This window comes from Allocatenococcus thiocycli (assembly GCF_921292965.1).
Lineage (GTDB): Bacteria > Pseudomonadota > Gammaproteobacteria > Enterobacterales > Vibrionaceae > Vibrio > Vibrio natriegens.
In genome coordinates this window covers 57,672-115,342 of the sequence record NZ_CAKLCK010000015.1, presented here as the reverse complement: position 1 = coordinate 115,342, position 57,671 = coordinate 57,672, and the positions used below count along the sequence as shown (strand labels likewise).

The 57,671-nt window shown below is 42.6% G+C and carries 51 protein-coding genes (2 of these 51 cut by a window edge); 28 read left to right on the top strand and 23 right to left on the bottom strand.

Annotated features, from left to right (window positions below; translation table 11 throughout):
• The 3 genes in view from L9Q40_RS06410 to L9Q40_RS06400 are tightly spaced (each overlapping or abutting the next) and all read right to left on the bottom strand, a layout consistent with a single transcriptional unit that may run on beyond the window.
• Positions 1-216, bottom strand: the 5' end (the start) of a protein-coding gene (locus L9Q40_RS06410; protein WP_498792759.1) for an efflux RND transporter permease subunit. The gene continues 2,844 nt to the left of window position 1, outside the view; the window shows 216 of its 3,060 coding nt (coding positions 1-216); the start codon lies at positions 214-216; the stop codon falls past the left edge of the window.
• On the bottom strand, positions 216-1,277 hold the full coding sequence (locus tag L9Q40_RS06405) for an efflux RND transporter periplasmic adaptor subunit (protein WP_498792757.1): 1,062 nt from the start codon (positions 1,275-1,277) through the stop codon (positions 216-218). The genes L9Q40_RS06410 and L9Q40_RS06405 overlap by 1 nt, the downstream gene beginning before the upstream one ends.
• Positions 1,277-2,350 carry an efflux RND transporter periplasmic adaptor subunit gene (locus L9Q40_RS06400; RefSeq protein ID WP_498792755.1) on the bottom strand — a complete coding sequence of 358 codons (1,074 nt, stop codon included), beginning with the start codon at positions 2,348-2,350 and terminating at the stop codon, positions 1,277-1,279. The genes L9Q40_RS06405 and L9Q40_RS06400 overlap by 1 nt, the downstream gene beginning before the upstream one ends.
• A gap of 159 nt (positions 2,351-2,509) precedes the next feature.
• Between L9Q40_RS06400 and L9Q40_RS06395 the strand changes: the two genes are divergently transcribed.
• Positions 2,510-3,235: a TetR/AcrR family transcriptional regulator gene (locus tag L9Q40_RS06395; RefSeq protein WP_020334942.1), complete on the top strand. Its 726-nt coding sequence runs from the start codon at positions 2,510-2,512 to the stop codon at positions 3,233-3,235.
• A gap of 117 nt (positions 3,236-3,352) precedes the next feature.
• Here L9Q40_RS06395 and gcvT read toward each other — a convergent pair whose 3' ends face one another.
• Both gcvT and L9Q40_RS06385 read right to left on the bottom strand, forming a co-directional pair.
• A complete protein-coding gene (gene gcvT, locus L9Q40_RS06390) occupies positions 3,353-4,471 on the bottom strand; it encodes a glycine cleavage system aminomethyltransferase GcvT (protein WP_409389568.1) in 1,119 nt (372 codons plus the stop codon).
• A 263-nt stretch (positions 4,472-4,734) separates the two neighbouring features.
• Positions 4,735-5,358, bottom strand: a complete 624-nt coding sequence (locus tag L9Q40_RS06385; protein WP_014234301.1) for a helix-turn-helix domain-containing protein — start codon at positions 5,356-5,358, stop codon at positions 4,735-4,737.
• Positions 5,359-5,749: 391 nt separating this feature from the next.
• On the opposite strand from L9Q40_RS06385, the gene L9Q40_RS06380 reads away from it, so the two are divergent.
• From L9Q40_RS06380 to L9Q40_RS06365, 4 genes are all read left to right on the top strand, one after another.
• Positions 5,750-7,045: a serine hydroxymethyltransferase gene (locus tag L9Q40_RS06380; RefSeq protein WP_498792752.1), complete on the top strand. Its 1,296-nt coding sequence runs from the start codon at positions 5,750-5,752 to the stop codon at positions 7,043-7,045.
• A 36-nt stretch (positions 7,046-7,081) separates the two neighbouring features.
• Complete coding sequence (gene gcvH / locus L9Q40_RS06375) at positions 7,082-7,462, top strand: glycine cleavage system protein GcvH (RefSeq protein WP_014234303.1); 381 nt, start codon at positions 7,082-7,084, stop codon at positions 7,460-7,462.
• 112 nt (positions 7,463-7,574) lie between these two features.
• Positions 7,575-10,439 carry an aminomethyl-transferring glycine dehydrogenase gene (gcvP, locus tag L9Q40_RS06370; RefSeq protein WP_498792750.1) on the top strand — a complete coding sequence of 955 codons (2,865 nt, stop codon included), beginning with the start codon at positions 7,575-7,577 and terminating at the stop codon, positions 10,437-10,439.
• Positions 10,440-10,614: 175 nt separating this feature from the next.
• The gene (locus tag L9Q40_RS06365) at positions 10,615-10,788 is read left to right on the top strand and encodes a hypothetical protein (RefSeq protein ID WP_165886748.1); all 174 of its coding nucleotides are present in this window, start codon (positions 10,615-10,617) and stop codon (positions 10,786-10,788) included.
• A gap of 38 nt (positions 10,789-10,826) precedes the next feature.
• Here L9Q40_RS06365 and L9Q40_RS06360 read toward each other — a convergent pair whose 3' ends face one another.
• From L9Q40_RS06360 to L9Q40_RS06350, 3 genes are all read right to left on the bottom strand, one after another.
• Positions 10,827-12,662 carry a DUF7380 domain-containing protein gene (locus L9Q40_RS06360; RefSeq protein WP_498792748.1) on the bottom strand — a complete coding sequence of 612 codons (1,836 nt, stop codon included), beginning with the start codon at positions 12,660-12,662 and terminating at the stop codon, positions 10,827-10,829.
• 245 nt (positions 12,663-12,907) lie between these two features.
• Positions 12,908-14,854, bottom strand: a complete 1,947-nt coding sequence (locus tag L9Q40_RS06355) for an ATP-binding protein (RefSeq protein ID WP_498792746.1) — start codon at positions 14,852-14,854, stop codon at positions 12,908-12,910.
• Positions 14,855-15,057: 203 nt separating this feature from the next.
• On the bottom strand, positions 15,058-15,459 hold the full coding sequence (locus L9Q40_RS06350; RefSeq protein WP_055465072.1) for a hypothetical protein: 402 nt from the start codon (positions 15,457-15,459) through the stop codon (positions 15,058-15,060).
• Between the two features lie 450 nt (positions 15,460-15,909).
• Between L9Q40_RS06350 and L9Q40_RS06345 the strand changes: the two genes are divergently transcribed.
• From L9Q40_RS06345 to L9Q40_RS06295, 11 genes are all read left to right on the top strand, one after another.
• The gene (locus L9Q40_RS06345) at positions 15,910-16,773 is read left to right on the top strand and encodes a TnsA endonuclease N-terminal domain-containing protein (RefSeq protein ID WP_498792744.1); all 864 of its coding nucleotides are present in this window, start codon (positions 15,910-15,912) and stop codon (positions 16,771-16,773) included.
• Entirely contained in the window at positions 16,763-18,940 is a 2,178-nt protein-coding gene (locus L9Q40_RS06340; RefSeq protein ID WP_498792742.1) for a TnsB C-terminal domain-containing protein, read from the top strand. Before L9Q40_RS06345 ends, L9Q40_RS06340 begins: the two co-directional genes overlap by 11 nt.
• A complete protein-coding gene (locus L9Q40_RS06335; protein ID WP_055465197.1) occupies positions 18,930-20,324 on the top strand; it encodes an ATP-binding protein in 1,395 nt (464 codons plus the stop codon). Before L9Q40_RS06340 ends, L9Q40_RS06335 begins: the two co-directional genes overlap by 11 nt.
• Complete coding sequence (locus L9Q40_RS06330; RefSeq protein ID WP_498792740.1) at positions 20,317-21,231, top strand: TniQ family protein; 915 nt, start codon at positions 20,317-20,319, stop codon at positions 21,229-21,231. Before L9Q40_RS06335 ends, L9Q40_RS06330 begins: the two co-directional genes overlap by 8 nt.
• 4 nt (positions 21,232-21,235) lie before the next feature.
• The gene (locus L9Q40_RS06325) at positions 21,236-21,730 is read left to right on the top strand and encodes a TniQ family protein (protein ID WP_498792738.1); all 495 of its coding nucleotides are present in this window, start codon (positions 21,236-21,238) and stop codon (positions 21,728-21,730) included.
• The gene (locus L9Q40_RS06320; protein WP_498792736.1) at positions 21,666-22,820 is read left to right on the top strand and encodes a TnsD family Tn7-like transposition protein; all 1,155 of its coding nucleotides are present in this window, start codon (positions 21,666-21,668) and stop codon (positions 22,818-22,820) included. The genes L9Q40_RS06325 and L9Q40_RS06320 overlap by 65 nt, the downstream gene beginning before the upstream one ends.
• A gap of 11 nt (positions 22,821-22,831) precedes the next feature.
• Entirely contained in the window at positions 22,832-23,431 is a 600-nt protein-coding gene (locus L9Q40_RS06315; protein ID WP_343360328.1) for a hypothetical protein, read from the top strand.
• Positions 23,431-23,910: a hypothetical protein gene (locus L9Q40_RS06310; RefSeq protein WP_498792734.1), complete on the top strand. Its 480-nt coding sequence runs from the start codon at positions 23,431-23,433 to the stop codon at positions 23,908-23,910. Before L9Q40_RS06315 ends, L9Q40_RS06310 begins: the two co-directional genes overlap by 1 nt.
• 130 nt (positions 23,911-24,040) lie before the next feature.
• The gene (locus L9Q40_RS06305; protein ID WP_498792732.1) at positions 24,041-25,615 is read left to right on the top strand and encodes a competence protein CoiA family protein; all 1,575 of its coding nucleotides are present in this window, start codon (positions 24,041-24,043) and stop codon (positions 25,613-25,615) included.
• A 339-nt stretch (positions 25,616-25,954) separates the two neighbouring features.
• Positions 25,955-27,658, top strand: a complete 1,704-nt coding sequence (locus L9Q40_RS06300) for a hypothetical protein (RefSeq protein ID WP_138940198.1) — start codon at positions 25,955-25,957, stop codon at positions 27,656-27,658.
• On the top strand, positions 27,651-27,806 hold the full coding sequence (locus tag L9Q40_RS06295; RefSeq protein WP_162814011.1) for a hypothetical protein: 156 nt from the start codon (positions 27,651-27,653) through the stop codon (positions 27,804-27,806). Before L9Q40_RS06300 ends, L9Q40_RS06295 begins: the two co-directional genes overlap by 8 nt.
• A gap of 99 nt (positions 27,807-27,905) precedes the next feature.
• Here the strand turns inward: L9Q40_RS06295 and L9Q40_RS06290 are convergent, their stop codons facing one another.
• The 4 genes from L9Q40_RS06290 to L9Q40_RS06275 form a co-directional block, all read right to left on the bottom strand.
• A complete protein-coding gene (locus L9Q40_RS06290; protein WP_498792730.1) occupies positions 27,906-29,213 on the bottom strand; it encodes a hypothetical protein in 1,308 nt (435 codons plus the stop codon).
• A gap of 90 nt (positions 29,214-29,303) precedes the next feature.
• Complete coding sequence (gene istB / locus L9Q40_RS06285) at positions 29,304-30,098, bottom strand: IS21-like element helper ATPase IstB (protein ID WP_050935648.1); 795 nt, start codon at positions 30,096-30,098, stop codon at positions 29,304-29,306.
• Positions 30,095-31,114: an IS21 family transposase gene (gene istA / locus L9Q40_RS06280; RefSeq protein WP_050935650.1), complete on the bottom strand. Its 1,020-nt coding sequence runs from the start codon at positions 31,112-31,114 to the stop codon at positions 30,095-30,097. The genes istB and istA overlap by 4 nt, the downstream gene beginning before the upstream one ends.
• Positions 31,115-31,169: 55 nt before the next feature.
• Positions 31,170-34,565, bottom strand: coding sequence for an NACHT domain-containing protein (locus L9Q40_RS06275; protein WP_498792728.1), 3,396 nt, complete (start codon positions 34,563-34,565; stop codon positions 31,170-31,172).
• Positions 34,566-35,254: 689 nt separating this feature from the next.
• Between L9Q40_RS06275 and L9Q40_RS06270 the strand changes: the two genes are divergently transcribed.
• Both L9Q40_RS06270 and L9Q40_RS06265 read left to right on the top strand, forming a co-directional pair.
• Positions 35,255-35,758, top strand: coding sequence for a hypothetical protein (locus L9Q40_RS06270; RefSeq protein ID WP_498792726.1), 504 nt, complete (start codon positions 35,255-35,257; stop codon positions 35,756-35,758).
• Positions 35,759-35,788: 30 nt separating this feature from the next.
• Positions 35,789-36,136, top strand: coding sequence for an Hpt domain-containing protein (locus L9Q40_RS06265; protein WP_014234306.1), 348 nt, complete (start codon positions 35,789-35,791; stop codon positions 36,134-36,136).
• A 221-nt stretch (positions 36,137-36,357) separates the two neighbouring features.
• Here L9Q40_RS06265 and L9Q40_RS06260 read toward each other — a convergent pair whose 3' ends face one another.
• The 3 genes from L9Q40_RS06260 to L9Q40_RS06250 all read right to left on the bottom strand — a co-directional run bounded on the left by L9Q40_RS06260 (position 36,358) and on the right by L9Q40_RS06250 (position 38,854).
• Positions 36,358-37,398 (bottom strand): IS481-like element ISVvu4 family transposase, encoded by a 1,041-nt coding sequence (locus L9Q40_RS06260; RefSeq protein ID WP_498792724.1) that lies wholly within the window; start codon positions 37,396-37,398, stop codon positions 36,358-36,360.
• A 336-nt stretch (positions 37,399-37,734) separates the two neighbouring features.
• A complete protein-coding gene (locus L9Q40_RS06255; RefSeq protein ID WP_014234308.1) occupies positions 37,735-37,998 on the bottom strand; it encodes a hypothetical protein in 264 nt (87 codons plus the stop codon).
• Positions 37,999-38,239: 241 nt separating this feature from the next.
• Positions 38,240-38,854 (bottom strand): glutathione S-transferase, encoded by a 615-nt coding sequence (locus L9Q40_RS06250; RefSeq protein ID WP_014234309.1) that lies wholly within the window; start codon positions 38,852-38,854, stop codon positions 38,240-38,242.
• 142 nt (positions 38,855-38,996) lie between these two features.
• Here L9Q40_RS06250 and L9Q40_RS06245 point away from each other — a divergent pair, with 142 nt between their 5' ends.
• A complete protein-coding gene (locus tag L9Q40_RS06245) occupies positions 38,997-39,572 on the top strand; it encodes a TetR/AcrR family transcriptional regulator (RefSeq protein WP_065298534.1) in 576 nt (191 codons plus the stop codon).
• Between the two features lies 1 nt (position 39,573).
• Complete coding sequence (locus L9Q40_RS06240) at positions 39,574-39,984, top strand: PPC domain-containing DNA-binding protein (protein ID WP_065301214.1); 411 nt, start codon at positions 39,574-39,576, stop codon at positions 39,982-39,984.
• Positions 39,985-40,079: 95 nt separating this feature from the next.
• Here L9Q40_RS06240 and L9Q40_RS06235 read toward each other — a convergent pair whose 3' ends face one another.
• Together L9Q40_RS06235 and L9Q40_RS06230 are read right to left on the bottom strand one after the other, a co-directional pair.
• The gene (locus L9Q40_RS06235) at positions 40,080-40,823 is read right to left on the bottom strand and encodes a peptidoglycan-binding protein (RefSeq protein WP_498792721.1); all 744 of its coding nucleotides are present in this window, start codon (positions 40,821-40,823) and stop codon (positions 40,080-40,082) included.
• 316 nt (positions 40,824-41,139) lie between these two features.
• A complete protein-coding gene (locus L9Q40_RS06230; RefSeq protein ID WP_498792719.1) occupies positions 41,140-42,711 on the bottom strand; it encodes a T6SS phospholipase effector Tle1-like catalytic domain-containing protein in 1,572 nt (523 codons plus the stop codon).
• Positions 42,712-43,166: 455 nt separating this feature from the next.
• Between L9Q40_RS06230 and L9Q40_RS06225 the strand changes: the two genes are divergently transcribed.
• Both L9Q40_RS06225 and L9Q40_RS06220 read left to right on the top strand, forming a co-directional pair.
• On the top strand, positions 43,167-44,165 hold the full coding sequence (locus L9Q40_RS06225; RefSeq protein WP_014234314.1) for a branched-chain amino acid aminotransferase: 999 nt from the start codon (positions 43,167-43,169) through the stop codon (positions 44,163-44,165).
• 436 nt (positions 44,166-44,601) lie between these two features.
• Positions 44,602-45,381 (top strand): transporter substrate-binding domain-containing protein, encoded by a 780-nt coding sequence (locus L9Q40_RS06220; protein ID WP_020334955.1) that lies wholly within the window; start codon positions 44,602-44,604, stop codon positions 45,379-45,381.
• A 106-nt stretch (positions 45,382-45,487) separates the two neighbouring features.
• Here the strand turns inward: L9Q40_RS06220 and L9Q40_RS06215 are convergent, their stop codons facing one another.
• A complete protein-coding gene (locus L9Q40_RS06215; protein WP_020334956.1) occupies positions 45,488-46,441 on the bottom strand; it encodes a glycosyl transferase family protein in 954 nt (317 codons plus the stop codon).
• A gap of 818 nt (positions 46,442-47,259) precedes the next feature.
• Between L9Q40_RS06215 and L9Q40_RS06210 the strand changes: the two genes are divergently transcribed.
• Positions 47,260-48,513, top strand: a complete 1,254-nt coding sequence (locus tag L9Q40_RS06210) for an aromatic amino acid transport family protein (protein ID WP_498792716.1) — start codon at positions 47,260-47,262, stop codon at positions 48,511-48,513.
• A gap of 459 nt (positions 48,514-48,972) precedes the next feature.
• Here L9Q40_RS06210 and L9Q40_RS06205 read toward each other — a convergent pair whose 3' ends face one another.
• Entirely contained in the window at positions 48,973-49,902 is a 930-nt protein-coding gene (locus L9Q40_RS06205; protein WP_498792714.1) for an SRPBCC family protein, read from the bottom strand.
• Between the two features lie 158 nt (positions 49,903-50,060).
• Here L9Q40_RS06205 and L9Q40_RS06200 point away from each other — a divergent pair, with 158 nt between their 5' ends.
• On the top strand, positions 50,061-50,345 hold the full coding sequence (locus L9Q40_RS06200; protein ID WP_014234319.1) for a hypothetical protein: 285 nt from the start codon (positions 50,061-50,063) through the stop codon (positions 50,343-50,345).
• A 66-nt stretch (positions 50,346-50,411) separates the two neighbouring features.
• Here L9Q40_RS06200 and L9Q40_RS06195 read toward each other — a convergent pair whose 3' ends face one another.
• The gene (locus L9Q40_RS06195; protein ID WP_498792712.1) at positions 50,412-51,464 is read right to left on the bottom strand and encodes a Preprotein translocase subunit SecY; all 1,053 of its coding nucleotides are present in this window, start codon (positions 51,462-51,464) and stop codon (positions 50,412-50,414) included.
• Between the two features lie 382 nt (positions 51,465-51,846).
• Here L9Q40_RS06195 and L9Q40_RS06190 point away from each other — a divergent pair, with 382 nt between their 5' ends.
• Together L9Q40_RS06190 and L9Q40_RS06185 are read left to right on the top strand one after the other, a co-directional pair.
• Positions 51,847-52,308 carry a hypothetical protein gene (locus L9Q40_RS06190; RefSeq protein ID WP_498792710.1) on the top strand — a complete coding sequence of 154 codons (462 nt, stop codon included), beginning with the start codon at positions 51,847-51,849 and terminating at the stop codon, positions 52,306-52,308.
• A gap of 89 nt (positions 52,309-52,397) precedes the next feature.
• Entirely contained in the window at positions 52,398-52,871 is a 474-nt protein-coding gene (locus L9Q40_RS06185; RefSeq protein WP_329353441.1) for a copper chaperone PCu(A)C, read from the top strand.
• A gap of 64 nt (positions 52,872-52,935) precedes the next feature.
• Here the strand turns inward: L9Q40_RS06185 and yegD are convergent, their stop codons facing one another.
• The 3 genes from yegD to L9Q40_RS06170 all read right to left on the bottom strand — a co-directional run bounded on the left by yegD (position 52,936) and on the right by L9Q40_RS06170 (position 55,414).
• Positions 52,936-54,288, bottom strand: a complete 1,353-nt coding sequence (gene yegD, locus L9Q40_RS06180; RefSeq protein WP_498792708.1) for a molecular chaperone — start codon at positions 54,286-54,288, stop codon at positions 52,936-52,938.
• A gap of 72 nt (positions 54,289-54,360) precedes the next feature.
• The gene (locus tag L9Q40_RS06175) at positions 54,361-54,987 is read right to left on the bottom strand and encodes a hypothetical protein (RefSeq protein WP_020334964.1); all 627 of its coding nucleotides are present in this window, start codon (positions 54,985-54,987) and stop codon (positions 54,361-54,363) included.
• Between the two features lie 106 nt (positions 54,988-55,093).
• Positions 55,094-55,414, bottom strand: coding sequence for a DOPA 4,5-dioxygenase family protein (locus tag L9Q40_RS06170; RefSeq protein ID WP_014234325.1), 321 nt, complete (start codon positions 55,412-55,414; stop codon positions 55,094-55,096).
• Positions 55,415-56,083: 669 nt separating this feature from the next.
• Between L9Q40_RS06170 and pdhA the strand changes: the two genes are divergently transcribed.
• Together pdhA and L9Q40_RS06160 are read left to right on the top strand one after the other, a co-directional pair.
• Positions 56,084-57,178, top strand: a complete 1,095-nt coding sequence (gene pdhA / locus L9Q40_RS06165; RefSeq protein WP_498792772.1) for a pyruvate dehydrogenase (acetyl-transferring) E1 component subunit alpha — start codon at positions 56,084-56,086, stop codon at positions 57,176-57,178.
• Positions 57,171-57,671, top strand: partial view of an alpha-ketoacid dehydrogenase subunit beta gene (locus L9Q40_RS06160; protein WP_014234327.1) — the 5' portion only. The gene runs 483 nt beyond the window's last position; only the first 501 of its 984 coding nucleotides appear in the window; its start codon is at positions 57,171-57,173; its stop codon lies off the right edge, out of view. The genes pdhA and L9Q40_RS06160 overlap by 8 nt, the downstream gene beginning before the upstream one ends.

Here is a 57,671-nt window from a genome sequence, read left to right as displayed (position 1 = left end):
ACGAATCTCTTTTTCCAGCGGATAAGTGAGTTCTTCTTCCACTTCCTTCGATGTTGCCCCTGGATAAGTGGAGATGATCATCGCTTCTTTGATGGTGAACGCCGGATCTTCCAGCCGGCCAAGCTCAAGGAATGAGGTGATACCACCAATGGCGAGAATAACAATGAACAGCCAACTGATGACTTTATTTTTTATGGAATACTCAGCAATGTTCATTATCGTCCCTTCTCCACCACTTCCACATGTTTGCCTTCACGTAATTTACGTAAGTTTGAGTTAACCAATACATCACCGCTGCTGACGCCGGATGAGACAATGGCTCCTTGACCGTTTACTTGTGAAACAGCAACAGGCACCTTAGTGACGTTGCCATCCTTCATTTTCCACACAAAAAACTCATTGCTGTGACTGCCTGCTTGCAGCGCCGTAACGGGAATACTGTAACCATCAATCGACGTGATGCCCGCTTCGACCATATCAACCATTACGCTAACGCTTGTACCTGGTAAGATTTCTTTTTCAGGTTGAGGCATCGTGAGATACATTTCATAAGTCTGAGTATTGGCGTTCGGCTCACTCGTATACTCCAGGTAATCCAACAAGTAAGATTTCGTATCGCCAGAGAATATCGCACTAGGTTTGTAGTTCACATTCTCAGTGTTCGGATTCACGAGCGCTAAAACGTTGTCTGAGAGTTCTATGCGCACATACACCATGTTGTTTTGATAAAGATTAAGTACCGTTTCTCCCGCACCAACTTGCTCGAAACGTTCTTTATAAACGTCAGATACCTTGCCCGAAAACGGCGCAAAAAGACGCGTGTAGTTCAACTGGTTGGTCGCACTATAGAAATTGGCTTCTGCTAATTCTTTATTCGCGGTCAGTTCGTCCAGTTCCGCTTTTGAAATCATTTGGCGATCATATAAATCTGTACCACGCTTCAATTGGCGAATGGCCAACGTGTATTGAGCTTCCGCATCGTTGATTGCTTGCTTTTCTTGACTGTCATCGAGCTTGGCGAGCATTTGGCCTTGTTTAACCACATCACCCGCTTTTACGAGAACATGCTGAATTTCACCCGCGAGCCGGAACGCGATTGGAGTCTGTTCAGCCGGAACCACAATCCCTTTAAAAGCTCTGAACTGGCTTTTCACTGGCGCACCAACTGATACGGATGAAACATACAGTGAATGTTCAGAAGCCTTTTGGGTATCGCCTTGGCAACCAGTCAGGACCGCAAGCGCGATAGCAGAAACCGTAAACAACTTACCTTTCATTAAATACCTCCCTCTCGAACCCAAGCTTTAACTACCTGACCTTCGACTAAGTGTTCAACACCAGCAATAACAACGTAATCATCACTTTTTAGTCCGGATTCAACGCTACCACTGTCGCCAAGTGACAATGTCACCTTACTTACTTGTTGTGTTTCACCGTCCATTACCCAAACCTCACCTTGGTCAATGCCCTTACTCACCCATGCTGACTGAGGTAATATCACTGAGTTAGAGACATTCTGTTTCGCGATATGCACTTGGCCTGTCATACCTGTAAGCAAGTTGCGCTCAGAAGGACGAGCGATGGTCACAATCGCTTCATAGCTATTGGTATCGGAATTAGGTTGCGTTGAAATTTCTTTGAATTTACCCGGAATGCGTTTGTTCGGTTCGCTATCCATCGTCACCCACATGTGTGCTTCCTTTAAAGAAGCAAGCGATACAGACTCTGCGTAAGTTACCGGTAATGTAAAAGAAACATCCAAGGTACTGTTGTCAATCAGATTCAGAATTTCCTGTTTCTCACCTACAACCTGAAAAGGTTTCACATACGTATAAGAGACAACACCATCGAAAGGTGCATGGATCTTTGTGTAGCTTAAATCGGTTTTTGCCTGTTCGAAGTTCGCTAAAGCCGCTTTATATTGCGTTTCTTTTTGGTCGTACTCGTCAGTACTGATCAGCTTTTTCTTGTATAGACTCTTAGCGCGTTGCCACTGCGTTTGTGCAAGTGAGAATTGCGCTTGGGCGGAATTCAGCGCCAATTGAAGGTCTTTCGGATCCAACGTTGCTAACACGTCGCCCTTTTTGACATCGTGACCCATTCTGACTAGCAACTGTTCAACTTCACCACCGACCTGAAACGACAACTGTGCACGATGTGTTGCATCTATTTGAGCGAGAAAAGCATCGGAATCAGCCACAGTCAAATCCTTAACCGCGAGCAACTTCACGGGTTTAATCAAAGGTTCTGACGGCTCTGATATGGCTTTATTGCATCCAGTCAGCAGTCCAGAAAGACTTATAGTCATTACTGCGCCAACCAAAATGCGTTTTAGATATTGTTTACGCACCCGTTATCTCCAAATTCAATTTTACTACACAGTTGTGCAGTATATTCTCATTTAGATATAGATCAACATATTTTCCATTTGTGCAGTAAATAAATTAGTCAAATAGGCAAGTTTCTGGTAAAAGTAACGCGTTGATTATTATTCGGGAAATGTCGAACTATGAATGAGAGAAAGCAAGGCAGACGAAGTGCTGAAGCAGCGGAACACACGAAATGTGTCATTCTGAAGGTTGCTGCAGATATGTTTTGCGAACTTGGTTACTCGCGAGTTTCGCTAAGAAACATCAGTGAAAAAGCGGGGGTCTCACATAGCTTGATCCGACATCATTTCGGCAGTAAAGAAAAAATCTGGCAAGCAGTTAGTGATGCGATGGATGAGTACTTGCAAGACTACATGGCCGAACTGCTCAACCAAATGCCCGAAGATACGCCTTCTAACAAAAAGATTTACCTATTTACGGTGCGTATGTTGGCGTTTACGTTAATCAACCCACATCCTATACAAATGATCGCGGATGCTATCCGTCAAGATGACAATGCGCTGTTTGATTATTTCTTGCGATCAAAAGAAGAGTTTGGCGCGATTTTCTCTGGCATTTTTGAAGAGTACAACCGCGAATACCCTGACGCGCAGGTCGATCACTGGGAATCTAAATGGCAAATGCTCTTGTTTGCTCATGGTGCAACTTCACTAGCACCAATGATGCAGCAAACATGGCCAGAAATTGCTGATGACAGAGAAAAAATGGTGTTAAAGCACTGGGAACTATTCAACACGATCATCGCAAGCCAGTTCAGCATTAAGAAAGAAGACATGCTTCACCCGACTAGATTGGAAGATATCGTTATCGACATGTGTTGTAACATTGATGAAGCCGCGAGCTAAACAATTTGCTGACGGATAAGAATGAATTCAGCCCTGGCTGGCGATTAAACTCAAACCTTCGTTAATAGTAAAAAAAATGCCGGACTAAACAGCCCGGCATTTTTTTATCTAATCTAATTAGCCACGGTAGTAACGCTGAGGAACAAACGGCATTTTTTCTACCGTCATCGGTAGCATTTTGCCACGAACTTCAGCGAACAACTCTGTACCAATAGCAGCTAAGTCTGCACGCACATAACCCATTGAAACTGGTTTACCCGCGTTAGGGCCTGCTGTACCGCTGGTCACAACGCCAATTTGATTACCGTCAGCGTCAAAAAGTTCAGCGCCTTCACGAACTGGTGCTTTAGTTTGACCAACCAGGCCAACACGTTTGCGCGCGACATCTTTGGTCTCAATTTGCTTAAGAATGATGTCTGCGCCAGGGAAACCACCTTCACGCTCACCACCAATGCGACGAACTTTTTGAATACCCCAAAGTAGGCTTGCTTCTACAGGAGTTGTCGTCGTATCTAGGTCGTGACCGTACAGGCATAGACCACATTCCAAACGCAGTGAATCGCGTGCGCCAAGACCAATCCACTCAACTTCAGCTTCCGCTGTAAGTTTACGAGCTAGCTCTTCAGCGTGAGAGTTTGGTACTGAGATTTCATAACCATCTTCGCCCGTGTAACCGCTACGGCTTACGATACATTCAACGCCAAGAATTTCGAGTTTCTTCACGTCCATAAACAGCATATCTGCTACTTCAGCATTAAAGCGTTTAAGTACTTCAGCCGCTTTTGGACCTTGAAGTGCTAGTAGAGCGCGATCTTCGATGATTTCAAGTTCAACATCAGCAGGAAGGTGAGCTTTAAGGTGAGCAATATCTTGCTCTTTACAAGCAGCGTTAACCACAACGAACAGATGATCACCCTGGTTTGCTACCATTAGGTCATCCATGATTCCGCCTTGCTCATTGGTAAAGAAAGCATAGCGTTGGTTACCTTGCGGCAAGTCAATGATATCTACAGGAACCAATGTCTCTAGGAATGCTGCTGCACCCTCACCAATCAAACGAAGTTGTCCCATGTGAGAAACATCAAACAGGCCCGCGGCATCACGCGTATGTAAGTGTTCCTTCTTAACGCCTAGTGGGTACTGGACAGGCATATCGTAACCCGCGAACGGGACCATTTTTGCGCCAACTTCAATATGAAGTGCATGCAGTGGTGTTTTCAGAAGTTCTTGAGTCATTTTCGTCTCCATTTAGATAGACCCGAGAATGCTGTCAGCATTCGCTTTCTATGTTTCCAATAATAAACACGCTTGATCCAATTTTGCACGAACAAGACGACTGTTGGCTTTCAAAAGTGTGACTTTTAACATTTCAATCACAACAAAAGGCTAAAAAAGGCGCTCAATTGAGTGATAGATCATCAACTGAGCGCCATTTTAACGAATTTACAACCGATAGCAATCGTTTGCTTTCACTATAGGAAATTTACAATTTTTTATCACTACTTAGCGGTGACCCACAATATTTGTGCATCTTCTTCACTAACACTGGTCAACATGTGTCCCATGTTCGCATCATAGTAAACACTGTCGCCTTCACACAGAACCACAGGTTCATAGAACTCAGAGTAGAACTTTACTTCGCCAGATAAGATAAGCAGGAACTCTTCACCGTCATGACGAACCCAGTCTTTGTACTCATCAAAGTGTCGGGCACGGATCTGGCTTTTGAAGGGCATCATTTTCTTATTGGAAAGTTGAGTAGCAAGTAGTTCGTGCTCGTAGGTTTGAGTCGGGTGAGGTTTACCTTCATTCTTACGAGTAACATCCCTACGCCCTGTTGCGACTTTTTTTCTTGGTGGTTCAAACAGTTGAGGCATATCTATTTGCAAACCAAGCGCCAATTTTTGCATCGCCTGAAAGGTAGGAGAAATCTGCTCGTTTTCTATTTTACTAAGTGTAGAACGTGCCAGACCGGTTCTTTGGCTCGCCTCTTCAAGTGTAATACCCAGCTTTGAGCGAATATCTTTAATACGCTGCCCAAGCTTTAAAGGCTCGATACTCTCATCATGATTGTCTTTCGCAAGCGTCATCGATGGATACTCATCATAAATACTTCCTGCCATAATTCCCTCTGTAATTGTTCTTATCTCTCTCCCTATATGCATTGTGCATGAACCGTATAATGGATAAAAGTCCACCAGGTTAATTAAAGTGTGCTCTCGTTAACAAAAATCGCAAACGTGTTTCCTATAGGAAATTTTTTGTTGATTGTTCCCGTCCCAAGCGTTATGTTACAGCCTTGTTAGATGTAGAGATGCACTTTTCCGTAAACGATTAGGCGTGAGAGATTGGATTAGTAACGCACGATTCGACGGAGTTTTTGCCCACTTTTAGGGCTGGATGTTCGCTCTGTTCTGCTATGCAGTTCAGCTGTTTTGAGGACAAATGAACCTAACCGCAAACCAATAATTCAATCTATGCGGGTTCATTTTCAGATTTGGAAGGTCAACTACCATGAACAAGAGTTACCCTAACCACAGCTTGGAAAACTTTTTCTCTACCAACCTCTCTGCGACAGATGATGCTGTCTTTGCTGGAATTCAGGCGGAATTCGCTCGCCAAAACGAACAAATCGAACTTATCGCTTCTGAGAACATTGTGTCTAAAGCGGTAATGCAAGCTCAAGGCACTTGCCTAACAAATAAATACGCTGAAGGTTACCCTGGCCGTCGTTACTACGGTGGTTGTGAACACGTTGATACGGTTGAGGCAATCGCTATCGAACGTGCGAAAAAACTTTTTAGTTGCGAATACGCAAACGTTCAACCTCACTCAGGTGCTCAGGCGAACGGCGCAGTAAAACTGGCTCTTCTTCAGCCAGGTGACACCATTTTAGGTATGTCATTAGACGCGGGTGGCCACCTTACTCACGGCGCACGCCCTGCTCTATCAGGTAAATGGTTCAATGCCGTTCAGTACGGTGTTGACCGCGAAACACTAGAAATTAATTACGAAGATGTTCGTGCTCTTGCGCTTGAGCACAAACCAAAAATGATCATTGCTGGTGGTAGTGCGATTCCACGTACTATCGACTTCGCTAAGTTCCGCGAAATTGCAGACGAAGTTGAAGCCATTCTAATGGTTGATATGGCACACATCGCAGGTCTTATCGCGACTGGTGCTCACCCAAGCCCACTACCACACGCACACGTTGTAACGACAACAACGCACAAAACATTGCGTGGTCCACGTGGCGGCATGATCTTAACCAACCACGAAGACATCATTAAGAAAATCAACTCAGCGGTATTCCCTGGCCTTCAAGGTGGCCCGCTAATGCACGTTATTGCTGCAAAAGCCGTCGCATTTGGTGAAGCGCTTGGCCCTGAGTTCAAAACTTATATCAATTCAGTGATCAATAACGCAAAAGTATTAGCTGAAGTATTGCAGACTCGCGGTTGCGACATTGTGACTGGCGGAACCGATACTCACCTAATGCTGGTTGACCTTCGCCCTAAGGGTTTGAAAGGTAACAAAGCAGAAGAAGCTCTCGAGCGTGCGGGAATCACATGTAATAAAAATGGCATCCCATTTGACTCAGAGAAGCCTATGATTACATCGGGTATCCGTTTGGGTACACCAGCTGGCACAAGCCGCGGCTTTGGCGAAGAAGAATTCAAGCTCATCGGTAATTGGATTGGCGATGTATTGGATGGGTTAGTAGAAAACCCTGAAGGTAACGCAGAAGTAGAACAGCGCGTTCGCAAAGAAGTGAAAGCACTGTGCGGCCGATTCCCTCTTTACCAATAAACAATTTAAACGCAGTTATTTTTTGGAGATTAAGCAATGGACAACACATTGAAGTTTGCAGATAGCCACGAGTGGGTACGTGATAATGGCGATGGCACAGTAACTATCGGTATTTCTGAGCACGCACAAGAAATGCTTGGTGACGTAGTATTCGTTGACCTACCAGACGTGGAAGACGAAATTGAAGCTGGCGATAGCTTCTCTCTTGTTGAGTCTGTAAAAGCAGCTTCAGATATCTACGCACCTATCAGCGGTGAAGTTGTAGAAATCAACGAAGAGCTTGAAGATAGCCCAGAGCTAATCAACGAAGAACCATATGAAGGCGGCTGGATTGTTAAAGTTAAGATGTCTGACCCATCAGAACTAGACAACCTAAAAGACGCAGAAGAATACCTAAACTCAATTGAAGAAGAGTAATTAGGAAGATTTGCAAAGCTGCCCCCGCCTGGAAGGCAGCTTTTTTTCAATGTTCGGACCATATCAGTAACGACCCGATACGTTACCCGAACGATGGAGTAGGTAAAGGACAATGACTGAATTACTTCAAAGCCTCAGCACACAAAATGAGTTCGTTGCTCGCCACAACGGCCCAAACAAATCTGACCAACAAAAAATGTTGGATGCGATCAATGTTGCTAACCTTGACGCACTTATCGAAGAAACGGTTCCAGCACAAATTCGCCTAGAAAGGCCACTAGCACTAGCAGAAGCGAAAAGCGAAGCGGACATGCTGGTTGCGATGCGCAAATTCGCTGACCAAAACCAAATTAAACGTACGTTCATCGGCCAAGGTTACTACAACACCTTCACGCCAAATGTCATTCTACGTAACGTACTAGAAAACCCAGGCTGGTACACAGCTTACACTCCTTACCAACCAGAGATCTCTCAAGGTCGTCTGGAAGCGCTTCTGAACTACCAACAAATGGTCATGGACCTAACTGGTATGGAAATCGCGAACGCTTCTCTTCTTGATGAAGCAACGGCAGCAGCTGAAGCGATGACGCTATGTAAGCGTGCAGGTAAGAGCAAGAGTAACGTATTCTTCGTGGCTGACGATGTTCACCCACAAACTCTAGAAGTTGTAAAAACTCGTGCGAAATACATTGGCTTTGAAGTACTCGTTGGTTCACTTGAATCACTACCAGAACAAGACGTATTTGGTGCGCTAGTTCAGTACCCAGGTACAACAGGTGAAGTACGTGATTTAACGGACATCATCGCGAAAGCACAAGCTAACAAAACATTAGTAACGGTTGCTACTGACCTACTTGCCTCTACTCTGCTGAAACCAGCAGGTGAAATGGGTGCAGACGTGGTTATTGGTTCAGCTCAGCGTTTCGGCGTACCTATGGGTTACGGCGGTCCACACGCAGCATTCATGGCAACTCGTGACAAGCATAAGCGTACAATGCCTGGTCGTGTAATCGGTGTTTCTATCGATGTAAACGGCAACCAAGCACTGCGTATGGCGATGCAAACGCGTGAACAGCACATCCGCCGTGAAAAAGCGACATCAAACATCTGTACTGCGCAAGCACTACTAGCGAACATGGCATCTTTCTACGCGGTATTCCACGGCGCAGAAGGTCTACGCACGATTGCTCGTCGCACTCACCACATGACTGCGATTCTGGCTGCTGGTCTGACTAAGTCTGGCTACGAGCTTGCTCACAATAGCTTCTTCGATACCATCACTATCAATACTGATGGCAAAACTGAAGAGCTTTACGCGAAAGCACAAGCGGCAGACATCAACCTACGTAAGCTTGACGGCAAACTAGGTATCAGCTTCGACGAAACAACAACTACTGACGACATCAACGCTCTATTTGACGTGTTTGGTGTTCAACAAGATGTTAACGCTCTGTCTTCTGAAATCGCAACCAACGAGTTTGCTGCTATTCCTGAAGCGCTACGTCGTACGTCTAAGTTCCTGACTCACCCAGTATTCAACACGCACCACAGCGAAACGCAAATGATGCGTTACCTGAAACAGCTAGAGAACAAAGACTTCTCACTGACTCACGGTATGATCCCGCTGGGCAGCTGTACGATGAAACTGAACGCAGCAGCAGAGATGATCCCTGTTACTTGGCCTGAGTTTGGTTCTATCCACCCATTCGCTCCTCTAGAGCAAGCGGCAGGTTACTCTGCGCTAGCTAAAGATCTTAAAGAGAAGCTATGTGAAATCACTGGTTACGATGATTTCTCTCTACAGCCAAACTCTGGTGCGTCTGGTGAATACGCGGGCCTTATCGCGATTCAACGCTACCACGACAGCCGTGGCGAAGGTCACCGTAACGTATGCTTGATCCCAAGCTCTGCGCACGGTACTAACCCAGCGACAGCGTCAATGGTATCAATGAAAGTCGTTGTGGTTAAATGTGATGAAGATGGCAACATCGACATGACTGACCTAGCAGCGAAAATTGAGAAACACAAAGACAACCTATCAAGCATCATGATCACTTACCCTTCTACGCACGGCGTATACGAAGAGCACGTGAAAGAAGTATGTGAAATGGTTCATGCAGCAGGTGGTCAGGTTTACCTGGACGGCGCTAACATGAACGCACAGGTTGCCCTAACCTCTCCAGGTTTCATCGGCTCTGACGTTTCTCACTTGAACCTACACAAAACCTTCTGTATCCCTCACGGTGGTGGTGGTCCAGGTATGGGTCCTATCGGTGTTAAATCTCACCTGGCACCTTTCCTACCAGGTCACATCGAGAACGGTGTTGAAGGTAAAGAGCTAGCGGTTTCTGCAGCAGATATGGGTAGCGCATCTATCCTGCCTATCTCATGGGCTTACATCGCGATGATGGGTGAAGCTGGCCTACAAGAAGCGACTAAAGTTGCGATTCTTAACGCCAACTACGTGATGGAGCGTTTGCGTCCACACTACCCAATTCTTTACCGTGGTAAAAATGGCCGCGTAGCGCACGAATGTATCGTTGATATTCGTCCGCTTAAAGAAGAAACAGGTATCAGCGAAGAAGACATCGCGAAGCGTCTAATGGACTACGGTTTCCACGCGCCTACAATGTCATTCCCAGTTGCTGGTACACTGATGGTTGAACCAACTGAATCAGAAGATTTGGAAGAGCTAGACCGCTTCTGTGAGGCAATGATCGCAATCCGCGAAGAGATGACAAAAGTGAAAAACGGTGAGTGGCCACTAGAGAACAACCCTCTAGTTAACGCTCCACACACTCAAGTTGATCTTTCAGCAGCAGAATGGGATCGCCCTTACTCTCGTGAGCTAGGCTGTTTCCCATCGAAAGCGACTAAGTCTTGGAAATACTGGCCAACAGTGAACCGCGTAGATAACGTTTACGGTGACCGTAACCTAATCTGCTCGTGCCCAAGCATTGAGAACTATGAAGACTAATTTCGTTGTTGATCACAGATAACCAAGTTGGAAACTGTGATAACCGAGTTGGAAACCGATAACTAAGTTGGAAACTAACTTGAATAACAAAAGGCGAACCATTTGGTTCGCCTTTTCTCTTTGCACAGTTTTTAGTCTAATATGGTGTCATATTTTTGATGCTAGGAACTCAGCAATGACTAACGTTAAATCAAGGAAAACTCGGAAAGCTTACACTCCAGAGGAAGCTGCTCTTTTCGCCAAAGCAGCTAACGCAGCAGCAAAACAAGTTGAATGTAACCAACACAAAAAACCTAACCATGTGGTAAATGAAGATGTGTTAAAAGCCCACAGTAAAATACGTAGATAATGTGATAACAAGCAATCTGAGTGACATTAAACTAATACTCATGAGAACTCTCCTGCACTACTTAGTTGATAAAATGAATGCAAGACTAATCTCAGTACCAACCACCATGCATAAATAGATGAAATTGATGAAGCTGAATCGTCACTTAATAAACCGTGCGCGACCTCATTTCTTAAATTCGCCCCCAGAGAGTCCGTAAAAATGCTACCTACCTCAAAGCATAAATCCTCTCCAAAAACTTCAACCGCTTCTGGTAACTCCATCAATGTGCTCAGGCCATTTTCATTTTCTATGCCATTACGATCAATATTACTAGTATGAGCACCAACTTCTTTAAGCTTAGTACGTACGATGTGCTCAACTTGCGGACAAAGTAAATGGATAGCTACTCCAAAATCATACTCAAAGCCAAACCATAGTGCGTTACCAAGAAGCTGTTCTCGTCCCTCAGGAACAATTGGTGATTGATAACAGAGACTGACCATTAGTTCTTTCGTCACTCTATATTCCATAAGTATCTGTTGCAAAGCAGGGATAATTTTACCTTCAACAACAAATTGTATCTCTATATCAAAGTGTTGTTGAACTTGTCGATTCACAACTGCTTGGTTTGCAGGGTCATCCTCACCTGATTGTAGATTTAGAGGAGGCGTTATTCCGACAACTCTCCCATCAGTGCTCATGTGTGTCGAACCAAAAAGGCTACTAATACCGCTCGTTCGCATCGCCTCTTGGGCATTAGATTCCAAAATACGTTTATTGGGGCCAGAGTATAGTCCAACAAAATACAACAGTGCTCTCTCTAAAGTCTGTTTCCCTGAAACATGAGCTTTAGATGTAGCTACGTCATCCGAAATATCTACAGAAGGGGAGCGAATCACTCCCATTTCATCTAATGATGCTCTCCCAGATTCAGATATTTTAGTTCTAATTCTTTTTATTGTATTACTAATGTCATATTCGTCACGAAACTTAGTAGGAACAAGCCTATAGGCTTGAACGGCATTTTCAAATAACGAATTCGCAACCATACTACTTTCTTCCAAGCGCATATCGGCTTCATGCTCATAACTCGCAGCTAGAGCAACCAAAGAGTCCAGCCAAGCTCTTTCATCACCAGATTGCTTGTACTTTTGAGATGCCAGATCGAAGTAAGATCTAGCAGCAGGAAAATCGGAAGATCTAGATAAAGTTTTACCGCATTCAAATAGCTTAGTAGCAATGTCATCCAAAAATTCAGAATCAATTTTCAAGCAATCCATCAACTTTGAAAGCCATAACGTCATGAATTTGTTCGCTGGATATTCCAGGTGAAACGCATTTATGAGTTGATTTTTAATTCCATCTAAACGGTCAAAATCTCTGATCTGCATACATAATCTAGCAGCACGTTCCCAACATTCCTTTACCCCTCGATTCCAGCTTTCTGCGTCAATTCCATGAGAGATATATACATCAACTGCAAGTCTTGCATGTTCTGGATTCCTCGGTTTTTTACAAAGCCATAGAAGATCTAATAACCTAGACTTTAACCACGGTTCCGCAACGTCACTCAAAATTTCTTCCAGAAAAGTTAATTCTTCCTCAGTAAAGTCTTCTGGCATAGCTGAACGCCTGCCTCTTTCAAAGTCTTGAAAATATGGCTTAAAAGGCTCATTTACACTATGGGGAACTAGCATCATAGATGCAGAGCGACTTAACAAGTTAAGTACTCGGGCTTGGTCTGAATAACCTAGCTTAGCTTTTTCTCTCTCTAGTGCTGTTAAGCTTTGCATTATAGATGAGTACCCGTAGTGCTCATCAATGGCTAGTTCGTAAGTCCATGCACAGTCAATAAATGCAGTGCAACTATATGGTTGACTTGAGTTGTTCACTACGTGACTTCCTATCGATTCATTAGGTCTTTCGCAACGAATATGACGGGTGTTCTCACACCTTTGCTTTCTATTCATAGCTTCAAGTTTACGTGTACGTTTTCTTTTTACATCCCGTCTTCGCTTAATGTTACTAACGGGTCTCTTAATAAGTTTACCCATAACTCAACTATGGCCTCTTACGCACAGCGGAATGCAGAGAAAAACCAGCCCACGACTTGCGGAGCAAAACTTTCTTGACTCTGCTAAGCAGTTTCTTTCTCTTGATCAAAATTAAAAGTGCTTTGTTGATCTGGTAAATTTAGCAATTCACACAACAAATCATCTTTTTCCAATCCTTCATAGCGGTTTTCAACTGTTTCTCTGAGAGCAAACAACCTTGCCTCTGCGGTTCTAATCAATTCACCGTAAGTCATTGCACGTATTTCACCATCTAAAGATTCTGGATTGTCACCAACACTTTGATAGCTACTCGTTCGTGAATTAATCGTATCGCCAACAACATAGGCTTTTATGAATGGTTTATTTGATCCTACTCCTGCATGTAGAATATCTTCTACATAGCACTTAGCCTGATGCATTTCATCTCGACCTATTTCAAATCCACCTTTCTTCAACTCGATAATAAGCACTTTTTGGGTTTTCTTAATTTCCCCTTCAAAGCCCTCTAGACCTAATGCGCTAATTGTCGAGCGTTCTCCGACTACGATATCTGGTCTCTTTCGGGGATTCTCAAACTGCTTTGCTTCGAAATCTCTTTTAAAAACCGTTTGCATCGTTTTTACTAACCCTTTGTTGCTTGCATATTCGGGAGTATCAAACTCTGGGCCAAAAACCCATCTAGCCTTTTCGATCAACGGATGGAGTGTATGAAGCTCATCTACAGTCTTATCGCTGGATAATCGACTTATTGCTTCAATAACTTTTAGTCTTGAATCTATCTCAGAAAGAATTTCCATTGCGTCGCTCACACTCCACTCTTCCAAAAACTGATTAAGCGCGACAGTATCAGTCATTGAAATATGGGTTAGCTTGTAGAGCAACGATACTCCTGAGCGAGACTTTTCAAGGTTTAAAGCAGCTCTGAAGGCTAACTCTAGTAACTCAATCTTGATATCAGGACTTTCTTCCAATATTTGATCGATGAATGCATATAACTCTTGTCGCGCTAACGTGGGTAAATCCTTTATTTCTCGCTTATGGTGATTTATTACTTCTCTTTTTCTGCTTTCAATTTGTTGACGAGAAACTTCAAGATATGTTGCCTTTACGAAGTTAGAAATCTGATCTGCTATAAGCTCGACAGTAGAAAAGTCTGGTTTGAAACCTGACCAGTCAGGATGAACATAATCAAACAGGTCTTCTGATTCAGCAATTAATGTATACCTTTTAGCAAAAGATTTTCTCCCATCCATTACTTGGTGTCCGCTTATTGACCATGAAGGATCTCCCAATAACCTGCCTCCAAGCCAAAATGAAACACCGTGTTGACCAGCAGTGCGAGAAGTAGCAGATGAATCAACTAATGTCAGCTTAATACTGATGTTCGGCATTGGCGTTATTGTTGTCTCTTTAACATAGCCTGGGTGTTCAGCTAACTGTACTTGTTTACCATTTATTTCTACTACAAATTCAGGATTGAACAAAAATCGAGCCGATATGATATTTCTAATGTCTTCTACATCAGGCAAATTCTTTTCTACTAGCACCTTGATCTTTGTGCCATGCCCTTCTTTGTCTGAATATGACTCGTTAACAACTTGTATTGGTTGGGAACCAGAAGCTATTCTTAACTCATAGATATTAGATGTACCGTCTCTCCAGGTTTCGACTTCGTAACCATCATTGAAACAAAGCCCAGCATGACGACCGACTCCATTTCTACCAAACGCATGGCGTCGCTTAGCTAACTTTGCTCCACTTGGTACATCTACAAACCGCCCTTGGTGACGATGACGATCGTATCTTAACCTCATCCAGCGGGCTTCAAACTGTTCGTTAGTCATCCCGACCCCATTGTCTTCCACCACTAAATTTTGATTAATCTCAGTTGGAATTATTATCTTAACTCTCGTAGCACCAGCGTCATGAGCATTCGCTATCAATTCAGTAATTGCGACATCTGCTTTAGTCGCAATGGAGCCAATTTCTCTAGCCAAGAAATCTTCTTCATAAGTTACGGACTTAACCATCAGTTTTCCAGCCAACAACATTTATCTGAGCATACTCTTTCCTGACTAAGTCTGGCAGGTACGCAAAATTCTATAGTTAAACAACAAACGCACAGTCGTAACCTGCAAGTCCTTGTTCGTATTACAATACACAGTTTACCTATACTGTATGATTTTCATATTCACATATGCGATTATTTTGATAAAGAACACTGAAAGTGATGTCAATTTAATAACAAAGCAGATTCATAAAATGGCGCTAAGTAATTTTTATACAAAGCTAACGTGCTGGAAAGATCTGATGACAAAATCGTCACTAACTGACTATCCTGAGCAACAGTTAAACATGCCCTCAGCCAAAACGTCTCATTACACTCCAAAGGTGCCAGCGCATCAGCCCCTTCAAAGATGACAAGTGTCTTGCGTCTACAACCTTCCAAAGTAGCAACCAATTCTCGGTTCTCTTCTGCTGCGAAAGCAGCTAGGGGGGATTCATAATCATTAAAGTTCAGGTTAAAGACATCTATGCCTCTACTCTTAGCTTGGTCTCTACACACATCCAAGTAGCCCTCTGGTGTATGCTCAGTTATCAATGAGCAGATGGTGAGCTCTAGTTCCCATGCCATACTGATAAATCTTTCTGCGCTAACCATAACCAAGCCTAACTAATCATCACATGTTTGTAATATTAGCCTCTTTAAAAAAGATATCTAACTCTGTCGAAAATAAGCAACCAGACCAATAAATTTGCATGTTTTATCAGTTTTTTTTGAGTCAGAAACCCAAGTGTACGATCCGTGAACAATCCTTTTTTAAAGCAATGAAATATAAAGACATTATATTCTATATCGATTTATATAAGGAATAATAAATAAGCCTAATGAAAAACTGCAAATTCCATGTACCCCTTCAAATATCACATTGAATTACAAGCTATTCTAATTCAGATCCCAAAGCTCTAAATTAATTATATAAGTTATAATAAATCCTTTACTTACAGCAACTTAGCAACACCACTAGTTAGACAAACCCTAGAAAGACTGCTAACAATATATTAGTAAGTGAGGATTAGGCATATGAAAATAGTTAAGCAACCATACATATCAAACTATGAGCTCAGAAAATTAGAAAAACACCTAAAGAAGATTAAGAATGGTGAGTACGAGCCATATATTACAGTTCGACGTTCAAATAGTGTCGGTCTATCTCATATTGTTTTCAGTCACAAGACGAAACGCTGCCATCACTTATTCAGCTTAGGTGAGCTTGCTCTATTCCTTCATCTTGAGCACGATCCTGAAGTCTTGGATATACAGGAACAATACCCCTTACCGATAAATGAAACTCTCAAGTGGGCTAAATATCTGAATTATCGACACCCTGCTAAATACAAAGAAAGGGATGGTAAAGATATTCCTGCTGCAACCATGACCACGGATTTCGTTGTCACCTTATATGATGCGACGAGAGACCAGCTTGGCATTCAGCCGTATAACTATAAACCGAGCTCAGCACTAAGCACTGAATTTGAGCCTCCCCAAAAAGTCACACGAACCCAACAAAAGTTCAAAATTGAAGAGATGTACTGGGGGCGTTACAACCATCATCTAACGCAGATAACAGATGAAGACTTGAACCCCAACAAAACATACAACCTTCAATGGCTTAGAGAGACTTACCATCATATACGCGAGAGTCAAATCGAAGGCCCACTGTGCGAAGGGATGTTAAAAACTCTAAACAAGAGCCTTATGAACGACCCAGAGAAAACTCTAAAGCAGCATTTGAATCACGCATCATTAGTACATGATGTAACCGAACTTGCTGCGTTAGAGATATTTCAACATCTTGCGTATTCTGGTCAACTAGACGTTGACCTGAATGAGCGCATCGAAGTTTTTCGCCCTGTAATGATGATTTCGCAACACGATGAGAATTAATCAAAAATTGGTCGATGGCAAAAAAGGGCTTGAATACCTTATTGTAGATATTTGCCAAGACCTCGACCTGATTGCTGTCACTCAGCTCAATGTTGAACGCCCTAAAAGGCCTCAAACGATTATGCTAAGTGATACGTTGAGCCAAATAGAGCTGGGCAAATGGAAAGTGCTAGAGCATTCCTTTAGCCCTTACCTATACATGTCGGACGAAGAGTTACTGAAGGATAAGAAGCGCAGAAAGTGGTTACAACGCAGAGATAGCAGCTTTAACATTATTGCCCCGTTAATCGATAACGACGAACTACGTTACAACTATCTTTTTATCGATAGCAGTTCAATCTTACATCGATTGATAGAAGCATCAGGTCGCAGCCGCAGTTATGTAGCAAAAATTTTAAATCGTTACTGGTATTACGGTTCTCACGTCAATGCTCTACTCCCTCTATGGAGAAATTGCGGAACGAATCAGTCTTTACCTGAAGTACCGTCATTTGACCAAGACCCTGAGTTAGGCAAAAGTGGCCCGAAAACCAGATATGGAAGTCCTTATCGTGGAGTCACTCTACAAGACATTAAACATATTCGACGATTTGCTAAAACCATTCCAAACGGTGGCAAAGCTAGGCTGAGTGACCTTTACGATCAGTTTACACGCAAGTTCATGTATGCGCGTGTTAAACCAATGATTGAAGAAGCACATGAGATAGCTTTACCTGTTCCAAGGGCCAAACTCATTTCACGAAATGCATTTAAATATCATTTTAAGCAAAACGTAGATCAACTTGAATTGATAAGGAAGGCTGTCGGCACGACCAATTTTCAAAAAGACTTCCGAGGCCGTGCGGGCCTCGCTCGACAGGGTGTTCGTGGCCCCACAAGCCGCTATGAAATAGATGCAACAGTCGTTGATCAATACATACGCTACCCCTACGACAAAACCAATCAGTTAGCCACGGGACGCCCTGTGATCTATCTAGTTGTAGATACGTGGTCTGGCATGTTTGTTGGCACTCATGCTTGTTTTCACGGCCCAGATTGGACGGGAGCATCACAAGCCCTTTTCAATGCTTTTACCAACAAAGTCCAGTTTGCTAAACGCTATGGCGTTGAAATTACTGAAAACGAATGGCCGTGCCACCATGTCTGCTCACAGTTAGTCATGGATCGAGGTTCCGAGTATACAGACCGTAACATTGAAAGCATGCTTAAGGGTGAAATTGGCTTATCAATCGCCAGTTTCGCTCCGTATCATCGCGGGGATTGTAAAGGAACTGTCGAGAAAGCATTTGATATTTTTCATCAAAATGCTGTTCGATTTGTGCCTGGTCAAGTCATGAAAGTACCCAGCAAGGAAGAGCAACACGCTTCTAGAAAAGCGTCGATGTCCTTCGAAGCATTCATGGAAAAGCTCATAAGGACAATCATTTATACCAATAACAACCGCCTTAGAAAGAACAACCATAACTTCGAGATGTCTCGTGATGATGTTGGTTTCTCTCCTAGAGACTTATATCTCTACGGGCTAGAAGAAATGATGATACCGCCAGCTCAGATTCCTGAAGAGCGACTTCGTTTCGCATTGCTACCTGCTGACAAGGCGACTGTGAGAATGGAGGGCGTTTACTTTAAGGGGCTGTATTACAGCGCTAACAAAATCATTCATAAACAATGGTTAGACAAAGCTCGTAATTTTGGCCGATACACAGTGGAAGTTCGATACGACCAAAATTCAACGAACTTTATTTGGTGTAAAGACCCTGAGTCTAACGAACTAATTACTTTAGAACTCACTGATCGCTCTGAAGCGTATCGTAATCAAATTTGGCAATCGACCCTTCATGAAATCGAATTAACCAAACAAAAACAAAGCCTTCATGAAGAACGTTCATTCGCTAACAAAATTGAGTTCTTAAACAAACTGGATGAAATCGATAAACAAGCAAAAGCTGACGCTCGATACTTAAAAACATCGTCAGCAAAGTCTATCCAGACAGGTATCAAAGAACGAAAGAGTATCGTCTCTTCTATTGAACGCAGCAAACAATCTGAGCAAATAGCAGCAACGTTAAGTTCCGAAGATAACGCTAGCTCCACTGCTAAAAAGAATACCCAACACTTGGAAACACCTGATTTTTTTGACTTTGATGATGAACAAGATGATAGCTAATTATATACCTCACCCTAACTCTCAGATGGCACAAAATCCTCTGATTGAAGCGCTTGGAATGCCATTGCTACCTAAACAATTTATCCAGGCAACAACACTATCTCCTGACATGATGATTGATGTCAGTTCGCTCCCTACTGAGCATCATGGTTACTACACCAGAACATTCATTGATAACCTATCTGAGTGCTATGTTGTTCAGGATGAAGCCCCACGCCTTTATGACACCGTATTTCGCATGATTGAGCGAGGCTATATCTATCGCAACCCTTTGGTGTATGGCGATATTAAACAATTGCAATTTGCCGACTCTATTGAAATACCTGAAGGGCAAGAGCGCACTCTAAAGCAAACAGCAAATCAGCAGAGTTTTTTGGTAGCAGGTCTATCAGGTCGCGGAAAGTCAGCGATGGTAGAAAGCATCTTGTCTGCCATTCCTCAAGTCATTTCACATCAAGAGTACCAAGGGCAAAAGTTCATCTACGAACAGATTGTCTGGCTCAAGATCGATATCCCAACAGCTCGCGGGCAGCGTGCACTACTCTGGAGGATTCTTGAGTCCATCGATTCGGTAACTGGTGAGAATTATTACGAATCACATCAGAAAAGCTCAGTTACAGCACTAATGATTGCGGTTCGTAAGGCTCTACTCATCCATGGTGTTGGGATTATTGTTCTAGATGAAGCTCAGAACCTATCTGAAACTCGACAGTACGAGAAAGTCGGTAACAACGAGAACGCCACACTAAAGTTCGTGGAAGAGTTGTTTAACAAGGTTGGTGTACCACTATTACTCGTCGGGACACTATCAACACTTAATCTGTTTTCTAAAGAGATGACTGCCGCTAGGCGAATTGGAAAGACAGGGTCGCTAATCTTAGAGCAATGTGATGTTGAAAGTTCGTTTTGGAAACGCTTCATTAAGCAAATGTGCCCGACACAATTACTTAAGAATCAGACAACTGACATTGATACTCTAACACGCCATGTTCACTACTTATCAGCAGGGATCCCTGCTATCGCGAGCAGCCTAATAAAGGCCACATTGTCTTATCTGACTTATCTAACACCAAACAATCAAGACCTAAGCATGGCTGCTCTAGACCATGTATTCAAAGAACAATTTCTCTTGGTCTCAGGCGCATTAACGGCACTAAAGCGTGGTCAATTTTATAAATATGAGGATTGCAATCCTTTATCTCAATTGCACTCGGTTCAACAGGATTTGTTTTCTGAAAGTGGCTCAGATATTGACGGCAACCAAGTCTATAAGAAATCCATTAGAAGCTCTCGTTCTGCCGCAAACCTTACTGAGAAAGACCAAGAAATGCTAGAGAACTTAACTCCTGAAGCCTTACTAGCGCAGGCTAGAAAGTATGAATAACATCTTGTACCTACTACCGAACGAACACCTAAGAAGCTTCCTTAGTCGAGTTCATACTATGTCCCCTTTTGGCACTTTTGCTACTTCAGCAAAACGTGTAGGGCTGGCAAATTTCAGTGCGTCGCCAGTTACAGTCATGTCTGACCTAGACGCCATACTGATGAATATTCTTAATGATGACAATCGTTCGATTTGGCAAATGCATATGCACGGTAACGTCATCGAGTCTTTCCTCAACGAGCGAGAGAAACGCGAGCTACCATTGTTTTTGAAAGGAAAGCCATATGACATCGACTTCATACAATCCCAAACGGTACACAATCGTTTTTGGCGTTACTGCAAAGACTGTATTTCTGAAGACTTAGATACTGTTGGTATTTCATATTTTCACCAACAGCACCAACTACAGGGTGTTTTTCACTGCTACAAACACGGAACGAGGCTCATTAATAGCTGTTCTTCATGCACTTACACTGTAAAGAATCTTAGTCGAATGCAAACCCCAGCATTAATCTGTCCGAGCTGTGGTTCCAGCATGACAAGTCAGGGAGCGTACTATGATGAAACAATGCTAAAAGTTGAACAGCTTATGTTGGCGTTAAATGATCAAACGCTCACCCTATGCCTTGAATCAGTGCAACAAAATACGTTGGCACACATCGGATTTACGCTTGAGCAAACTGAAACGTTGGCTTTTAAGAAAGCTTGTGGCGATTGGTACAAAGAGATTTTCGTGACTCTAGGGAAAGGCGCTCTAGAGCAGTACTTCTCGAACACGAGGAAGGTAAATGATCACATAATTTCTCCCACTATGAGGACTACACGCTTATTTTTATCGACTTCAACAAACAGATTTAGTCCACCACTGATCTACATTCTCATGCTGGTTGCTACAGGACAGTTATAGACTTATGTACCTGCACGAAATAGCTGGTGAAGCCTTTTATAGCCTTGTTGCGCGACACCACGCAGCCTCACCAAGACGCTCGCTACGCGAAAAAAACCGAGCTCTCCTAGGGCGCACAGATGTTCGCATTAACCCCCAGCTTCCTTGCATGCTCGAACAAGTTGCCAAACAGACTTCAATAGATGCGGAAAAGTTGTTGTTTAACAGTACTTGTTTCCCTGTTGTCGGCGCTTGCCTTCAAGATAACAAAAGCAAAGCAAGACTTAGATTGCACCTGTTGAGCAATGATGGCAGTCACATCGCGGTCTTATCACGTACTACTTCTTCTCGGTTAAGGTTTAGCAGCGCACTAAAGTTCTGTCCGCAATGCCTTGAGGAAGACACATTGAAATGGGGGGCATGGTATTTGGCGTACCGTACATCAGTATTGCGGTATGTTCGTTTGTCCAAAGCATGCTTGTTGGCTGCAATATGCACCGACAGATGCCGATGGCCTTAACAAACGCATCGAACTACCACCAACACCTTACGATAGATGTTTCCATGGTTCTGATCTTTGTTTAGAACGAGCGTTGAGGTTATCGCAATTCATCAGTAGTTGGCATCGCTATGAATGCGAACGTCGATACGAGCATATTGCTACACCCTCTCACTCATCTTGGATGATTAAGACCCATTTGTTAACTCCGAAAGGACAGATCAGGCAATCAGAAGCCGTCAATCGTCTACAAGACTTTTGGGCTCCTCTATTTACTGGTGCAAAGCTACTGCCTTCGAAGCTATATAAATTCAATTTCTTAAGGTGCCTTCTCCTAAACGACCACTACAACCATTACATACAGCATGCATTGGTTGGTGCTTTCTTTGCGAAGAACGCCAAGTGTTACTTTCGACAAACTTCTCAGGTCTCGAACTATTGTAGTCGGGAATCTCATAAGCCTCGTGTCTGTCTATCCGAGTTGGCCTCAGGAAACTCGCTTCGTTCTGTCGCCAAGGCGACAGGATGTTCGGTTGGCTTTCTAGCAGCCATGGCGCAACGCAATGGGGTCACAATCAAGCATCGATTTAAAAGACTCAACGATGCATTAGTCGACCAAATATTGAGACTCGCTTTTCGCGGGGTTCATAGACGAGATATCGCCAAATTATGCGGTGTTAGCGTTGGTACTGTAGAACAGCAAATAAATGCGATGTCAGGATTATCCGCATGGAGAAAACGACTCTGGTTCTGCCAAAAACGACATCAATATCGTCAAACACTCCAGAAGATCATTTCCCAAAACCCAACATTAACTCGGACAGAGATTAAACATTCGAGCAGTTGCTACATGTGGCTATTTCGATATGACAAGGACTGGCTAAACCAGCACTTACCAAAACGAGAGCCTGCTAAGTACCATCAATCTATTGATTGGAATCAGATAGATAAAAAGCTGGCTAAACAAATTAAGCAACACGTAAAGAAGGCTACTTCAGTTTCACACGTCGAAAGACAGGTGAACTCACAACACTCATTAATCAAAAACAGAAAACGCCTCCCCCTTTCGATTGGGCAAGCGGAAGAAATCGTCTCAAAATCCAAAAATTAGGAACAATTACTATGATATTTCTCGGTACATTCAAACAAATTTTCGAAGCACACGAAGTCAAACCTCACTTACGTGACATCGCGATGTTTGTGACTCTTAATAATGCAAGGCTCTATCCGAGAGAGCAGTTTGATGAAAATGGAGACATTCATCCGTATCTAGCACCACGTCTTGACCTGATTAAGATCATCAAACAAGAAAACTCAGTTAAGTGGTTCTTTACTGAAAGAACTTATCAAATTTGGGATTACAAAGTACCTGTTAGGCGCCCAGCTTTCCTCAAGGCACGTATGAAGCAATACATGAAAGCCGAAAAGTTGTTTGAGCAAAGTCGTAACTATGTCACAGCTAGCCCTGCATCACTCTTAAGAAGAGACGATGAAGCGAAAGTGTTCAACATGTTCTGTGATTACATGCTCACATTTAATCAAATCGCTGTTGAGAGCAAATCTATAACATTGAATGAATGGCTTGTGTGGTTTTCAGACATCAGGCGTATTGAAGCACAAAAAGAAGAAAACAAAGAAAAACAAAGACGTCACCGAGAAGTTATCGCTGAATGTAACAAATTGGAAGATGACCAACGCAATGATCGCTGTGAGGAGATCTGATGAATAAGCTCGAAACTAAGCGATTAAAAGCTATTGTCTCGCTTCTCAACGGCCTAGAACTAATTTCTCATGAGGAATTACCCGAAGAGCAGCACAACGCTCTTTGTATCAATGTGAACGGCTGGAGGTACTACCCGTCCTTTCAGTTCGATGAGCATTTTAACCTTATAGATAACCTCAGAAACAATCTTAGTCTCATGCGAGAAGGCCGAGACGACACTGATATTTTACTTTGGATGATCTCCGAGAAATCGGTATTGGTGGAGCGAGCAGTTGCTCCACCAGCATTAGTTTCCAATTACCTAGATAACGGCGACTTAGAGGGCTACGAGAGATTGCTCTCAGCAGAAGCGCAAAGTCATAAATACGTAACCGCCAAACCTTGTGACTTGATTGATGACCCTTTGTTTGAGGTGTTCGTTGAGGACTGGTTAAGGCCTGACGAAAGAGTAATCAGAACTTATACATTGAAACCATAACCGATTTCCAAGCGCGATACCTCCAAAACTTGAAGCCAACACTAGTAACTTGCTCTATTTTCACTTAGCTTATCATATTGATTTAATGGGCTTTGGTTGGCTCATCACCTTCGAGTTGAGAGGAGTGGCGATGCTAGAATATGCGTTACATGGCGATTCAAATAACTTAAGGCATGTTGATTCTGTCGAGAATGGCTTAAAGTGCAATTGCGTATGCTCTGGTTGTGGAGATCGCTTAGTAGCTAAAAACAATGGAACTAGTGGTACAAGACATCATTTTGCACATGATTCGAAAGACGAAAACAGTAACTGCTTAATGACTCAACTCCACTTAGTCGCACAACACTTTTTTCTTGAATCGCAGCCCCTTTATCTTCCGCCAGCATCCTTTGAATACAAAGGACAAACACTGAGCCAGTGCGAAGTATCAACAAATGTTCGAGGTGGAAACCTAGAAGTACGCTTAGACCGCTATATCGCGGATGTACTTCTCGAAACCGAACTCGGTGACATAGTGATCGAAATATTCGTCACTCATGAAAATGAAGCTGAAAAAACAACCTACTATCAACACAATAAAATCCCTTCAATAGAGTTTGATTTAAGTGCCTACCTTAATCGCAACATTGATGAAGCACTCTCAGATCTAAAAGCGAAAAAAGTGCCTTACAAATGGCTTTACGAATGGTGCCGAGAACAACTCATTGATAAGCACGAGCAGTTTCTGGAGCGTGAAGCAGAACGTATCAAGAAAAAACGTGTTCGTAGTGCAAAAGACTCAGCTAGAAAGTTTATTAAAGGTAACTACATTTTGTTACCTAGCTTAACTCAAAAGTTTGAATGCCAGATTGACAAGTACACGTATCGCGAAGAAGTCACTATTTATTCTCGCTCTGAACAGCGTGTAGACAGCGTTAGCCAAGTAAAGCTGACGGAGGAATACCTTCTGCTCAAGGCGATTCGAGGTAACAGCCACATCTGGGTAGCGTTTCTATTAAAGAATTGTTTACCTGACGATGTCGTTGATCTTAATGGAAGCGTAGTTATCCGCACTCCAGCAACATCTGAGAATAATCGGGCTACCTGGAAATGGTTGAAGTACCCCAAATTAATGCTGAAAATTGAAAGATCTCAACAAAGTTTTTTAAAGGAATCGAACAATAAGGCAAAGAAGGCTAGAACAACAAAAGACGCCGTAAGACAGGCTAAAACCAACTCTGAGCTTTATCTACTTTCAAAAGATAACTTGTTCAAAAGAGACTACTCCAGATGGTCGAAGTGGATGACACTGAATCAGTTATTTCAGCCTAGCCCCGCTAGGAAACACCCAAAGTTACCTCATGCTCTTAATTATATACGAAGCTATCCCTGCCTCTGGGCGTTTGACACTTGGCATATTCTAGCCTTGAGTCTGCTGGCTGAAATCGTCGATAGGAAGCCAAAAGACACTAAAATTTTCTATCACCATCTGTTCAAGGAGTTAGTCGAACTTACAGGGTTGCATAAAGAGTTTTCTGACATTGAGCAGCGCATCGCTCCACATGCTGTTGATGCTGATTCTAAGTCACTTGTGATTCGCTCTGAGATAATCGAAGAAGCTCTTATACCCTATGCCAATGTCGGTGTTATCTATCGCTTACAGGGCGGATTTAAGCGCATAGGCTCACTAATGCAAGCTATTGATTTGGACTCTTCATATATATGAGTCGCTTGTCAGAAAGCTAATAAAGTTCATACGAAAAAATCGAAACAACACTGACATCCTGCTTTGGATGGTTTTCGATAAATCGGTGACTTAGAAGTATATAAGAGCTCGATCTCAGCAGAGGCACGACGCGATAAAAGTCACCGCCAAACCCTTTGACTTGGTTGATAATACGTTTTTGAGGTGCTCGTCGAGTATTTGTTGAGGGCGATGTCGTTTACCATACAACTTTCGACACGATAGGTAAGTGGTTAAATCTTTCAGGGATAGTGCAAACTACACAACTTTGATATCATTCTCTTAAAGTCAAACTGTTGCATAACTTGGTTAACTATAAGAATGAATACAAATCAGTCAGAAGACTCAGCAACCAAACCATCTCTTACTGTTTTTTTAGACCTAGGTTTCTTTCTTATATTGAGTTTTTTGGTCAAAAGTGCAGCTTTCAATATTACAAGTATTAGTGGAGAAATATTTCCATATTTCGCTAAGGCATTCAAATCATCAGATACTTGGACTGAGGTGCTAAAAGATTTTCGATTGTGGCTCATTATAGCCGCAGTGATTATCTATTCGGTTATTAAACAACGGCCTGGAGCATCAATTCTAAATCAAGCTGCCCATATTCTAAGCAGCCCCATTTGTACTTCGACGCTTCACTTTGCTATCTTTTTGATTGGTATATATTTTTCTATTATCTCGTCTGCCGTACATACTTGGATAACAACCGAAAGTATTTTAACTTATCGGGAAAGCTTTTCTTACTCCTTAGCTTTATTATTTATAACGATTACCGTCTTCATTCTGAACCAGTTGGCTATAAATAAGAAAAACAGTGACATTCAAGATACTCAAGTTGAAGCATATAACTACAGAATTACCCAACTTCAAGAACTTATTCGCTTAGCCCCACCAAATGGTTTTGCCAAAACACTTGCGGAATATGTTGATGTGGCTGACGATTTCGTTCAGATGGTCGGTAGTGGTCGAAAGGAGATCACTAGCTCTCTAAATTATCTAAAAGCAGAAGCGCCTGATAAGTTAGACTTTCATTGGAATCCAACCAAAGGCATCGTAGATCTAAAAGCTAATCTAAATCCTCAAAAAGTGAACGAAGAAAGAGCTAACATTAAGAAGCACATACAGTCTTTAAATGATAGAAGCGCAGAAAATGCGAAATACATTAGAGCATTACTGGCTGCTTACGCTAGGCTAGCTGCATTGTTCGACGGTGTTGAACCTTCAAGAACAAACAACAATATTTATCGAGCGAACTTGATGTTGAAATACTCAAGCATAGATAAAACATTACCTGAACTGAAAGAGTTTCGCTATATACCAGCAGTGCTAAAGCATCAAGATTCTTCAGGGAATGAAAACTTAAAGGCTAATTCTTTAGGTAACTATCTGACTCTGCATCAAGAGCTATCTGTAGAAATCTACACAGACAAGAAAAGCATAACGAAAAAGGTAGAAAACTCTCAGAGTAACACTAATGAGTACGAACCGATTAAGTTTGAGCCAGATTCTGAAATTGACGATTTTTCAATACCATATTTTGAGATGACCTCTCAAAAAAAATACAACTGCTTCGGAGCACCAAGAGCCATAGCGGAAGCAGAGTGCCAGTTCATTAATGACACTATGAAAGCGATTGAGCATTGGAAAAAGGAAAGTAGTCCACCAGACGAACTAGTTGAAGAAGCAAAAGTACATTTCAGTAGACATAATCGTGCAAAATCTATTATTTCACTGCCTTTGATGACCAGTAGGTACTCTGAAGAACACAAAAAAAATGTTATGGGTGTTGTAAATATCTACAGAGACAAAACAAACTTGATGATGGGGGATCAATCTAAACAAAAGCAGTTTGAACACATTACAACTCCACTAAACTTTGCGTTAGCTCGCATAGTCTCGCAAGATATAATTGTTAGATATAACGCGATTTTTTTGCAGGAAATCTTAGATTCTGTTACGATATCTGGCCTTGAATGTGCCATACTTGATGACGAAGAGAACAAAGGAGTTAGTCATGGGTGAGTTTCTACAGTATGCAGATGAAGTATACGAAGATATTAGAGCTCAAGAAAGCATTGAAAATGAACTATCTCAAATTCTTGAATCAGGTAACATCACCTCAGAGCAAATAGAACTCATTGCTCATGAGGCAGAGGTTGTACAGCTTTAGTTTTCTTTAGTTGCACGCCAGTACAGGTTTACAGGAAGGCGAACACATTAGTGTTCGCTTTCTTACTTGTGGATTACACAAAAAACGAAGATTTTTCAACTAAGACAGCAAACCGTCATCAAGGACTTTTACTGCGCTCATAGCTGTATAAATTTCCGAATTCAACAGTTCATCCCAGATATCCAAACAAGTGCTGATTGCCTCATCATCTTCATCTTCTGTCGCTTCATCGTAAAGACGCTGCAACACGCTTAGAAGAGAAGATTCGCGGATATGCATATGTCGATGCTTAAAAGACTCATCTATATTATCCACTTCAACGATGTTTTTGACTAGATCCAATAAAGAGTCACTCATATCAACAAGCATACCTGGAAAGCTTTCCAACTTTCTAAACAGATCGTAAATACAGTACTTTACAGCTTTAGATTTGACAAAATCACTAAATAACACAGTCGAGTTGTGCTTTGCCCAGTAGTTGTCATACTGAATGCACGAACCCACTTTCTGCGAAATATCTTTGTCCTCATCGTTTATTAACGTTCTGTATGACGGCTCAATTTTGCTAATTCGATCATGGTGTTTATCTTCTCTTAAGAACTGGGATAGAACAGAAGAGCAGCCATTCCTTAGCTCTTTGTCGCCTTTGAGAACCAACGCCAGCTCATCTTCAAATAGCTCATTGAAAAACCAACGGGCATAGATCTGTCTAGCTGCTTCTTTCCTAATATCCACATACTGAGAGTCAAGCATTCGGAGAACAAGTTCAATGTATTCGTTGACATGCTCGCTCTCGAACCCTTGGTTGAAAAAGTGGTTTGCACCATACCCTCCACTGACGCGAATATCTTTAGTACATAACTCTATAAACTTGGTATGGGCAAACGGGCTATCGTAATTAAGATAAGGCTTAAGTAACTCTAAAGCTGACATTTTGACCGCAGGGTGTTCATCTACAATCGCATGAGCAACTACGTCTCTATTTTGGTTTGCAAGCAATTCGTTGTTGAAAAAAATCCTAGCTATCGCTATATATGCTTGCCCACGAACGCAATTGATTGAGTTATCCATCAAAGATTTGGCTGACGCATCCTCGGCTGAACGACCTTTGTCAGGGTTCCAAACATTCAGTCTGTTTAATTCAGGGTCTTTGGCATGACGAGCTAGATGGAACAATAAATGAAAAGCTTTTGCGTCCGAAGCTAACGACTGACAGTCGAGCAATCTAACTAAAGCATGTTCGCTTTCACTATGAGGGAAATGTGCAATCACTCTGTCCAATAAGATATCGCTGCAAGGAGCCCAACCCTCTTTGTAGTCTGCATGAGCTTTCTCTTTACTACCGTTAGCTAACCCTCGAAAAAACGCACTAACATATTGGGCGTTTATATCTCTTGGTAGCAACAATGCAAGATTTGCGAACCTTTGTCAACGCCAGTTTAAAATTGACCCACTTATCGACGTTATCGCCGAAGTAAAATTGACCCACCCATACAATTAACTTTTGCCTTCAGATAGACTTTCTAGAACCGCTGGTATGGTTCCAGCCGCTTTCTTTCCTCTTAATCGATAGCTTTCACCGCTGATTTGTACAATGTGCGAGTGATGAAGAAGTCTATCGAGTAATGCCGCCGTCAACGTTGTATCATCGGCGAACGCATTTGACCATTGAGAGAACGGCAAATTACTGGTCACGATAATGCTGCCTTGCTCATAACGTTTGGCGATGACGTTAAAGAACAAGTTGGCCTCTTCTCTGCCGAACGGTAAGTAGCCGATTTCATCGACGATAAGTAGCTTAGGTGCGAGTACACTTCGTCTCAAGTAGCTTTCAAGCTTACCCTGAGCTTTTGCTGTAGATAGCTGAAGCATCAAGTCTGCTGCGGTGATGAACCGTGTCTTTAGGCCCTTTTGAACCGCTATTTGGCCAAGGCTCACTGCAAGGTGGCTCTTACCAACGCCACTTGGGCCGAGTAATACCACGTTTTCCTTTCGCTCAATGAAGGCTAACCCTGTTAACTCCTTGAGCTGTTTTCTTGGGGCACCCGTTGCGAACTTGAAGTCATAGTCATCGAACGTTTTTTCCATTGGGAAGCTGGCGAACTTAGTCAGTGTGGCTCTTGTGCGTTCTGCTCGCGCTTCCAGTTCAGCGTTCAGAAGTGACTCTAAGTAATCGGCTAGACTCAGTTCACGACTGTTGGCTGCTTCTGCCAGTCTCGGCCACTCCTGACCGATAGCTTGTAACTTCAGCGTTGCACAGGCAGCCTCGATACGACTCATTTGAAGGTTCATGGTCGTACCTCCAACAACGCATCATACGTCGAGAGTGGGTGCTGGAAGCTCTCAAGTGGCATCACACTATCGCTTATTGTTAGTGGTGTGACTGGGCGTGTCGGCGATGGTAGCGACTGAAGTGTAAAGCGCTCTTCATCTAAGAGAACCTGAGGCTTTGCACCTGTCGTACCATGAGTTCGTTGGTGAGCGACGGTTTCTAGCCATGCGCCGATATGTCCATTAAGAACATCGACGGTGATTTTAAGTCCGTGTTGCTTGAGTGTCGCCGCAAGAGGAGTGACGAAACTATTCTTCAAGTAGGAGTTAAATCGCTCCACTTTTCCTTTGGTCTTTGCGCGATATGGACGACAGGCTCTCGGTTTAAAATTGTACTTCTTGGCTGCGGTGAGCAGTGCAGGGTTCCAGCGGTGCTCACCTTCACCGTATGCATCACGCTCTATCATGATGGCTTTCGCATTATCGAACAGAACTTCTTTGGGGACGCCACCGAAGTATTCAAACGCTTCTTCAAGACCTTCTATCCAGTCTTCTTGGCGCTCTCGTTCACTAAAGCGAACGAACGTCGCTCTGCTATAACCAAGCGTTGCCACGAAGGCTTTAACACGGACTCCGTAATGGGTGATGGTCGTAAAGTCCACTTGCATCTGCTCACCTGGCAATGTCTCGAACCGAACGACAGGGTCGACAGGCGTACTTGGTTTGTACTGTTTGATGTACTCCTTAAGCATCGTTATACCGCCTTCATAACCAAGTGATTTTAACTCACGTAGTAAGACGGTTGCGGGTATCCAATAAGGCTTTGCGGCTTCAATCCGCGTACACAAGTAGTCATGGTAGGGCTGAAGTTTAGTTGGTCGGGATTGACGCTCGGGGTACACGGGTGCTTTGCTTCTATCTCGCAGATAAGTACGAACGGTATTCCTTGAGATCCCCAGCTCCTTTGCGATACGGCGGATGCTGCACCCTTGCTGATGTAAAACGTGTATTTCCACTAGTTGCTCCTGATTGATCATAATCCGCCGCTTTGTCCATGTTACGAACGGATAGTTTGACTCAGGTGGGTCAATTTTAAATCGGCGTTAGTGGGTCATTTTTACATCGGCGCTGACACCTTATAGGTTCATTACAAACTGCACCTTCAAGGGTTTGAGAGAATTGCTCTATACTTGACTCAGCAACTAGCTCGGCAGCTAATTGTTTCCATCTTTTTCCTTTAAATTGCTCTTCAGGAGTGAGTATTAAGCGTGTCCAAGACTTGTCCGATAACTTATTCCCGAATGGCAACGGAGAAGTTACACGGCCTCCCGTTGACTCGAACTTAGAACAAAAATCTAAATATGAATATGACTCAAACTTTCTAGCTAACATGTCAATCAATTGACGAGTACTATTCGCAACTCTAGTTGGATCTAGTTTAGGCAGCAAAAAATGTTGAGCTTGCCCCCAATAGCTTGGATAAACTCCCCACTTTCTAGCTTCAAGCTTCCTTCGAACTTCATCTAGGCTACGGTAACTCTGAAGACTAGATATACATTTTTCAAAGGCCGTAAATCTTTCTAGACTGCAACTCTCAGAGAATTTTTCGATCAATTTCCCTGGTAGAATCCAGATAGGTTCACGGTAGGTATTCCCACATGACAAGTGTAAGTCTGGGTGCGCCAGCAACCAGTCAATAACGTTATCAGACTCATTCTGAGAGAGATTCAGCAATAGTCGCGCAACCAAGTGTACTGTCACTGGATTGGCTGTCGAGAGGTACGGTCTGACTAACTCGTGCAACATATTAGGATCAGAGCCTAACTTTTCCCCAGCTTTTTCTATAAGAGAGAACAGTCCAGAAGTAAGACGGCAGTCATGATCATAATCACTCGCTTCATCCTTATGTAACCACAAAAATACACTTTCTCGATTTGGTTGTGATTCAGCTATGTCATTTACCTTCTTTAGCAACCTGCTAATTACGGCTTCTGGGATCACATCCGATACACCTAGAATGTCTTCTAACTCAGTTGGTGACCAGTTATCTCTTTGCGTTAACTTTTCATGCGCTCTAACTTCTTCCGAATACCTAGGCTTACAAATCACTTCTCGATAATGCTCTAGAACTACCTCTATCAAAGACAATACTCGTTGGGGGTGCCTTTTTGAAAGAGATCGCCAATCTATATAGCTTGCTGGGCAGTTCTTTTGAAGAAGATCTTTCCTCAATTCAAACATGTCATCAGAATCATCTTCAATCTTCCAGCACAGACTACTGTATATTTTCTGATTCCAATTATCTGACACATCGACATATGGGCGCAGAGTTGCGACCACTAAATCTGGCTTAATTTCCGAAATAGAGCTCAGAAGACCAACCGAAGCATCCACTAGCTTTTCATCGGAGCTGCTAAGCCAGTCCTCCAAAAAGCCATTCTCTATTAGATACTCGATTATCTCAGGATTTTTAAAGCAGCTCGTCGAGATAAATTTCTTATTTAGTGCTGGAGCATGAACTAACTTGTTGATTAGCTTTCTAGCGGGTGCTTTTATTGCCTTTAGGTCTTTGAGCGAATTAAGGGCCAAAAATTTGAGGTGAAAACGAACCTTATCGCTAAATAAAACTGCCTCTATGCTAGAGCAATAATTTTTTTGGCTAGCGTCTAGTAACATGTTTAGCGCGTATCTAAGGTGCTCCCTTTTATCTAGAGTTTGGTTGTCAAACCCTCCAAGCACAGATAGAAGTTTTTCTGAAGATTCACTTCCTGCTCGATATAACTTGGAACCAACTTGATAATCATATAATGCCTGGTGCCTAAAACTTACGCGTTGATCCTGCTTAGTTAACACTCCTATTGATATTAATACTTCTAAGGCCCACCGAGAACCAACAGGAAGAGAGTTCAATGACACAGACAAACAACCTTGTTTCATCATTATGCCCACTAGCATATCAATAAGTTTTTCTGCTTCTTCAACCGATAGATGATGGGCGCTTATTTGACTTAATCGATCATCCCAAAAATTCTTAACCAACTCTAATTTGTTATCAAATCTAGGAGCAGTCTGTGTCCGATACGCAATAGTTAGGTATATGCCAAGCCATAGCGGTATCTTAAGAATCTCTTTCTTTACGGAAGAAAGCTGTGAGTACGTCTCAAATGGCGAGACTAACTCGTCTACTTTTTCCTCATCTAATGTAGATAATGTGACTTCATGCAATGACTCCGAAATACTATCTAGCCAACTTGATAAGGCGATATCTTCGTTTAGCTCAAAATCCCTAGAAGCCAAGACGATTGATATGTCTGCACCTTCTTTACGTAACGCAATTGTTTGCCTTATTAACTCCTGGCAGATGTGCAAAGCTATATTAGAATGCGCGCCAGTCCATCGGATAGCGTCGAGTTGATCCAATATAATCACTACTTTGTTGTGTTTTGATAATGCACTTAAACTGAAAGGTGGCGAGTATGGGAAACCTAAAGATCTTCCATATGCATCTAGATTATCTTCTGGGTTTCGTCGATCAAGCCTCACTGGAACACTGATGGCTCCACTCTTACGAAGGTAGTTATGAAGTTCGAGAAGTAATGAACTTTTCCCAACTCCTGCTTCTGCTCTAATCAGAGTTACAGGGTTTTCTTCTAAAGAGTCGGTGATGCTATCCAACTCCCTTCGTTTAATAAGCTGATTACATATCAAGAATGGTTGGATTGACTCATCAAACTCTTTGGAAAGGTTATCAACAACCGAAAGTACTCGTTCATCTTCGGGTATCCCTCTAGCAACAAACCCAGCCTTTTTCAGATCATTTAATAGTTGGTTCGCCGTAATCTTGTTACGTAATTTATTGTATTCAACAGGATAATATTTAAGGAACTGGACTAGCTTGTTACTGCGGCCACTGAACAGAGAGGAAGCTTTGTCTTCTAAATCACTTTGATTATGTTTATTCAAATCATAACGGATAATCTTAAAGCGCTGTAAGAACAGCATTGCTCTGCGGATATCTTCTTCTAACTCAACAGATAGACCAAGGTATTCACATAATGAACTGAAGCACTTCTCTCTCTCTTGGCTTTGTTTTACTTGATGTTCGAGGAAGTCAAAAGGCATTGCATTACTGTTCAAGGCACTTTCACATAAATCGCTGATTATTCTACTCGATAGTGGTGAAACCAAGTGAAACTCTGTAGCCCCTCTACCGATTTGGAAGCTTGCGTTTTTTAGAATGTTGGAACTATGAAGTTTAGATAAATGCCAATATTCGCTATTGCCAGAGCTTGCTTTACACTGATGGTGTTCGTATGAGCCATCACTATTGCCTATTACCAAGTCAACTCCGACTTCATCATCCCCAATAGGCTCTACAGTCACATAACTTATCTTTTCTTGTAACAGTCGTAATAACTGATATGCAATCCAGTTAGATTCATACCTGTTGCCAAGCTTTTCCGCATATCCACCTGCTTCTAGCGCCATACTGTCCGTTCTCAATATAACCTTACACATCAGTAAGATATGGCCTAGCTCTTCTTTTTACAATTGATCTTCTAGTATCTGTGACAATTTAGGGACAGGTTACGAGTTAAATATTCAGTTCGTAAAGTACGGTTCGGGTTTTACGAACTGAGTTTTTACCCTAAATAAACAGCTCTCGCGACCAACTAGTTTCCAACTTAGTTACCGAAACACATTACCTGCCCCCTTCCTGAAGTATTAAAGTTTCCAACTCGGTTATCGTTAAAGAGTATTCCAGATCGTTGATTTAGATGGCTGGCAAGTTTCCATCTTAGTTATCTGTGATCAGTTGTATCTCTGATTTAAAACTTGGAAAAAACTACAAAATAGACAAACTTCGGTTTGTCTATTTTTTTCTTGTTACGAAAAGAAGTTACCCTTCGAAATGCTTAAAAAGCGCTTAGACTAATCTTTCTAAACTACGCCTTCACACCCCATTTAACGACCGACGACTTATCACCTCAAATCTGCTTGTTGCGTCGAAGATTCAAACCAAATCTAGAATTTTCCATTAGATCACATTAAGCAACTACGCTTAACCATACGAAAGACCTTAAAGTTTGGGCGATATCTTGTTTTACCCTTGCCACCTTGAATTTATCTATTCGGGTTACTAGTTTAAAAGTAATACTCTGCAAGGAAAACGTACATTGACTGAGGGTGAAGTCGCACTTGATGAGATGAATGTGTTAGTCGTTGATCAATGTTTAACGACTTCAATTTTGATGGTTAACCAACTCATCCCATTAGGTGGAAAGGCATCAAATCCAACTTGTGAAATAAGTGCACAAGGGAGCTTCGTTTTCTTCACTTTTCATCTCGACTCTGCATTACCCTGTTTATACCGTATTTTCTTTCAATCTTCTGACGCTAAGATACTTAAACACCCCTCAGTTAAGCCGGCTCAAAGCATTCCACAACAACAATCATCATCCTGGAAGCAGCGTCAGAAACTTCTTTTTACACTGAAAAAGCACACGTATTCAGTTGGGAAAACACCCAAACTGAGTTCAATTGATACCGCCGAAGCAACAAACGCATCAAACGATCATAGAGTCAAACACTTAGTACAACGAGCAATACCTCCTAACTATTCTCATTGGTTAGAAATCTATCTCGCGGATTTTTACACCAACCGACTGCCTGCATCATAGAACCAACGTATTCTTTACAGGGATTAATAAATGATCAATTTTGACGTGTTAAACAAAGCTATGGATAACGATGTAGAGATCATTATCACCGTGTTTTCGACCTACTTAGAAGAACACGTTAATGGGTTGGAACGCATTAATGAATTATATGCCAATGAAAATTGGCCGGAACTACACTTGTTAGCGCAAAGCTTAAAAGGAGTACTAGAAAGCTTCGGCGAAGACACCGCCGTCACAGCATTACAAGAAATTGAAGAGGATACACGCAACAATATTGCACCAGATGTGTCAGATATCACTATAGTTAATAGGGAGCTATTAACGATTAATCAGCAGATTTTTGCTTACTTAGACAATATGAATGGCAAATCTGTATAGGCTTAAAGCGGGGGGATATATGGCAATGAACAGCAGCAACTTTAGAGAGCTTATTGATTCGCTCAAAGATTTAACGCCAACTCAGAAAAGGTACCTCATTAGCCGAACAAAAATGTCGTTAGATGACGAAAACGGTATGTTCAGAACTGATGATTTACTTACGTGTACTAATTCAGACCTGATCTGACAGTTACCCGTTTTTCGACTTGGTGCCTGTCAGATTATATCTGGGCTAGATTCTTTTTAGCCCAGATTGATTTTCCATCCTCTAATGTTTCTATCGGCGTTCTGCCACAGCACATTTTTCCTTGATGAGTACGGTGATTGTTGTAGTAGTCCATCCATTCGTCCAGATCTTTCTGCAACTCTTCGATAGAACCATACAGTTTCTTTCTGAATGTCACTTGGTAGAACTCATTCAATATGGTCTTGTGGAAGCGTTCGCAGATACCATTTGTTTGTGGTGACATCGCTTTAGTTTTCGTGTGGTCGATATCATTAATGGCTAGGTAGAGCTGGTAATCGTGCTGCTCAACACGACCACAGTATTCAGTGCCTCGGTCAGTCAAGATTCGCAACATTGGCAGCTCATGAGTCTCGAAGAACGGCAGAACCTTATCATTCAACATATCTGCTGCGGTGATTGGTGTTTTTGTCGTGTAGAGCTTAGCGAAGGCAACTTTGCTGTAGGTATCAACGAACGTCTGCTGATAGATGCGTCCAACACCTTTAAGGTTGCCAACATAAAACGTGTCTTGAGAGCCAAGATAACCTGGGTGCGCTGTTTCTATCTCACCACAAGCTTCGTCATCATGCTTTTTGCGCTCAAGGGCAGCAACTTGCTCGTCTGTTAGGATAATACCGCTCTCTGCGACCTGTTTCTCCAGTGCGATAAGACGTTTCTTGAAGTTCTCTAGGTCATTGCGAAGCCAGATTGAGCGTACGCCACTTGGAGAGATAAATACCCCCAGTTTACGTAATTCATTACTCGTTCTAACTTGTCCATGAGCTGGGAAGTCGATGGCGTATTTGATAACGGCTTGCTCAGTTTCACTATCAACACGGTTCTTTAAGTTCGGTGCTCTTCGGCTCTGGTTAATCAGAGCATCAATACCCCCCGTCTCAACCAACTCTTGATAACGGTAGAAAGTATCTCTTGATACCCCCATAACCTTACAGGCTCTAGATACATTACCGAGTTCTTCTGCAAGATTGAGAAGGCCCGCTTTGTGTTTGATGATTGGATTGCTAGTATGAAGCATGAGAGTTACCTCTTTTTGTCTTTGATTAGTGATTAAGCACCTTTAATCAAAGTGGGTAACTCTCTTCTTTTCAAATTGAAGTGTCAGATCTAGTCGGAACTAATACAACTTACGCAAGAAGAGTTGGCAGCTTTGCTTACTCCAACACAAACAACAGAATCAAAATAGTGACAGCTCGTCAGCGCTAGGAACCAGGTAGAGCAGAAACGCTTTACTTGGTTTTTAGATTTTTTATCAGGTTAGACGTGTTTGTGCGAAACAATAGAACGAGTTAAGTGTTATACGCTCCCACAGCTATCCAAAGTGATTCCCCTTCCCCTCAATAGAACCTTTGGTTTACTGACTTAACACGTTACTCATTGATTGCTCATCTCTATAGCGATTGTAATCTTCTGCTAATAATTGATGCTGGTAACGCGTATACGATAACGCTTCGTTAGAGACAACTATCTGATTTTCTTTCTCTATCAGTTGACCACGCAGCTGTTCAATCTCCTGATTCTGTTGGGTATTGTTGTTATACATTGCAATCAATCCGAAGATAGAAATCATCAACATTGCAATCAGGACATTATTGATGGTTTTAGGTTGAATATGCATAAACCTCTCCTTGTCTCTATCGCACTTTACCAATTAAAGCCCATGCTCAACGCCCCCTGAACAAGGGATTCTATACGTTCAGAAAGCGAATCTAGCAGTGACACATTTAATTATAGGTGAGTGACTACAAAAGAAGAGAAATACTCAACAATTTGAAAGTGTTTCATACCATAGAAGTCAAAAGCAGCAAGATTCACTTTATCCTTACTGCTTTCTATGACCCGATGAAGATCAGCGTATTTTAGCTTTGAAAGGCTTCTCGAGCTGAGATTTTCTCAAACCAACGAGCGATATTTGGAGCCGTTGAAAGCACATCAATCTGAAGTGCATTAATTGCAAATCCAACGAACAGGTAACCAGTAATATCTACAATAGTAAATCGATCAGTCGCGATAAACTCACTTTCCGCTAAACGTTTATCCAAAACCGGTAAAAATTCCAATACGCGAGATTTTGACTCCTCGCCCCACTCTTTTACGCAGTTTTCGCGATCCTTATAGATAGCGCTGATGTTACGGAATGCCTGAAATGCTGCGTATAGCCCCTGAAACTCAACAACACGATGCCACATTTCAACCTGAGCACGTTCACGTTGATTTCCACCAAATAAGTTGAGATCGTTACTGAACTCTTCATCGAAATAGCGACAAATAGCCACACTTTCACAAATTGTGGTGCCGTCATCGAATTCTAAAACCGGAACTTTTCCATTCACACTCTTTTGTTTGAAAGAATCCGTAAGGTTATCTCCGTCACGTACATTTATTGCGACTCGTTCGACATCTCCACCGATTTCTTTAAGAAAAATGTTAACGCGCTTGCAACTTGGCGTCATCGCGGTTTCATATAGCTTCATGTAACACCCTATTCCTTTATCTAACTGTTCGGTTAGGTTATACTGTAGCCAGTTTATAAACGATCAGTCAAGAATATAATTACTCGTCACTTCATAAGATTGAAAAATCTTTCAAAGCAACGATTTTTAAGTGGGTACCTATATGGCAAGAAAAGCTAACTTTGACCGAGATGAGAAGCTCTTGGTCGCCATGAACCTGTTCTGGCGCAAAGGTTTTTCAAATACCTCGATCTCCGATCTAACAGACGAGCTGAACATTAACCGTTTCAGTCTTTACAATACCTATGGCGACAAACAGCAGCTTTATTACGAGGCGTTAGACGCATACCTGAAAAAAGTCTCGTTACCCTCTCTGGAGAATTTGAGTAAAGATGACGCTTCCCTGCGTGAAATCGAAGCGTTTTTGACGTCTTTTGCCAAGCTACAGCGCAAAAGTAGCTACGGATGTTTTGTTCAAAATGCGTTGGTAGAACACGCTGGTGAAGATAACGATGTATTACGTATGGGGCACTTTTTGTTTGACCATCTCATCGAAATCATGAGTGAAGCAATAAAAAACGCACAGAGGGAAACATTAATTCCTAAAACGCTCAAACCAAAAGAACTAGCCTGTTTTATTCTCAACAATATGCAAGGAATGCGGGTACTTGGTAAGGCCAAGCGTTATGACGATTTAGACACAGCGTTATCGTGTTTACTCACCTTAATAAGGAAATAATATGTCATTAAACGTCATCGTAGTTAGGCTAACCAAAGGTATGGATCTTAAGCAATGCCTCGCGCAGATTGTGCTGGAACAAGGCATTACAGCAGGCTCAATCGCTTCTTGCGTCGGCTGTGTGTCACAACTCCAGCTTCGTCTCGCGGGTGCCAAATCAACTTTAATCAAACAAGAATCTTTAGAAATTGTATCGGTAATGGGGACGTTGACACCCGAGCATCAACATGTACATATTTCGCTTTCCGATGAGCAAGGACACGTTTGGGGTGGACACTTAATGGAAGGCACAATCATAGATACGACAGCCGAGTTAATCATCCATAGTTACCCTAAACTCACCTTTAGCCGTGAGATGGATGAAAGCACCGGATATACAGAATTACAGGTAAACATTACTTCAACTAATTAAGTAATATACCTAACAAAGTAAGTATAATTGGGCGATAATATTTATTTTAATAATTTCATCGTCCAATCAATAAGTTGCCGATTTGATTTGTTTAATTAAAACCTCCTCAGAAAGCCCTTTGCAATCTCGGATATTTCATGAGCTCTATCAGAGCCATTAATACACCGTCTCGCACCAATAAAGTCAGTATTATTATCATTAATATAATCAGATATTCTTCTACCAGTGAAAGTGCCGGTTTTAAAACCATGAATAAGAACAAATAAAGCAATATTAGGCTGCATGGCAATATCCGGTTGATTAGTCATATCTATATCCAGTAACTGTGAATACTTCTCGTAGTTATTCTTCCAAGTAAGTTGTACAAATCCTCTACCGTAAAACGGAAAATATCTGAGATTTTTCTTTCGCCAGTTTTCGCTAAGCCAATAGGCTTCACGAACAGGCATGAACGTTTGATTGGTTTCCCACTGAGTTGTCGCGAGTACGTATGCCTTCTGTGTGTCGAGTACTAAGCCTTGCTCTATACATTCATGTTTGATTGCGTCTATCACGCCTTCTCTACAAGTAAAGTCATAAGTATCATTTGCGGTAATACCATCTAACCTCACTTGTAAACGCTCAATCGACTCCTTGCCGATTAGGCCAGGGTTTCCTGGTAGTTCATCGGTTTTGAACTCGGCCCATGCGTTGCGAGTTTTAGGACCTATGAGTCCATCGACTGTGCCTACCGGGTAGCCGAGAATACATAGCGCCTTTTGTAACTCTTCTACTTGTTTTTCAACTAATTCACTGACGGGAAGTGGCGTTTTAATGGTTAACAACTCTGTAATTTTCATTGTATTAACCCTCTAGTACCTAACTAGAAATGTATTTAAAAGTAAACAGCTTAAATATATTTAACTAAGTAATAAGGAAATGGTACCTACTATTCTAGATCACTTGCTGATATTTATATAAATAAAAATGCATACAAATAACGCATTGACCAGTGATGATTAATAACTCATTTAAAGAAAATGCCTGACCTGGTAGTACACATTGTGAATTGTGCGGCTATGTAATTACCATGAAATAAGCAATAGGGCTCATTTACCACCAATCAAATATAAACAACTGAGCCCTATAGCGTTTTCGCGTACAAATTCAGATAATTTATTTGATTCTTTCTATTCGAACTCGAAGGCTGCCACTGTTATTGCCGTACTTAAACTTCAGATCGTTTGCAAAGAACTGCAACTCCCCTGTTTTGGTAACTCGATAAACGCCCCTTTGTCCAACCGCTCTTGCGCTATCGTCATCACTATCAACCACTGCACAAAGCGTAAACCAGTCAGAACTCGGCACTCTACGTAATCCTTTCATCGCTCGAATCGGCAGCTCAGCTAATCCCAGTTGTACATGGTTTAAGTTCCAACCATCTCCGTCACAACTGATCTCTTTTCCATCATGCCAGCTATCTCCTTCTCGAACCGAAATCTCGTACTCCTCTCCTTGTTTAACCACTATGCCGGTAAAGTTGTAAAATCGGTCAGCGTCGATCATACGCTCAACCGATTGAGAGACGCTCAACTCTTCCCAGTTCACCGCTGCATAATGAATGTGCTGTGTATAGCTAGGGCAGTCCACAGGAGAATTGATAAAGTCATACCAAAGATAATGTCGTTTATTCATTAGAGACTTAGGACGGTAGTCATCATCCCGATGTAAGCGCTCCGCCACAGCGTAATGAATGACAGGATACAAATCATCATTGATTTTATCTCTATCGATCACGCAACAACGTCGATCATCTAAGGTCACCCAATCAATGATTGGCCACCTATCCTGCTGGTGGTTTTTTCCTAAAGAATTTGGATTTCGCTGTAAATCATCAAGGCCGATCATCCCTTTTAATCTCTTTGGACAAGCTCTGTCGATATCGGCTTGGCTCGGAAATTTAAACTGAATTGCAGGGAGAGAATGATATCTGGTCATATATTCAAGCCATTTCATCGCGTGACTTAGCGTAATGTCCGACAGACCGTCGCGGTAATAGCCGCCACCAACGTCCGAATGCGCACCAGCAAACCAAATTTCATGGATTCTGTTCGGATCGTGGTTCATTAAAGTTGGCTGAAATGCCCGACGTTTATCATCCAGGCTAACCATATGGATCGCTTGTTTGACGATGTGTGATAAGGTGCATCCATATTCAAATACAACATCATAGTCAGGTCTGCTTGCGGTACTCAAGTTGGGTAACCCAATGCTTGCGACCGTATCAAACACGCAGAGAAAAACGAATGGTTTGGTGTTATCGGTCACGCTAGGATGCTCTTTCGCTATCAGACCAACGAAACGGCGTGCCAATGCCGCCCCGCGAGAAAACCCAGTGGCTAGCACAATATCGCCTTGTTTATAGTGTTTATTAAAATCGGCTTTGGCTTTGTTAAGTATCGAAGCCACATCGCAGCTCTCCAACGCTAACCCTTGATTTATTGCGCGTTTGACCCAACTACCATTTGTGCCAACACCCTGATAATAAAAGCAATGATCGACGGTGTTTTGATCACATTGTCCATATTGCTCTCCGCTCAGGAAAAGATTACCTCCCATCATCAAATGAAGCTTGAGAACATTACTGATGTTGTCATCTTCTTGTTTCGCTTTATATTTTACCTCTTGCTTCGCATCTTCCGGTTCATTGCCTGTTCCGTCGAAATTAAAAATGAGAAACGATCCCATAAGCCTTCTCCTTACTTTTTATAGGGGAACCGACTTAACTATAGATCTATTAATAAGCTTATCTTGCGACGAGGAATTCAATCACTCAAAAATCACCTGAATGGGTGATAAGGAAGCAATACCAGAGTATGAATATTGGGTGGTTCAGCTTTGATTAACCCGAGATCGAGGTAATTTAATATCTATCCGTATCGCATGCGACATTCTGCTTGCTGTTATCACATTTTCCATTCATCATGGTTTTACAAACTAACTTTGTGCGATACAGATAACATTCTGATTGAAACTATCTTTATGCTAATTTATGCCACTCTGCTCTAAGTCTTAGCACTCCAGAACGCATACAATCGTTACTTGTTTGTTAACGCACAAAGTTGAAAAACATATAATGCAAACACGCATATTGAACAAGGCAGAGCTATCTGCTTGATAATTTGAATAAGAAAGGAGTCATAATGGCGGCTTTTGGTACTGAGTTTATGCCTAGGATGGCATTAGCAACATTTGAAAATAATCAATGGTCTGACACACAGATCGTTACATCAGACAGTATTTCACTTCATCCCGGCGCTCACGTATTGCATTACTCAAGCACTTGCTTTGAAGGTCTGAAAGCATTCCGTCACGAAGATGGCAGCGTACACGTTTTTCGAATGGATCAAAACGTCGAGCGTTTTGCTCAAAGTAGTCAGCTACTCTCGCTACCTGAGATTGATAAAGAACAAGTATCAAAAATGATTGTTGATATTGTGTCTGAGTTCTCATCTGAAGTGCCTTTGCCTCCAGGCTCAATGTACATTCGTCCAACTCACATTGGCACAGAGGCAGCCGTTGGTAAAGCAGCAGCACCATCAATCTCATCAATGCTATATATCCTACTTTCTCCAGTAGGTGACTACTTCTCTGGCGGTGCTCACGCCTTACGTCTACTGCTAGACGAAACCGGCCAACGTTGCGCGCCACACATGGGTATGATCAAAAGTGGTGGTAACTACGCGAGTGCATTAGCACCAACGTTAGAAGCAAAATCAAAATACCAGGCAGACCAAGTACTTTTCTGTCCAAACGGCTACATTACAGAAACAGGTGCTGCAAACTTCTTGTTGGTTGATGGTAACGAGATCATTACTAAAGCCCTAGATTCAAGCTTCTTACACGGTGTAACACGCTCTAGTATCCTAACGATTGCTAAAGATCTAGGTATGACCGTTACAGAACGCGAAGTCTCTGTGGAAGAGCTACTTGAGCGCGCCGCTAAACCGGGCGTTGAAGCAATGCTTTCAGGCACTGCAGCGGTACTAACTTCTGTCGGTACGCTTATCCACAACGGTCAAGATTTTAAAGTTGGTACTGGTGAAGCTGGCCCAGCGGCGAAAAAATTGCGCCAAGCACTGAACGATATCCAATGGGGTAAAGCGCCAGATACTCATAACTGGTTGACTAAGATTGCTTAACCTTTAACCAAAGACGAGTTAGTTTTAAAAAATAATTTGAATAGCCTTCATAACTAGTGTGTAAATTTTGCTTTTCCGTTCACTTTTCGAACGAAAGAGTAATCACCGACCAAGTGATGGCTATTCATTTTCTCCATTCAAGGACCTTTCGGCCTCTTTAAATAAACTATACCTATTAGGCAATAATATAGGCATTATCTAGTAGATCTAATTGCACTATCCTCATCGCATTTTTGATTAGTTTTCGCCGTTACTACTAGACATTATTTCTCGTAAAATAGTGTTCTCACATCCGACACATCTTTCACGTTTTGTATATTTTTTGTTAAAAGTGTCTATCCAGCTGCTTGATCCTTAAAAGAACTTACCCTAGCCTATCCACTCAGTTGCTTAAAACATCTATTTGCGTGGATGAAAATAATAAAAGGATTTTAAAATGAAAAAAATAATCTTAACTCTACTTGTTTGCCTCGGACTATCAAGTAACGCGATAGCCAAAGAGTGGAACACTATCCGATTTGTAGTTGAAGGTGCTTATCCTCCTTTTAACTGGACAACACAGGAAGGTGAGTTAGTTGGCTTTGATGTAGATTTAGCAAACGCTTTGTGCGACGAACTTAAAGTAAGATGTGAAATCGGTAAACAGGATTGGGATGGTATTATTCCTGCGCTATTAGCAAGAAAAAGTGACGCCATTATTGCGGCAATGACAATCACAGAGGCAAGAGAAAAGAAGGTAGCGTTCACTGCACCGTATGCTCTTGTTCCACAAAGATTTGTTATGCATAAAGACCGTGAAGTCGACACTAGCGAAAAAGGTATGGATGGTATTGTAGTCGGTGTACAGCGTGCAACGGTCGGCGATCAATATCTTAGTCATGCATATGCAAACATCGAATTGCGTCGATACAATACGTTTGATGAAGCCTTTACTGATTTAATTAATGGACGTTTAGATACTGTGTTCGGCGGCGCGATTGGATTGCGCAGCGGTTTTTTAGATACGGAACAAGGCCAAGATTTTCATTTTACTGGCCCTTCTTACACAGAACAGAAGTGGTTTGGTAAAGGTGTGGGAATCGCAGTACGTAAACAAGATAAAGATTTAAGAGATCTTTTAAACAAAGGTCTAGAAGCACTTATTTTGAACGGTACCCATAAAACGATTGCCGATAAATACTTTCCTTACGATATCTACAACGTTGAAAGTATGTAACGTTTATACAACAAAGTTGAATCTACATTAAAACGCCAAAAGGCCAGCTAACGCAGGCCTTTTTAAGTAAATACAGGATACTGTATTAGCAAAAACCTTTTAAGGACTAGGCACCTTGGGTATAACTCTCCCACATCGAAAATGCTCGTTCATAAGCTTTTTCTCGGTCTTGCATTTCAGCAAATAGTACGACCGCCATTGTTGCAATCACCGTATTTGCCATTTGTGTTAAATCTTGCTCTGATGTCTCAAACAGGCAAGAAGATGGCAGAGGCACTTCAGAAATCATTTGCTCAGTCCAGTAGTGCGAAGTGACGCCACTGGTTTGGCTCAACCAAACGGTTTGGCTGACTTTAGGGTTATATTCCGATTCACCAGATTGACCTTTGAACGAAACAACTGCATGACGCGTCTGTCCAATTTCATGCTCGACTTCTGCATGAAGCTGCTGGAAACCAGGGTGAAAACTGCCACGAATTCCAATTGTCGCTTGACCAGGGTTTAATGCGCGAACAACCGTGTTAATCGGCGTTCTCAATCCATAACGATTTTTCCAGCCAATCATCTTTTCAGCTCGAGGCGCAAAGACGCTTAAAGGAAGGTAGACAATATTTTCTGTCTCCAGGATTCGTTTCGCTTCTTCCGTTGATTGCGCTTTTTGAATGTTAAGCTTGTTTAGGTAATCTTCTGCATGACGACGTCCAGACTGGCGATCATGATAGCCATGCATCAAAACTTTATAGCCGTTATTTGAAAGGATTTTTGCTGAAAGAAGGTGCCATGGCTGCCCTGCTGCTTGACGTTTGCCTGCGTAGCAAGGCCAATCAATATCTGCGCCTATTGCAGGCATACGAGACTGAAATGCTTTCACAAAGCCTGCGATTTCTTGCTGAGTTTCGTTTTGTACTCGGATGAGCATCAAAAGCATCGCCATCTGGTCATCGTCAAACTCACCATTTAAGTACTCATCCATTACTTGGAAGGCCTGATCAAAGTTCAGAGGTTTTCTGCCTCGCTCTCCGCGTCCTACCGTGCGGATACATTCCAAAATACTGCTCATATTCCCTCTTATTATCGGCTTTTAATGTCTTAAAAATAATAAACGTAGTTGTACCACGTTTCTCATTACAATCAATGCTAGACGTATACCTTAGGGTTTGTTGACCTTTCGAGCTGACTCAGCAACTTCGCCAAATATATGATTGTTTCACTCACAAATTAGATGCGGATAACAATGTCAGCAATGATACCGAACGATGTGACAAGCAAAAAAAAACCTCTCTCGAATCGAGAGAGGCTGCACTGCCTTAAACGCTGTTAGTACATTTAACAAAAGTAATACCCTATCCCGCATCTCCGCCTGCTAAGGAGAGCGGTGCATCGAGTTAACGATGAACATTTATAGTATTGCAATCTAAGTGCCAACTTTTAAAAGCCTTAAATAACAACACGTTGAAGATTTTCTTATAAGTATCCTTTAAATTACTGCGCACTGATAGAGTGCAAATGGCACTCATTATCGTGCAAAATCGCTCATACGCTCACAACCTGGTCTACTTCTCGGGTTTTAGTCGGATGTGCTGCTGTAGATTAGCCGTCACGCTCATCCTCTAAATGAAGGCATTACCACAGATCATTCCTTGATGTTCAAAATTAAAGCACAAAATCAAATTCCAAAAATACGAACAAAAAAGGTGTTTATATCTAATTAAAAAACTTTAAACCTATATAAAAAACTGCATTTTTAAAATATTCATGGTTTGATAATTTATGAATTTGCCTTTTTTACAGTATGATTCACCACCTTTCCAATGTGATAACAATCACTAAAAAATATAACATCTGCCACATTATTATTTATACGAAGGCAATTCCTCAGTGAAAGAGTCTCAAAAAACTTTAGGTTATAGTGAGTTAAACACAACATCATGGTCTAAACACGATACACATTGGGTGCTTAGCCTATTTGGCACTGCTGTCGGTGCTGGTATTTTATTCCTTCCAATCAACTTAGGTATTGGTGGCTTTTGGCCTCTAGTAAGTATGGCGATACTCGCCTTTCCTATGACTTATCTTGCCCATCGAGGGTTGGCTCGATTTGTCTTATCTTCAAAAATTAAAAATGCCGACTTTACGGATGTGGTAGAAGAGCACTTTGGCGCAAAAGCGGGACGTGCGATTTCATTGCTGTATTTTCTGTCTATTTTTCCAATTCTACTGATCTATGGCGTAGGCATTACCAACACCGTTGATAGTTTTATGGTGAATCAGGCTGGCATGGCGTCCATGCCCCGTCCTCTTCTTTCTGGTGTTCTCGTTTTTGGCTTGATTGCGATTATGATGGCTGGAGAGAAAGTAATGTTGCGTGCTTTTGCGGTTATGGTTTACCCGTTAGTCGCTATCCTTGCTTTCCTATCATTCTATTTGATGCCCAACTGGACGATGCCAGTGTTAAACGCGCCAGAAATGGGGTCGTTTGCAAACACCATGTGGTTAGCCGTACCTGTGGTCATTTTCTCTTTTAGCCACGCAGCAGCGATATCAAGCTTCGCCAACGTGCAACGACGCCACTACGGAAAAGACGCCGAGTTCAAATCCGAGCTCATTCTCCGCCGCACAAGCGTCATGCTGATCGCGTTTGTACTGCTGTTTGTCTTTTCATGCGTTTTGTCCCTTTCTCCGCAGCAATTGACGGAAGCGAAAGCGCAAAACGTATCCGTGTTGTCTTATTTGGCCAATGCGACTGATAACCCATTCATTGCAACGCTGGGGCCTTTGGTCGCTTTTGTTGCGATCACTTCCTCTTTCCTAGGCCATTTTTTGGGCGCAAGAGAAAGCCTGAACGGGTTACTGACGAAAAATTCAAACCTACCTCAACGCCGAGCAGATAAAGTTAGTGTGGTTGTGCTGTTTATTTCGATTTGGATAGCAGCGATCATGAACCCGAGTATTCTTGGTATGATGGAAGCCCTTTCCGGCCCAGTTATCGCAATGATTTTATTCATTATGCCAATGATGGCTGTGTATAAGATCGCATCATTAAAAGATTATCGCGGTAAGCTATCTACTTACTTTGTCTTATTGACTGGTATTGTCGCCGTGAGTGCTTTGATTTTTAGCTTAGTGGGCTAACAGAGGTTGAGCTAGGTGGGGGTTCAGGGGAATACCTTGTAAACATCTAAGGTAATTCCCTGAATTTTGCGTCGTTTTCTATGTAGAAGTTTAGAATCTACAGCTCTGTTAAAGAAGAGTGAAAACACCTGCAATCATGATGATTGAGGCAATGCAAGTACGGCCGATAATGCCGAAGTGTGAAGGTTGAATCATTTCATTGTGCATAGGCAAGCTCCTTTTTGCGGTTTAAAGCCGTTTCTTAACGACTTAATAACACTATGTCTAAACTAAAGTTTTTTTACAACTCATACCTATATTAAATATTTATTACAGTTAGTTGTAACTTTGGTAATAGAATCTTTCTTTGTGCTTTAGATCACATTAAACAACGAAGCAAACATTACCCACGGATAACAAATAGAGACGGATAACAAATAGAGGCATCTTCACTCTATCTATCAAAGTGTTACTAAAACCTCACCTTTCGAAAAGTATCACCTCAGTTCTTAAATTCGCTTGCTCAACCTCATCAGGGTTATTTAAGTAACGCTCGATTCCAAGGGGTTTACTTTTCACTTTAACCCCGCTGCTGCGCGTTAAGTTCATTGCCATCGCCCAGGCATTACCCAGTAGTCGATATTCTCCCCAGTGCTCAACGACAAACGTCTCACACTCAGGAATTGTCCCTGAAACAAACCCTTCTGGTACTGAAGTTGGACTGTCGACAGGTAAACAGGTGACAAACTCGAATCGGCCAAGCTTTATATCCATGGAGAGGTAATAACAAAACATGGCACCATTCACGGACACATTTTCAACGGCGACCATTTCTTTCAATCGACTCATGTGATCGCTGATGATTTCGCCCAACTCAGGGATCGTTGCAGAACCTGATATTCCAACGTAATGAATGGCTGGTTGTTTGCGATTAGCTATTTCAACAAGTTCTGACAACACTTTCCCAGTTTCTAATTGGCTTTTGAGCATTTTTAGCCCGCGGTCAAAATCCATTTCGAGCATCGACTTAAATACACTTTTGAGGAAAAATCGATTCCACGGAGTCGAAGAATGCAATTGCCATTCAACCAAACAGCCTTTTTGTGACGGCGTCACTATCAGAGTGACCTTACCGTGACTTTTCATCGGTCGGAAAAAGTGCAACTCCATATCCAATCGGTGCTCTTGGGTACTTTCTAACACAATAGAGCCAGAACCTATGCGCTGCCCATTCCACTCGTACGCCGCTCCTACATGCCCTTGGTCCCCAAGATAAGTGAGTTCACAGCTCGGTTCGAGAATGACCCACGGAGACCATTCTGGCCAGTTCTTAAAATCCTTTAGATAGTCGATAATTTCCTTTTGAGACTTTTCGATTTCAATACTTCTGCTGACCAAATATGAAAGCATACTGACTCCTTGAGTTTCTATTTCGCTCTATTCAGTCTACTTCAAATTCTGGTTTTTACTGGTTTCACTGCATGTTAGACGCAGAACGATTTTCCAGACTAACAAACTCACATAACTCAATTACACTTTAAGTATGTTTAACCCCTACGGTGACAATGATGAAGAAATGTAATTTAGCTCTGCTGATCCTTCTGTTCGGTTCAACAGCGACCTATGCGGGCGTCCTTGACCCAGATTGTGACGCTGGTAAGGCAGCAAAAGCCGCAGCGACTAAAGCAGTGGTTGGTGTTGGTGGGCGCTGTACACCTAAAGAAGCATTAAAAGATACAGCAGCTGATAAGGTTCCGGATGACGGGATTGCAGGCAAAGCCGTTGATGCGGTCACACCTGAAAAAGAAAAGACAACGGTAAAAGACGTGACTAAAAAGCTGACGAAAGATTAGTTTTCTCGAGTATAGATAGCAAAAGAGCGTCAATTGACGCTCTTTTTTTACCATTCAGATTGCGCGCTATGCCGCTTCTTTTTCACCAATCCAGTGGTAATGGTGGTTTGCCTTTTTACCGACAAGCCCCTGCTCTGCAAGCGTTTCAAACACCTTGTCTACTTCTTCAGCAGAAAGCCTAAATTCCTTAGCCACCGCTTTTTTAGTGCAAGTAATCTGATGCGATCGGAGTGCATCACTCACTTGCTCTATCAAAGGTTTAGGCTCCTCTGGTGCTTTTGGTTCAACCTTTTCTTCTTGCACCACTGGCTCTTGTTCTTCTTTAATGTGAGGAAGGTAGCCCGCAGGCTCTGGTTCGATATCTCGAATACGTTCTAGCCTAATCCCATCGTAACGACGGTAGAAGTAACGAAAACGTAGTTCTTCACCAATTAAGCCTACAAAGAACGCGGCAAAAAAGTCGAGAAGGATGGATAAGAATACGACCAGCCCAAGCTGAGCATGCTGAGAGCTCGTACCAAACGCTTTCGCAAGACTGTCGATCAATCCGATGACTGAACCTTGAGTTACTGGCGGTAAGCTGTCACGCTCCATAGCCAGTTTTTGCTGCTCTTCGCGCAGTGTTTTGTTTTGCTCCTGAATTCGCGTAACACCTGTGGCAATACGTTCCATCTCGATATATTTCTGAGCAGCAATATTGTTAAGCTCGATCTGTTTGTCGATAGCTTCAATCTGTCGGTTGAAGGCGTCTACTTTTGCTTGTTCAACTGATATATGACTTTGTGCACTATTGGTCGCGCTGTTTATGCCACCGACACTGCCGCCAATAGAGATAGCAGCGAGCACAGAGTAAAACACCAATGCGGTAATCGCACCGGGATAGTTTCTGTGAGCGCGACGTTCACCGTACTCATACCAGGCATAGAACTTACCGGCTTCGAATATGATAGCCAGACCACCAAACAAGGTCTGCATCATCGGGTTTTCGTCTATAGACAAAAACAGCAAAAGAGAAAAAATGGTCGATGCTAATATCGCCGCTCCCGTGAATGCGTAAACACTCACCATGGCAAAACGACCTTTAGGGTATCGAAACTCGATCTGTTGTTCGTATTTCATTGGAGAAATTTCTTAAGATTGCGCGGCCAATAACTAACTAAGACACGCTCAGGGATATAACAAAGGTGGGAGAGAATACCGTATCCTGTATTAAATTACTGTCATATTTGCGTTAATGGCAAACAAGTGCAGAATAGATGCTCATTTTGAATTGATATCCCGCAAATCCAGCACGCTAATTCACCAGCCGTTTATCGCAAGCCCTGCACTGACAACGGATTAAATACAGATTTAGGCTAATGGTAACGCTTATTCACACCCTCGCCCCACCAGCGAGACACAAATAAAATACAGTTGAATCACCTTTTATCTATCTTACCATTACATTTTCAGGGATATTTGTTAGTATCCTGCGCCAAAAGACAACAATTAAAAAAGCCACATGGAAATGACTCAGACATCGCAGAGAACGCAACGCGTAGCCGCTTTGACGGTCATCTTCGCTGTGCTGTTTCAACTCTATCTCGCTTCGACTGCGGTACTTAACCCAAGAAATGTGCATAACACAAACTGGTTAAGCGAAGTTCAAAACGAAAAAGTACTGCTTTGTACTGCGGACGGTTTTAAATGGGTCGACATCAACACGCTGATTGCGGCTAATAACCACGAAGCTTCACCACTTATCCATGACCTTAACTTACACGAAGGTTTTCAGTTTGAGTGTCCTTTGCTTCAAGCCGTGCAGTTTTTCATGCTGTGCGCGATTGGGCTTTACTTCGGCACTATCCATTGGTTCCGACGTGTTAAACACGCACTGATTCCCTATCACTTTACGCACTCCGGAAGATTGGTTTACAAGCATCTCGCCCCAAAACAATCTCCACCTTGTATTTTTCCTGCCTGAATTCCTAAAAAGGAATCAGGCTAAAAACAACAAAATCCCTCACCTACGTTTGGTCAGGGCAGTCACTATATTCAAAAGGAAAAATACCCATGCTTAAACAGATTAAAACCCTTGCTATTACTTTCGCAGCTCTCGTTATGAGCCCAGTCAGCCTTGCTCACGAATATGAAGCGGGTCAGATTCATATTGATCACCCATGGAGCCGTGAAGCGCCACCTAATGCTCCTGTTATTGGCGGGTTCTTACAACTCAACAACCACGGTGAAAAAGAAGACGCATTGATCGCGGCAGAAAGCCCAATTGCGGCGCGCATCGAACTTCATAACCACATTATGGAAGATGGCGTGATGAAGATGGTGAAGGTTAGCGAGATTAGCGTACCAGCAAAAGGTACGGTCGCACTGGAACCAGGAAGCTTTCACCTGATGATTTTTAACCCGAATCAGACGCTAAAAGAAGGTGACCGCTTCCCTATGACGTTAACGTTTAAAAACGCAGGTAAAGTAGACGTAGAGATAGCCGTTGAGAACAAAGGTCATATGGAAAAGCATATGAACCATTAATCGCTAACTGGTTTATAAATACAAAGAGCCCGACCAATTGGTCGGGCTCTTTTCGGATTGTCGATTACTTAAAGCACACTTCGGCCCAACGAGCCAGACCAGCAGTGACCGAACCAAAATAATTACCACTAACCACTGGAATATTAGGCAGTACCGACTGCACGGCATCGCGTAAAATAGGTGAACGTGCAGAACCACCCGTCATAAAGATCGCGTCCGGTTTAACACCAGCTTGCTCGACGGCTTCGGTGACCAATGCGGTCATCTTATTTTTTGGTGACTGAATAGCATCAATCATTTCTTCACGCTTTACGTCCACTTCGATAAGCTCGGACAACAAGTTAATACCTGCGCGATACGAAGCATCATCAGAAAGCGCGACTTTCGCCTCTTCAGCGCGACGAACAATGTTATAGCCTAATGACTCATGATAAACCTCAAGCAGACGCTTAAGTTTTTCCGGTTCCTGCGCCTGCTTATGAAGCAGCTTTAACGCTCCAAGGTTGTCACGGGAATAAAAGTCATTCTGCGCTTCGACGTTATTAATCGCGATTGGGTTCCAGAACTGAGTCGTCGGCATCACGATGCCCGATTCCATTTTGCTTTCCATGCCAAACGGGAACATCAGTTGCTTAAACGCAATCGCAATATCCAAATCATTACCGCCAATACGCTGACCGCTGTGTGCCAGCAAGCTCGCGGTTCTGTCTGCTTTACCAGACCATGACGGGCCCATTTGAATCAGTGAACAGTCGGTTGTACCACCACCGATATCGACCACTAGGATCGTCTTATCTTCGGTAAGTGTCGCTTCGTATTCTAATCCCGCTGCGACAGGCTCAAATTGAAACTCTACATTGTTAAATCCAGCGCGTTTCGCTGCCTTTAAAAGAATGCCTTCCGCCTGGGTATTGGCCTTTTCACCGCCACGGCCATGAAAGTTAATCGGACGGCCAATCACCGCATCCGTAATGGTTTGTTGAGCGTCATTTTCTGCCTGCGATTTGATGTTATCCATCATGGCGCAAACCAAGTCTTCAAAGAAGGCAAGTTGCACGTCGCGTAGACCTGACGCCCCAAGGAATGACTTTGGCGATTTAACATAGTAAATGTCACGAGGATCTTCTAAATAGCGATTCAGTGCCGCTTGGCCAAAATCGATATCTTCGGGTTCCAGTTCAATGCTCTCTTCGCGATTTAAGTTGATTGCGCGGCGAAGTACTTGCTCTCCGACCTGATCGAACGGTTTAATATTTCGATGTCGAAAAAGATGCTCAGATACCGATTCACGCGTCGGAGCCGCTAGCGTGGAAGGAATGAAATAATTACTCTCTTCAAGCTTGAGCAATACTGGCTCACCTGATTCCATTTTTGCCACTGAACAGTTTGCAGTGCCATAGTCAAAGCCGATAAACATGGATCCTCCCACTGACTAAAAAAGGTCGGCAATGCTAACTCAACACTGAATGAATTGCTACTGTACAGCGTGTTATTGTTTTTGTTCAGGATCTTTTTTCGCAGATGGCAGAGCGACAACGACAATGAAAGCTAACAATAAGAAGACCGGAGTCAGCTTTAACCCATGCCAAATGGAATAGCTATCATGGAAAAGCCAAAAAATGCCCACTGTGAGCAGATAAGCAAAGTAGCTACAGAACACCAAACTTACCGCCACAAAGCGGGCTCGATTGATGATCAGAATACGAACCAGGTATTGGCTGAGAATACCTGCGCAATGCATCGCAAGTTGCCAGTTAATCACAAAGACGGCCAGCGCCACAAATCCAGCCACCAGTAACGAGTCATAGGTATTAATAGCAAAGTAGCTGCCAAATCGGCTGATGATGAAGGGGTATTCCCCCTCATAAACGGTGGACCAGGAAATCGCGTTAGCCGCTGCAACAAAGTTAGCGAAATAGGCGATAGCGTAAAAGGAGGTTTGGGAGCTGAATGGCTGGAAAACTTCGTTACGGTAACCTTGCCACTCTTCGTCGTTGTCTGTCGGGCCAACCCAACTTCGCTCTCTGGCAGGAACTGGCTCGTCAAATGCAGGGCCATTACGAAACAATAACCAAAAAATATACAGTGCAAGTGCGACCAGGAGTATTGTCAGCATACCCTTCCCCTTTTCATTTTGTCGATTTCACTGCCTTTGGCGTTGGAACGTAAACTGCACTTCCTATTATTATTTACTCATCAATGAACAACAGTTTGCTTAGTCACTATTGATTCAATTTTTCTTCGAATACACCTAACTCTCGACCAAGCCAAATAGCATGCTCCGTGTAATCGAGCAGCTCTCGCTCACTCACCGGACGGATCAGTACAGAGAAATCACCGCGAATCACATCTAACCAAGCGATAAATTCTTCGCTCAGCGTTTCTAGGTGTATCTCGAACATCGGCATTTTATGTGGGCCTTGTAAACGACCGACTAAAGGACAAACTCTGAGAACATCCTGACGTTCCTGGCGAATGATCTCATTTAACGCTTGAGCTTTATCTTGCTGTCGCAATGGAAAATAAACGTGGGCGCGATACATAACTTCTCCATGATGCACTCTACCTTAAGTTTAGGTAATGCTGTCTTAGTAATCGTCTCACTTACTTACGCAAGTGGTTGGAATAGAAACGGCTTCAATGTGCCGCAACACTACCTTGATTCCATTCTATAGGGAAGAAATTATCTTTTTCCCATCATCTTAACCGTCGAGATTCAATAATAATGGCCCAGTTTGTTAAATTTTACAGCCTAATTTTGTTGCAAATAGTTCCCAACAACTAGTGATTAGATTCAAGTTTCGACGTTACAGAACGAAAAAACCAGCATATTACTCTACATATCAGGGGTGTAAGCAAAACTTTACTGTTGAATAATTGTTAAAATAAAGCATTTTTTAACAATTTGTTTACACTTATGGTGTCTGGTTATACCAAGATGAATTACCAAACCCAGTGATTAGACAATTACTCGGATTGGTATGACTAAAAGGGTTAGGCGTTACGTAGCAGTATTAACAATGCCTTGTGTTTTACCCAAACACGACATTGTTAATCAATAAATGACTGAAAGGATTATAACGGTCATAAACAAACGCAGCCTGAGGCATAACCTTTTACGCTGATGCCAAAGTTTGAGTACCCATACAAACTTTGGTTTGATAATGAACAGCTGCAGTCCAAAAGACCCGCAGCGTCAAAAGGAGCTTGAGATGAACGTTCAGGCATTACCCATGCATCGGTTTATCGACCATCATGGGAACCTAGTCGGCCAACTACCCAACTGGGCTGACGTAGAAACATTGGTCGGTTTTTACCGTGATATGGTATTAACGCGTACCTATGATAATAAAGCTGTTGCTTTGCAACGCACAGGGAAATTAGGGACCTACCCTTCGCATCTTGGCTCTGAAGCTATTGGGATCGCTGTCGGTCGTGCACTAAAAGCCGATGACGTCTTCGTACCTTACTATCGCGACATGCCTGCTATGTGGTGTCGTGGTATTGGTATGGAAAAGAACCTGCAATACTGGGGCGGTGATGAACGCGGTAGCGATTTCGCACCAGAAGGTAGCCCGATACCAAGTCGGGATCTGCCATTTTGTGTCCCAATTGCCACACAGTGTACCCACGCCGTTGGTGTCGCTTCAGCACTGAAAATTCAGGGCAACCATGAGGCAGCGCTTGTCATGTGTGGTGACGGTGGTACTTCCAAAGGCGATTTTCTTGAGTCCATTAACTGTGCTGGTGCTTGGAACATTCCTCTCGTGTTTGTTGTTAACAATAACCAATGGGCGATTTCCGTACCTCGCAGCCTTCAATGTGCCGCTGAGTTTTTATCTGAAAAAGCAAAAGGGGCTGGTATTCCGGGCATTACCGTCGATGGTAATGACGTAGTCGCAGTCTTCGACGCCACTATGACCGCGCTAGAAAGAGCCCGCAAAGGCAAAGGTGCAACACTCATAGAAGCAGTGAGCTATCGCCTCAGCGACCATACAACCGCCGACGATGCTACCCGCTATCGTAACGAAGATGATGTTCAGACTGCATGGCAATTTGAGCCTGTTCGTCGACTCAAAGCTTTCTTGATCAACCAAGGTGCCTGGAGCGAAGAACAAGATAAACAATGGCTCGAAGAGTGCAAACAACAAGTTGAATTAGCAGTGAAACGTTACCTGAATATGCCTAGTCAAGCGCCTGAATCAGGGTTTGATTACCTTTATGAGTCTCTTCCTCAAGAACTTCATACTCAAAGAGATGAACTCATCAATAAAGCAATGCGCATGCAGGGAGGCAAACATGGCTGAATTAACTTTAGTTGAAGCAGTAAACCTCGCGCTGCATCATGAAATGGAACATGATCCAAACGTGGTCGTGCTGGGAGAAGACGTCGGCGAAAACGGCGGCGTATTCCGAGCTACGGTAAACCTCAAACAGAAATTCGGTTTGAAGCGAGTGATTGATACGCCATTAGCCGAAGCCTTGATTGGTGGCGTTGCAGTTGGGATGGCAACACAAGGGTTGCGCCCGGTCGCAGAGTTTCAATTCCAGGGATTTGTCTTCCCGGCGATGGAACATTTAATGTGCCATGCCGCTCGAATGAGAAACCGAACTCGCGGTCGACTCACCTGCCCAGCCGTATTCCGTGCCCCATTTGGTGGCGGTATTCACGCGCCAGAACATCACTCAGAAAGCGTGGAAGCATTGTTTGCCCACACACCTGGGCTGAAAGTCATCGTCCCATCATCACCTCAGCGCGCCTACGGATTATTACTTGCTGCTATCCGCAGTAATGACCCG

Excerpts from the sequence above, each read along its gene's own strand:
- L9Q40_RS06385 (WP_014234301.1), bottom strand. The coding sequence starts at position 5,358 with ATGGCAGGAAGTATTTATGATGAGTATCCATCGATGACGCTTGCGAAA.
- L9Q40_RS06310 (WP_498792734.1), top strand. The coding sequence starts at position 23,431 with ATGAATAAGCTCGAAACTAAGCGATTAAAAGCTATTGTCTCGCTTCTC.
- L9Q40_RS06190 (WP_498792710.1), top strand. The coding sequence starts at position 51,847 with ATGGAAATGACTCAGACATCGCAGAGAACGCAACGCGTAGCCGCTTTG.
- yegD (WP_498792708.1), bottom strand. The coding sequence starts at position 54,288 with ATGTTTATCGGCTTTGACTATGGCACTGCAAACTGTTCAGTGGCAAAA.
- L9Q40_RS06365 (WP_165886748.1), top strand. The coding sequence starts at position 10,615 with ATGACTAACGTTAAATCAAGGAAAACTCGGAAAGCTTACACTCCAGAG.
- gcvT (WP_409389568.1), bottom strand. The coding sequence starts at position 4,471 with ATGACTCAAGAACTTCTGAAAACACCACTGCATGCACTTCATATTGAA.
- pdhA (WP_498792772.1), top strand. The coding sequence starts at position 56,084 with ATGAACGTTCAGGCATTACCCATGCATCGGTTTATCGACCATCATGGG.
- L9Q40_RS06230 (WP_498792719.1), bottom strand. The coding sequence starts at position 42,711 with ATGGGATCGTTTCTCATTTTTAATTTCGACGGAACAGGCAATGAACCG.
- L9Q40_RS06215 (WP_020334956.1), bottom strand. The coding sequence starts at position 46,441 with ATGAGCAGTATTTTGGAATGTATCCGCACGGTAGGACGCGGAGAGCGA.
- L9Q40_RS06320 (WP_498792736.1), top strand. The coding sequence starts at position 21,666 with ATGTTCGTTTGTCCAAAGCATGCTTGTTGGCTGCAATATGCACCGACA.
- istB (WP_050935648.1), bottom strand. The coding sequence starts at position 30,098 with ATGAACCTTCAAATGAGTCGTATCGAGGCTGCCTGTGCAACGCTGAAG.
- L9Q40_RS06330 (WP_498792740.1), top strand. The coding sequence starts at position 20,317 with ATGAATAACATCTTGTACCTACTACCGAACGAACACCTAAGAAGCTTC.
- L9Q40_RS06255 (WP_014234308.1), bottom strand. The coding sequence starts at position 37,998 with ATGCATATTCAACCTAAAACCATCAATAATGTCCTGATTGCAATGTTG.
- L9Q40_RS06220 (WP_020334955.1), top strand. The coding sequence starts at position 44,602 with ATGAAAAAAATAATCTTAACTCTACTTGTTTGCCTCGGACTATCAAGT.
- L9Q40_RS06240 (WP_065301214.1), top strand. The coding sequence starts at position 39,574 with ATGTCATTAAACGTCATCGTAGTTAGGCTAACCAAAGGTATGGATCTT.
- L9Q40_RS06185 (WP_329353441.1), top strand. The coding sequence starts at position 52,398 with ATGCTTAAACAGATTAAAACCCTTGCTATTACTTTCGCAGCTCTCGTT.
- L9Q40_RS06335 (WP_055465197.1), top strand. The coding sequence starts at position 18,930 with ATGATAGCTAATTATATACCTCACCCTAACTCTCAGATGGCACAAAAT.
- gcvH (WP_014234303.1), top strand. The coding sequence starts at position 7,082 with ATGGACAACACATTGAAGTTTGCAGATAGCCACGAGTGGGTACGTGAT.
- L9Q40_RS06300 (WP_138940198.1), top strand. The coding sequence starts at position 25,955 with ATGAATACAAATCAGTCAGAAGACTCAGCAACCAAACCATCTCTTACT.
- L9Q40_RS06225 (WP_014234314.1), top strand. The coding sequence starts at position 43,167 with ATGGCGGCTTTTGGTACTGAGTTTATGCCTAGGATGGCATTAGCAACA.
- L9Q40_RS06205 (WP_498792714.1), bottom strand. The coding sequence starts at position 49,902 with ATGCTTTCATATTTGGTCAGCAGAAGTATTGAAATCGAAAAGTCTCAA.
- L9Q40_RS06235 (WP_498792721.1), bottom strand. The coding sequence starts at position 40,823 with ATGAAAATTACAGAGTTGTTAACCATTAAAACGCCACTTCCCGTCAGT.
- L9Q40_RS06175 (WP_020334964.1), bottom strand. The coding sequence starts at position 54,987 with ATGCTGACAATACTCCTGGTCGCACTTGCACTGTATATTTTTTGGTTA.
- L9Q40_RS06340 (WP_498792742.1), top strand. The coding sequence starts at position 16,763 with ATGAGAATTAATCAAAAATTGGTCGATGGCAAAAAAGGGCTTGAATAC.
- gcvP (WP_498792750.1), top strand. The coding sequence starts at position 7,575 with ATGACTGAATTACTTCAAAGCCTCAGCACACAAAATGAGTTCGTTGCT.
- L9Q40_RS06170 (WP_014234325.1), bottom strand. The coding sequence starts at position 55,414 with ATGTATCGCGCCCACGTTTATTTTCCATTGCGACAGCAAGATAAAGCT.
- L9Q40_RS06345 (WP_498792744.1), top strand. The coding sequence starts at position 15,910 with ATGAAAATAGTTAAGCAACCATACATATCAAACTATGAGCTCAGAAAA.
- L9Q40_RS06245 (WP_065298534.1), top strand. The coding sequence starts at position 38,997 with ATGGCAAGAAAAGCTAACTTTGACCGAGATGAGAAGCTCTTGGTCGCC.
- L9Q40_RS06355 (WP_498792746.1), bottom strand. The coding sequence starts at position 14,854 with ATGGTTAAGTCCGTAACTTATGAAGAAGATTTCTTGGCTAGAGAAATT.
- L9Q40_RS06265 (WP_014234306.1), top strand. The coding sequence starts at position 35,789 with ATGATCAATTTTGACGTGTTAAACAAAGCTATGGATAACGATGTAGAG.
- L9Q40_RS06275 (WP_498792728.1), bottom strand. The coding sequence starts at position 34,565 with ATGGCGCTAGAAGCAGGTGGATATGCGGAAAAGCTTGGCAACAGGTAT.
- L9Q40_RS06260 (WP_498792724.1), bottom strand. The coding sequence starts at position 37,398 with ATGCTTCATACTAGCAATCCAATCATCAAACACAAAGCGGGCCTTCTC.
- L9Q40_RS06350 (WP_055465072.1), bottom strand. The coding sequence starts at position 15,459 with ATGGCATGGGAACTAGAGCTCACCATCTGCTCATTGATAACTGAGCAT.
- L9Q40_RS06295 (WP_162814011.1), top strand. The coding sequence starts at position 27,651 with ATGGGTGAGTTTCTACAGTATGCAGATGAAGTATACGAAGATATTAGA.
- L9Q40_RS06195 (WP_498792712.1), bottom strand. The coding sequence starts at position 51,464 with ATGAAATACGAACAACAGATCGAGTTTCGATACCCTAAAGGTCGTTTT.
- L9Q40_RS06250 (WP_014234309.1), bottom strand. The coding sequence starts at position 38,854 with ATGAAGCTATATGAAACCGCGATGACGCCAAGTTGCAAGCGCGTTAAC.
- L9Q40_RS06405 (WP_498792757.1), bottom strand. The coding sequence starts at position 1,277 with ATGAAAGGTAAGTTGTTTACGGTTTCTGCTATCGCGCTTGCGGTCCTG.
- L9Q40_RS06305 (WP_498792732.1), top strand. The coding sequence starts at position 24,041 with ATGCTAGAATATGCGTTACATGGCGATTCAAATAACTTAAGGCATGTT.
- L9Q40_RS06315 (WP_343360328.1), top strand. The coding sequence starts at position 22,832 with ATGATATTTCTCGGTACATTCAAACAAATTTTCGAAGCACACGAAGTC.
- L9Q40_RS06200 (WP_014234319.1), top strand. The coding sequence starts at position 50,061 with ATGAAGAAATGTAATTTAGCTCTGCTGATCCTTCTGTTCGGTTCAACA.
- istA (WP_050935650.1), bottom strand. The coding sequence starts at position 31,114 with ATGATCAATCAGGAGCAACTAGTGGAAATACACGTTTTACATCAGCAA.
- L9Q40_RS06380 (WP_498792752.1), top strand. The coding sequence starts at position 5,750 with ATGAACAAGAGTTACCCTAACCACAGCTTGGAAAACTTTTTCTCTACC.
- L9Q40_RS06395 (WP_020334942.1), top strand. The coding sequence starts at position 2,510 with ATGAATGAGAGAAAGCAAGGCAGACGAAGTGCTGAAGCAGCGGAACAC.
- L9Q40_RS06325 (WP_498792738.1), top strand. The coding sequence starts at position 21,236 with ATGTACCTGCACGAAATAGCTGGTGAAGCCTTTTATAGCCTTGTTGCG.